At 62.3% G+C, this 41,138-nt stretch carries 37 protein-coding genes and 1 pseudogene; 25 read left to right on the top strand and 13 right to left on the bottom strand.

Annotation, left to right across the window (positions count from 1 at the left end; genetic code table 11):
• Positions 1–114 precede the first annotated feature (114 nt).
• The 4 genes from ACLCGK_RS12890 to choX all read right to left on the bottom strand — a co-directional run bounded on the left by ACLCGK_RS12890 (position 115) and on the right by choX (position 3,540).
• Positions 115–591: a thioesterase family protein gene (locus ACLCGK_RS12890; RefSeq protein WP_085721787.1), complete on the bottom strand. Its 477-nt coding sequence runs from the start codon at positions 589–591 to the stop codon at positions 115–117.
• Positions 592–601: 10 nt separating this feature from the next.
• Positions 602–1,567, bottom strand: a complete 966-nt coding sequence (locus ACLCGK_RS12885) for an L-carnitine dehydrogenase (RefSeq protein ID WP_139657352.1) — start codon at positions 1,565–1,567, stop codon at positions 602–604.
• A gap of 18 nt (positions 1,568–1,585) precedes the next feature.
• The gene (locus ACLCGK_RS12880) at positions 1,586–2,470 is read right to left on the bottom strand and encodes a 3-keto-5-aminohexanoate cleavage protein (protein ID WP_015268642.1); all 885 of its coding nucleotides are present in this window, start codon (positions 2,468–2,470) and stop codon (positions 1,586–1,588) included.
• A 125-nt stretch (positions 2,471–2,595) separates the two neighbouring features.
• Positions 2,596–3,540 (bottom strand): choline ABC transporter substrate-binding protein, encoded by a 945-nt coding sequence (gene choX / locus ACLCGK_RS12875; protein WP_015268643.1) that lies wholly within the window; start codon positions 3,538–3,540, stop codon positions 2,596–2,598.
• Positions 3,541–3,687: 147 nt separating this feature from the next.
• On the opposite strand from choX, the gene ACLCGK_RS12870 reads away from it, so the two are divergent.
• Entirely contained in the window at positions 3,688–4,650 is a 963-nt protein-coding gene (locus ACLCGK_RS12870) for a GlxA family transcriptional regulator (RefSeq protein ID WP_410952130.1), read from the top strand.
• Here ACLCGK_RS12870 and ACLCGK_RS12865 read toward each other — a convergent pair.
• The 3 genes from ACLCGK_RS12865 to ACLCGK_RS12855 form a co-directional block, all read right to left on the bottom strand.
• On the bottom strand, positions 4,641–5,192 hold the full coding sequence (locus ACLCGK_RS12865; RefSeq protein WP_410952129.1) for a hypothetical protein: 552 nt from the start codon (positions 5,190–5,192) through the stop codon (positions 4,641–4,643). The two genes, ACLCGK_RS12870 and ACLCGK_RS12865, sit on opposite strands and share 10 nt — an antisense overlap.
• 66 nt (positions 5,193–5,258) lie before the next feature.
• On the bottom strand, positions 5,259–5,975 hold the full coding sequence (locus tag ACLCGK_RS12860) for a hypothetical protein (RefSeq protein ID WP_080958440.1): 717 nt from the start codon (positions 5,973–5,975) through the stop codon (positions 5,259–5,261).
• A gap of 115 nt (positions 5,976–6,090) precedes the next feature.
• A complete protein-coding gene (locus tag ACLCGK_RS12855) occupies positions 6,091–6,492 on the bottom strand; it encodes a lysozyme inhibitor LprI family protein (RefSeq protein WP_003257504.1) in 402 nt (133 codons plus the stop codon).
• A 287-nt stretch (positions 6,493–6,779) separates the two neighbouring features.
• On the opposite strand from ACLCGK_RS12855, the gene ACLCGK_RS12850 reads away from it, so the two are divergent.
• From ACLCGK_RS12850 to ACLCGK_RS12820, 7 genes are all read left to right on the top strand, one after another.
• Complete coding sequence (locus tag ACLCGK_RS12850; RefSeq protein ID WP_003257506.1) at positions 6,780–7,757, top strand: dipeptidase; 978 nt, start codon at positions 6,780–6,782, stop codon at positions 7,755–7,757.
• Between the two features lie 77 nt (positions 7,758–7,834).
• Positions 7,835–8,365 (top strand): DUF5943 domain-containing protein, encoded by a 531-nt coding sequence (locus tag ACLCGK_RS12845; RefSeq protein ID WP_013970507.1) that lies wholly within the window; start codon positions 7,835–7,837, stop codon positions 8,363–8,365.
• Positions 8,366–8,380: 15 nt separating this feature from the next.
• Positions 8,381–10,441 carry a dimethylglycine demethylation protein DgcA gene (gene dgcA, locus ACLCGK_RS12840; protein ID WP_410952128.1) on the top strand — a complete coding sequence of 687 codons (2,061 nt, stop codon included), beginning with the start codon at positions 8,381–8,383 and terminating at the stop codon, positions 10,439–10,441.
• Positions 10,442–10,618: 177 nt separating this feature from the next.
• A complete protein-coding gene (gene dgcB, locus ACLCGK_RS12835; RefSeq protein ID WP_410952127.1) occupies positions 10,619–12,571 on the top strand; it encodes a dimethylglycine demethylation protein DgcB in 1,953 nt (650 codons plus the stop codon).
• Positions 12,571–13,803: an electron transfer flavoprotein subunit alpha/FixB family protein gene (locus tag ACLCGK_RS12830; RefSeq protein WP_410952126.1), complete on the top strand. Its 1,233-nt coding sequence runs from the start codon at positions 12,571–12,573 to the stop codon at positions 13,801–13,803. The genes dgcB and ACLCGK_RS12830 overlap by 1 nt, the downstream gene beginning before the upstream one ends.
• A gap of 10 nt (positions 13,804–13,813) precedes the next feature.
• A complete protein-coding gene (locus ACLCGK_RS12825) occupies positions 13,814–14,584 on the top strand; it encodes an electron transfer flavoprotein subunit beta (protein WP_400738071.1) in 771 nt (256 codons plus the stop codon).
• A gap of 678 nt (positions 14,585–15,262) precedes the next feature.
• Entirely contained in the window at positions 15,263–16,012 is a 750-nt protein-coding gene (locus ACLCGK_RS12820) for an RHS repeat-associated core domain-containing protein (protein WP_410952125.1), read from the top strand.
• A gap of 45 nt (positions 16,013–16,057) precedes the next feature.
• Here the strand turns inward: ACLCGK_RS12820 and gbcA are convergent, their stop codons facing one another.
• The gene (gbcA, locus tag ACLCGK_RS12815) at positions 16,058–17,350 is read right to left on the bottom strand and encodes a glycine-betaine demethylase subunit GbcA (protein ID WP_410952124.1); all 1,293 of its coding nucleotides are present in this window, start codon (positions 17,348–17,350) and stop codon (positions 16,058–16,060) included.
• A gap of 294 nt (positions 17,351–17,644) precedes the next feature.
• On the opposite strand from gbcA, the gene gbcB reads away from it, so the two are divergent.
• The 6 genes and pseudogenes from gbcB to ACLCGK_RS12785 all read left to right on the top strand — a co-directional run bounded on the left by gbcB (position 17,645) and on the right by ACLCGK_RS12785 (position 22,559).
• Positions 17,645–18,745 carry a glycine-betaine demethylase subunit GbcB gene (gbcB, locus tag ACLCGK_RS12810; RefSeq protein WP_025337388.1) on the top strand — a complete coding sequence of 367 codons (1,101 nt, stop codon included), beginning with the start codon at positions 17,645–17,647 and terminating at the stop codon, positions 18,743–18,745.
• A gap of 118 nt (positions 18,746–18,863) precedes the next feature.
• On the top strand, positions 18,864–19,571 hold the full coding sequence (locus tag ACLCGK_RS12805) for an RHS repeat-associated core domain-containing protein (RefSeq protein ID WP_410952123.1): 708 nt from the start codon (positions 18,864–18,866) through the stop codon (positions 19,569–19,571).
• Positions 19,572–19,913: 342 nt separating this feature from the next.
• Positions 19,914–20,144 (top strand): hypothetical protein, encoded by a 231-nt coding sequence (locus tag ACLCGK_RS12800; RefSeq protein WP_003257514.1) that lies wholly within the window; start codon positions 19,914–19,916, stop codon positions 20,142–20,144.
• A complete protein-coding gene (locus ACLCGK_RS12795; RefSeq protein WP_003257516.1) occupies positions 20,141–20,443 on the top strand; it encodes a cell division protein ZapA in 303 nt (100 codons plus the stop codon). The genes ACLCGK_RS12800 and ACLCGK_RS12795 overlap by 4 nt, the downstream gene beginning before the upstream one ends.
• Before the next feature lie 178 nt (positions 20,444–20,621).
• Positions 20,622–21,695: pseudogene (locus ACLCGK_RS12790) on the top strand (cache domain-containing protein); the annotation flags it as partial.
• A gap of 126 nt (positions 21,696–21,821) precedes the next feature.
• The gene (locus tag ACLCGK_RS12785) at positions 21,822–22,559 is read left to right on the top strand and encodes a methyl-accepting chemotaxis protein (protein ID WP_410952131.1); all 738 of its coding nucleotides are present in this window, start codon (positions 21,822–21,824) and stop codon (positions 22,557–22,559) included.
• 107 nt (positions 22,560–22,666) lie between these two features.
• Here the strand turns inward: ACLCGK_RS12785 and ACLCGK_RS12780 are convergent, their stop codons facing one another.
• Complete coding sequence (locus tag ACLCGK_RS12780; RefSeq protein WP_410952122.1) at positions 22,667–23,707, bottom strand: threonine aldolase family protein; 1,041 nt, start codon at positions 23,705–23,707, stop codon at positions 22,667–22,669.
• Positions 23,708–24,045: 338 nt separating this feature from the next.
• Here ACLCGK_RS12780 and ACLCGK_RS12775 point away from each other — a divergent pair, with 338 nt between their 5' ends.
• The 6 genes from ACLCGK_RS12775 (at position 24,046) to purU (ending at position 31,611) form a co-directional block, all read left to right on the top strand.
• A complete protein-coding gene (locus ACLCGK_RS12775) occupies positions 24,046–25,299 on the top strand; it encodes a serine hydroxymethyltransferase (RefSeq protein ID WP_013970518.1) in 1,254 nt (417 codons plus the stop codon).
• A 15-nt stretch (positions 25,300–25,314) separates the two neighbouring features.
• Positions 25,315–26,565 (top strand): sarcosine oxidase subunit beta family protein, encoded by a 1,251-nt coding sequence (locus ACLCGK_RS12770; RefSeq protein ID WP_003255680.1) that lies wholly within the window; start codon positions 25,315–25,317, stop codon positions 26,563–26,565.
• A gap of 14 nt (positions 26,566–26,579) precedes the next feature.
• The gene (locus ACLCGK_RS12765) at positions 26,580–26,915 is read left to right on the top strand and encodes a sarcosine oxidase subunit delta (protein WP_013970519.1); all 336 of its coding nucleotides are present in this window, start codon (positions 26,580–26,582) and stop codon (positions 26,913–26,915) included.
• Positions 26,912–29,929 (top strand): sarcosine oxidase subunit alpha, encoded by a 3,018-nt coding sequence (locus tag ACLCGK_RS12760; RefSeq protein WP_410952121.1) that lies wholly within the window; start codon positions 26,912–26,914, stop codon positions 29,927–29,929. The genes ACLCGK_RS12765 and ACLCGK_RS12760 overlap by 4 nt, the downstream gene beginning before the upstream one ends.
• Positions 29,930–30,108: 179 nt before the next feature.
• The gene (locus ACLCGK_RS12755) at positions 30,109–30,741 is read left to right on the top strand and encodes a sarcosine oxidase subunit gamma (RefSeq protein ID WP_013970521.1); all 633 of its coding nucleotides are present in this window, start codon (positions 30,109–30,111) and stop codon (positions 30,739–30,741) included.
• A 12-nt stretch (positions 30,742–30,753) separates the two neighbouring features.
• Positions 30,754–31,611, top strand: a complete 858-nt coding sequence (gene purU, locus ACLCGK_RS12750; RefSeq protein WP_410952120.1) for a formyltetrahydrofolate deformylase — start codon at positions 30,754–30,756, stop codon at positions 31,609–31,611.
• Between the two features lie 6 nt (positions 31,612–31,617).
• Here purU and ACLCGK_RS12745 read toward each other — a convergent pair whose 3' ends face one another.
• Positions 31,618–31,950, bottom strand: coding sequence for a hypothetical protein (locus tag ACLCGK_RS12745; RefSeq protein ID WP_410952119.1), 333 nt, complete (start codon positions 31,948–31,950; stop codon positions 31,618–31,620).
• Positions 31,951–32,221: 271 nt separating this feature from the next.
• Here ACLCGK_RS12745 and fdhA point away from each other — a divergent pair, with 271 nt between their 5' ends.
• Entirely contained in the window at positions 32,222–33,421 is a 1,200-nt protein-coding gene (gene fdhA / locus ACLCGK_RS12740) for a formaldehyde dehydrogenase, glutathione-independent (RefSeq protein WP_015268662.1), read from the top strand.
• 122 nt (positions 33,422–33,543) lie between these two features.
• On the opposite strand, the gene ACLCGK_RS12735 is transcribed toward fdhA, so the two are convergent.
• Positions 33,544–34,449: an RHS repeat-associated core domain-containing protein gene (locus tag ACLCGK_RS12735; protein WP_410952118.1), complete on the bottom strand. Its 906-nt coding sequence runs from the start codon at positions 34,447–34,449 to the stop codon at positions 33,544–33,546.
• A gap of 196 nt (positions 34,450–34,645) precedes the next feature.
• Between ACLCGK_RS12735 and ACLCGK_RS12730 the strand changes: the two genes are divergently transcribed.
• Complete coding sequence (locus ACLCGK_RS12730) at positions 34,646–35,227, top strand: DUF2780 domain-containing protein (RefSeq protein ID WP_013970525.1); 582 nt, start codon at positions 34,646–34,648, stop codon at positions 35,225–35,227.
• A 214-nt stretch (positions 35,228–35,441) separates the two neighbouring features.
• Here ACLCGK_RS12730 and ACLCGK_RS12725 read toward each other — a convergent pair whose 3' ends face one another.
• Both ACLCGK_RS12725 and ACLCGK_RS12720 read right to left on the bottom strand, forming a co-directional pair.
• Positions 35,442–36,791, bottom strand: coding sequence for an APC family permease (locus ACLCGK_RS12725; protein WP_024088008.1), 1,350 nt, complete (start codon positions 36,789–36,791; stop codon positions 35,442–35,444).
• Positions 36,792–37,120: 329 nt separating this feature from the next.
• On the bottom strand, positions 37,121–38,008 hold the full coding sequence (locus ACLCGK_RS12720; protein WP_013970527.1) for an acyltransferase: 888 nt from the start codon (positions 38,006–38,008) through the stop codon (positions 37,121–37,123).
• A 182-nt stretch (positions 38,009–38,190) separates the two neighbouring features.
• On the opposite strand from ACLCGK_RS12720, the gene ACLCGK_RS12715 reads away from it, so the two are divergent.
• The 3 genes from ACLCGK_RS12715 (at position 38,191) to creC (ending at position 41,049) form a co-directional block, all read left to right on the top strand.
• Complete coding sequence (locus tag ACLCGK_RS12715; RefSeq protein ID WP_003257529.1) at positions 38,191–38,691, top strand: ATP-dependent zinc protease; 501 nt, start codon at positions 38,191–38,193, stop codon at positions 38,689–38,691.
• A 241-nt stretch (positions 38,692–38,932) separates the two neighbouring features.
• The gene (gene creB, locus ACLCGK_RS12710; protein WP_039613202.1) at positions 38,933–39,613 is read left to right on the top strand and encodes a two-component system response regulator CreB; all 681 of its coding nucleotides are present in this window, start codon (positions 38,933–38,935) and stop codon (positions 39,611–39,613) included.
• Entirely contained in the window at positions 39,613–41,049 is a 1,437-nt protein-coding gene (gene creC, locus ACLCGK_RS12705) for a two-component system sensor histidine kinase CreC (protein WP_013970529.1), read from the top strand. Before creB ends, creC begins: the two co-directional genes overlap by 1 nt.
• Positions 41,050–41,138: the final 89 nt, after the last annotated feature.

The raw sequence follows: 41,138 nt of genomic DNA, 5'->3' as shown, positions 1-41,138 counted from the left end.
CCCCCCCCCCTCCCCCCCCTCCCCCCCCCCCCCCCCCCCCCCCCCCCTTCCCCCCCCCCCCCCCCCCCCCCCCCCCCCCCCCCCCCCCCGCTCCCACAGGTCATATGTTGCTGCTCAGTTTGGTGTAGGCAGGGCTATCACACGGCCGACGAACTCAGCCGGGGGCACATCCTGCTGCTCATCCACCAACCCTTGCAGCAACTCGACACTACGCTCACTGAACGGTGCCGACCTCGGCCCCGCCAGGTCCACATGCAGCAGCATCTGCTCACTGGCCGCCAGCGCTTCGGCGAACCCTGCCCGGTGCAGGCTGTGGTACGCATGCAGGCGCTTGCGATCAAAGCCGATGATCTGCGTCTGCACCCATACCTCGGTGCCCAGCTTCACTTCGTGCAGGTAGTTGATGTGCGCCTCCAGGGTGAACAGCGAGTTACCGCTCTGGCCGCGGCTGTCGGCATCCAGGCCGATGCGCTCCATCAGCGCGTCGGTGGCGTAGCTGAAGATCAGCAGGTAGTAGGCATCGCGCAGGTGCCCGTTGTAGTCGACCCAGTCCTCCTGGACCGGGGTGCGGTAGGTGATCAGTGCGGGCATCGCGGTCTCCTCAGTCGCCGAAAGCCATGCCGTGGCTGGCCTTGCTGGTCTTTACCGCTTCCAGCACTGCCAACAGGGTGTCATCACGATAGCGCTCCAGCGCGGCGATGCTGCGATCCGCCAGTTGCTCGGAGGTCCCTTCGACCACATCGTCGATCAACTTGTCGGTGAGTTCCGGCGCCGGCAGGTAGGTCCAGGGCAGTTTCAACGCCGGGCCGAACTGGGCCATGAAGTGACGCATGCCCGCATCACCACCGGCCAGGGTGTAGGTGAGGAACGTGCCCATGAACGACCAGCGCAAGCCGGCACCGAAACGGATGGCATCGTCGATCTCGCCGGTACTGGCCACGCCGTCGTTGACCAAGTGCAGTGCTTCGCGCCACAGCGCTTCGAGCAGGCGGTCGGCGATGAACCCGGGCACTTCCTTGCGTACGTGTAGCGGGCGCATGCCCAGGGCGGTGTAGATGGTCCGGGCCGCTTCGATGGCCTCGGGGGCGGTGCGGTTGCCACCGACGATTTCCACCAGCGGCAGCAGGTACACCGGATTGAACGGGTGGCCGACCACGCAGCGCTCGGGGTGGGTGGCCGACTCGTAGAACTCGCTGGGCAGCAGGCCCGAGGTGCTGGAACCGATGATCGTGTCGGGTTTGGCGGCGGCGCTGATCTTTGCGTGCAGGTCGAGCTTCAGGTCCAGGCGTTCAGGGGCGCTTTCCTGGATGAAATCGGCATCGCGGACGCATTCCTCGATGGTGGCGACGAACTTCAGGCGGTCTTGTGATGCGCCTGGTGCCAGGCCTTGCTTTTCCAGTGCCGGCCAGGCGTTGGCGATGCGCTTGCGCAAGGCCTGCTCGGCGCCTGGCGCCGGGTCCCAGGCGACCACGTCCAGGCCGTGGGCCAGGGCGCGCGCGACCCAGCCGCTGCCGATCACGCCACTACCCAGCGCGGCGAAGGTCTTGATCTCGGTGATGAAGGTCATGTTGGGCTCCTGAAAGTGTCAGCGGCGTTTGAGGTTCATCTTTTCCCGGCCTTCGGCCGGGGTCAGCACACGGGCGCCAAGGCGCGAAATGATTTCCACCGCGCGCTCGACCAACTGGCCGTTGCTGGCCAGCACGCCACGGTCCAGGTAAAGGTTGTCCTCCAGGCCCACCCGCACGTTGCCGCCCAGCAGCACCGCCTGTGCGGCCATCGGCATCTGCATGCGACCGATACCGAACCCGGCCCAGGTGACGTTTGGCGGCAAGTTGTCGGCCATCGCCTTCATGGTGGTGGTATCGGCCGGAGCGCCCCACGGGATACCCAGGCACAGCTGGAACAGCGGGTCTTCGAGCAGGCCTTCCTTCATCATCTGCTTGGCAAACCACAGGTGGCCGGTGTCGAAGATTTCCAGCTCGGCTTTTACCCCCAGCTCGGTAATGCGCTTGGCGCCGGCGCGTAGTTGTGCCGGGGTGGAGACGTAGATCGAGTTGCCGTCGCCGAAGTTGAGGGTGCCGCAGTCGAGGGTGCAGATTTCCGGCAGCAGCGCTTCGACATGGGCCAGACGCTCCAGTGGGCCGATCAGGTCGGTACCCGCGCCGAACTCCAGTGGTGTTTCACCCGGGCCGATTTCCAGGTCGCCACCCATGCCCGCGGTAAGGTTGACGATGATGTCCACGTCGGCTTCGCGGATGCGCTCCATGACTTCTCGATACAGCGCCACGTCACGGCTGAAGCGGCCGGTTTGCGGGTCGCGCACGTGGCAGTGGACCACGGTGGCGCCGGCTTTGGCGGCCTCTACGGCAGACTCGGCGATCTGCTTGGGGGTGACTGGAACAAGGTGGCTTTTCGAGGCGGTGTCGCCGGCGCCGGTGAGGGCGCAGGTGATGATGACGTCGTGGTTCATGTCGGGGTTCCTTGAGAGAGCTGTGGTGGCCTTTTCGCGGGCATGCCCGCTCCCACAGGGTCTGCGCAGACCTTGTTCTATGCGCTGTACCTGTAGGAGCAGCCTTGTGCTGCGAAGGGGGGGTGTCAGTTGGCAGTGAGCTTGAGGTTGTCAGCAGCCGGCTTGCCATCGAAGGTGGTCACACCCTCCAGCCAGCGGGCCTTGTCCTCGGGGTGGTCCTTGAGCCACTGGCGGGCCGACTCCAGCGCATCCTTGTGGTCGAGCAGCGGCTGCATCATGCGGCTCTCGTCCTCGGCGCTGAAGTTCAGGTTGGCCAGCAGGCGGTGGGCGTTGGGGCAGCGCTCGGCGTAGTCTGGCGCGGTCACCGTCCACACTGTCGCGCGGCCTTCGTCCGGGCCCAGGGCGTCCTGGCTGTCGCCCAGGTAGACCATGTCGATATTCACGTTCATCGGGTGCGGTGCCCAGCCGAAGAACACCACAGCCTCGTTGCGCCGCACCGCGCGGTCGACGGCGGCGAGCATGCCGGCCTCGCTGGACTCGACCAGCTGGAACTTGCCCAGGCCGAACTGGTTCTTGGCGATCATCGCCTTGATCTGGGTATTGGCGCCGGAGCCTGGTTCGATGCCGTAGATTTTCCCACCCAGTTCCTTCTCGAATTTGTGGATGTCGGCGAAGGTCTTCAGGCCCTTGTCGGCCAGGTACTTGGGCACCGCCAGGGTGGCGCGGGCGTCTTCCAGGCTCGGCTTGTCGAGCACCTTGACCTGTTTGGCGTCGACGAACGGTGTGATGGTCTGGGTCATGATAGGGTTCCAGTAACCCAGGAACATGTCCAGGCGCTTGTCGCGGATGCCGGCGAAGATGATCTGCTGTGAAGCGCTGGTCTGCTTGGTCTGGTAGCCAAGGCCATCGAGCAGCACCTGCGCCATGGCGCTGGTGGCGATGACGTCGGTCCAGTTGACCACGCCCAGACGGACGTTCTTGCAAGCCGCGGGCTCGGCGGCGAATAGTGGGGAAGTGGCGATGCTGCTCAGGGCAAGGGTCAACAGGCTGCGGCGGATCAAGCTGTGCATGGTGGCTCTCCATCGGCAGTGCATATTGTTATTGGGGTTCGACCTCTCTGGGTCGTATGAAGAAGCTACGCTGCTGTCAGGGTGGAAAATCGCACCCTGGCGACCAACATTTGCACGGAGGCGACCACCTTTGCCGTGGAGCATGCAATGCCGCAAATCATTCACTTCCTGTTGTTGCCCGGGTTCTCGGCCATGGGTTTCATCAGTGCCCTGGAACCACTGCGGGTGGCCAACCGCTTCAAGGGCCCGTTGTATCGCTGGCAGGTATTGAGCCTGGACGGTGGGGCGGTGCAGGCCAGCAATGGCATGTCGGTGAACGCCGACGCGGCGCTGGCGGCGGGCGAGCCTGGTGGCATCCTGCTGATCGTCGCCGGTTTCGAGCCATTGGCTTGTTATGGGTCGGCGCTGCAGCAGGCGCTACGCCGCCTGGACCATGAGGGGGTGGTTCTGGGTGGCATCGATACCGGCGCGGTGGTGCTGGCCGAGGCCGGCCTGCTCGACGGCTACCGCGCCACCGTGCACTGGGAGGCGCTGGAGGCGTTCAAGGAGAACTACCCGAGCCTGCAGGCCACCCAGGAACTGTTCGAAATTGACCGGCGGCGCATCACCTGTGCGGGCGGTACTGCCTCGATCGACCTGATGCTCGACCTGATTGCGCAATCCCATGGCAGCGAGCTGGCGGTGCAGGTTTCGGAGCAATTCGTGTTGGGCCGTATTCGGCCGCGGCAGGATCATCAGCGGATGCAGATCGCCTCACGCTATGGCATCAGCAACCGCAAGCTGGTGCAGGTGATCGGCGAGATGGAAAAGCATACCGAGCCACCGTTGAGCACATTGGAGCTGGCCGCCCGTGCCATGATCACCAGGCGTCAACTGGAGCGCTTGTTTCGCTTGTACCTGAATGATACGCCCAGTGGCTTCTATCTTGACCTGCGTCTGGACAAGGCGCGTCAGCTGCTGCGTCAGACGCAGATGAGCATCACGCAGGTCAGCGTGGCTTGTGGTTTCGAGCTGCCGTCGTACTTCACCCGCCGGTACAAAAGACGCTTTGGGCGCTGTCCGCGTGAAGAACGTCAGGCGCTCAAGCCGCAGCTGCCGGATCAGAACTGATCGAGGTCAGAAATCGCCTGGAGGCGGTTTTCGACCTGTACTCGCCGCGCCTCGAAAGCCCGGGTGTCGAGTTTCGCGCCCAGGTGGTCCAGCTGCAGGGCCACGCGCGTCCGCGGGGTATCCGGGGCGGTCGCGCAGCACAGGTGAAAGATGATCGCCAGCGGGCTGGCGCTGTCATCCAGGTCAAACTCGATGCGCAGGTGCGAGCTGGCCGAGGTGCTGCGCAGCAGGGCGAGGTCTGGCTGTTTCAAGCCATTAAGTATGTCGTTGGCAACCCGCTCGAACTTGAGGTTGCGACGTTGGGGCGCTGGAATCCAGCCGTTGAAGACGTCTTGAAACACAGCATCCGTGGGTACGCAGTTGATGCTTTTCGTCGTCCGTTCGATCAGTTCGACACCGCTGTTCTCCAGGCCCTGCAGAAAACGGCTGAACCAGCGCTGGCCATCCTGTTGGCGATCGTGAACCTGGTTGGCTTCCAGTTGCGCCAGGCGCAAGCAGGCATGAAGGTCTTCCCAGGGTTGGGTGGCAGGTTTGGTGGGCATGCTTTTGGCCCTCGCCGTAGGCGTAGGAAGGGGAACCTGGCGCCGCATGGCGGCGCCAGGTGCAGGTCAGATGTCCAATGCCAGGATGTCGAACGCCTGGCTGGCCAACTTCATCCTGACGGCTTCGCGCATGGCGTCGAAGTGGCGAACACTGAACGAGCCCTGTTGCGAGGCCCGGTATACACGGGTATTCGACTTGTCGATGATGCGGCCAGCGGACCCTGCGGTTTTCTCGGCCTTGTCATAGCTCAGCTGAACGCTGGTCATGTGCATGATCGGCAGGCCTTGCGGTGTCATCTCGCAGGCCGAAATCTGAATGGTGCTGGATTTGCCCGAAACGCTCACGCTGCTTTCTTCGAGCAGTTGCTGCGCCTTGGGTGTTTGCACGATCACTTCGAAGGAGCGTTTTACACAGCGGCTCAGGCGGTGGCTGGCGCCGATCTGGACGGTGACGATCTGCGGCACCAGGGTGGCCAGCGTGTGGGTGTCCTTGTCGATTGCCTCCTCGACATGGGCGGCGCCGGTCAGCGTCCAGCCGAACTTGCCCAGGCCGTCGTTGTAGAAGTTGTACCACTCGCGCTGCTGGGTTTCCTTGTCGAACTTCTTGTTTGCCGACAGGTTCATCAAGCGCATGCCATCGAGCACGTCTTCGGCAACGCTGGCAGGTACATCCGGGGCAAAGATGCAGACGGTGTTGGCAACCATGACGGCGCGTTCTTCGCCTTCTTTCTTCAGGGCGGCAATGGCGCTGTTCATGTCGGTCTTGCTGATAGTAGAGGTCATGTCTTGGTTTCCGATCGAGTTCATCATCGGCACCTCGGGTGAGGCGCCGGGGACGCACTTTGGTTCGGATCGTCAAGACAGATAAGCCGAAAGCCTTTCCTGCCGAGGAACTCCCTTACTGCTGGCCGATGGACTGCAGGTACTCCGAGCGGTCATCGCTGCGTTGTGCCACGCAGGTGTTCCACGCTGCTTCGAACGCCTTGCTGCCCGGTTTCTCGGCATAGGTTTCGACCTTGCAGTCGGCATCGCGCAGTTGCGTCCACAGTTTCTCGGCCGCCTCCATACGCCCGGCCAAGGCGTCTGCCTTGTCGCCTTCGTCGGCGTACTGGTCGCGAATGCGCTGTATCAGGTCGTCATACGCCGACTTAAGTTCACGCTCGGCCGTCTGCTTGTTGAACGCCGCGCAAGCGAATGTCTGCTGGTCGGTCTCGACGTTGTCGCACGGGGTGCTTTCTTCCTCGCCGGCCTGGGCGCCCGATACGACAGCCAGCAGTACCAGCCATGCCATTGATTTCATCCGTTTTCTCCTCAACAAGGCTGACGAATCGGCTGGATTCTCGCTCAGCCGCCGACAAGACGATAGCTCCCTGAAGAAATGTTCATGAAACGGCCGGAAATGTCGTTATCGAGACTGTCTCTCATCGCCAGACGGCGCGCCAGAGGGCGCGATGTCGCGCATTGACGCTTTCGGCAAACCCCCTGTCGTTTTTGCATCGGGGCGCCTTTGGGCACAGGCATATGCTGGCCCCAAAGCGCCGGCAATAAGGTTTGGCGCAAACCCATTCAATAAAAGGGGACAGCCTGATGAGCCCAGCCGAACTTCACGCCGACAGCATCGTCATCGACGGCCTGATCATTGCCAAATGGAACCGCGAGCTGTTCGAAGACATGCGCAAAGGCGGGCTGACTGCGGCCAACTGTACGGTGTCGGTCTGGGAAGGCTTCAAGGCTACCGTCGACAACATCGCCGCCAGCCAGAAGCTGATCCGCGATAACAGCGACCTGGTGATGCCGGTACGCACCACCGCCGACATCCGCAAGGCCAAGGAACTGGGCAAGACCGGCATTCTCTTCGGCTTCCAGAACGCCCACGCCTTCGAAGACCAGATCGCCTACGTCGACGTGTTCAAGCAGCTGGGCGTGGGTATCGTGCAGATGTGCTACAACACCCAGAACCTGGTCGGTACCGGTTGCTACGAGCGAGACGGCGGCCTGTCGGGCTTCGGTCGCGAGATCGTTGCCGAAATGAACCGCGTCGGCATCATGTGCGACCTGTCCCACGTGGGCTCCAAGACCTCCGAAGAAGTCATCCTCGAGTCGAAAAAGCCGGTCTGCTACTCGCACTGCCTGCCTTCGGGCCTGAAAGAGCACCCGCGCAACAAGTCGGACGAAGAGCTGAAGTTCATCGCCGACCACGGCGGTTTCGTCGGCGTGACCATGTTCGCGCCGTTCCTGGCCAAGGGCATCGACTCGACCATCGACGACTACGCCGAAGCCATCGAGTACACCATGAACATCGTCGGTGAAGACGCCATCGGTATCGGTACCGACTTCACCCAGGGCCACGGCCAGGACTTCTTCGAATACCTGACCCACGACAAGGGCTACGCCCGTCGCCTGACCAACTTCGGCAAGATCATCAACCCGCTGGGCATCCGCACTGTGGGCGAATTCCCCAACCTCACCGAAACCTTGCTCAAGCGCGGCCACTCCGAGCGCGTGGTGCGCAAGATCATGGGTGAGAACTGGGTCAACGTCCTCAAGGACGTGTGGGGCGAGTAAGCCGCTCTCCAAGCCTGAAAGCCCCTGCCAGCAACGCCGGGGCATCCCGATAAAAAATTTTATGGAGTTGAGTTTCCATGGCCAAGATCGCCCCGCAATTGCCAATCGAAGTAGACAGCGAGACCGGTGTCTGGACCAGCGACGCCTTGCCGATGCTGTATGTGCCGCGCCATTTCTTCGTCAACAACCACATGGGCATCGAAGAAGTCCTGGGCGCCGACAAGTACGCCGAGATCCTCTACAAGGCCGGCTACAAGTCCGCCTGGCACTGGTGTGAAAAAGAGGCCGAGTGCCATGGCCTGGAAGGCGTGGCGGTGTTCGAGCACTACATGAAGCGCCTGAGCCAGCGTGGCTGGGGCCTGTTCGAAATCCAGGACATCGACCTCGACAAAGGCACCTGCAGCGTCAAGCTCAAGCACTCCGCGTTCGTGTACGTCTATGGCAAGTGCGGCCGCAAGGTCGACTACATGTTCACCGGCTGGTTCGCCGGCGCCATGGACCAGATTCTCGCTGCCCGCGGCAGCTCGATCCGCACTGTGGCCGAACAGGTCTATGGCGGGTCGGAAGAAGGCCACGAAGATGGCCTGTTCGTTACAAAGCCGTTGTAAGCCGGAGATAGCGTCATGGCATTCGAAGCAATGTTCCAGCCGATCCAGATCGGCAAACTGACCATCCGCAACCGTGTGCTCAGCACCGCGCACGCCGAGGTCTACGCCACTGACGGCGGCATGACGACCGACCGCTACGTGAAGTACTACGAAGAAAAGGCCAAGGGCGGTATCGGCCTGGCGATCTGCGGCGGCTCGTCGGTGGTGGCCATCGACAGCCCGCAGGAGTGGTGGGCGTCGGTCAACCTGTCGACCGACCGCATCATCCCGCACTTCCAGAACCTGGCCGACGCCATGCACAAGCATGGCGCCAAGATCATGATCCAGATTACCCACATGGGCCGTCGCTCGCGCTGGGACGGCTTCAACTGGCCGACCCTGATGTCGCCGTCGGGTATCCGTGAACCCGTGCACCGCGCCACCTGCAAGACCATCGAGGTGGAAGAGATCTGGCGCGTGATCGGCAACTATGCGCAAGCTGCCCGCCGTGCGAAGGAAGGCGGCCTGGACGGCGTGGAACTGTCGGCCGTGCACCAGCACATGATCGACCAGTTCTGGAGCCCACGGGTCAACAAGCGTACCGACGAATGGGGCGGCACCTTCGAAGGCCGCATGAAGTTCGGCCTGGAAGTACTGAAGGCCGTGCGCGCCGAAGTCGGTGACGACTTCTGCGTGGGCATGCGTATCTGTGGCGACGAATTCCACCCCGATGGCCTCAGCCACGAGGACATGAAGCAGATCGCTGCCTACTATGACGCCACCGGCATGCTCGACTTCATCGGCGTGGTCGGCTCGGGTTGCGACACCCACAACACCCTGGCCAACGTCATCCCGAACATGAGCTACCCGCCGGAGCCGTTCCTGCACCTGGCGGCCGGCATCAAGGAAGTGGTCAAGGTACCGGTGCTGCACGCGCAGAACATCAAGGACCCGAACCAGGCTACCCGTATCCTCGAAGGTGGCTACGTGGACATGGTCGGCATGACCCGTGCGCACATAGCCGACCCGCACCTGATCGCCAAGATCAAGATGGGCCAGATCGACCAGATCAAGCAGTGCGTCGGTGCCAACTACTGCATCGACCGCCAGTACCAGGGCCTGGATGTGCTGTGCATCCAGAACGCCGCGACCTCCCGTGAATACATGGGCGTGCCGCACATCATCGAGAAGACCACCGGTGCCAAGCGCAAGGTGGTGGTGGTTGGTGCCGGCCCGGCCGGCATGGAAGCGGCCCGTGTGGCTGCCGAACGTGGCCACGACGTGACCCTGTTCGAGAAGAAGGAGCAGATTGGCGGGCAGATCACCATCGCCGCCAAGGCGCCGCAGCGTGACCAGATCGCCGGTATCACCCGTTGGTACCAGCTGGAGCTGGCGCGCCTGAAGGTCGACCTGCGCCTGGGCACCGCCGCCGACGTGGCTGCCATTCAGGACCTGCGCCCCGACATCATCGTGCTGGCGGTAGGTGGGCATTCCTTCCTGGAGCAGAACGAGCACTGGGGCGCCGCCGAAGGGCTGGTAGTCAGCAGCTGGGACGTGCTCGACGGCAAGGTTGCGCCGGGCAAGAACGTGCTGGTGTACGACACCATCTGCGAGTTCACTGGCATGTCGGTGGCTGACTTCATCGCCGACAAGGGCAGCCAGGTCGAGATCGTCACCGACGACATCAAGCCAGGCGTGGCCATGGGCGGTACAACCTTCCCGACCTACTACCGCAGCATGTATCCGAAAGAAGTGATCATGACCGGCGACATGATGCTGGAAAAGGTCTACCGCGAAGGCGACAAGCTGGTGGCGGTGCTGGAAAACGAATACACCGGTGCCAAGGAAGAGCGCGTGGTCGACCAGGTGGTGGTGGAGAACGGCGTGCGTCCTGACGAGCAGCTGTACTACGCACTGAAGGAAGGTTCGCGCAACAAAGGCCAGATCGACGTGGAGGCGCTGTTCGCCATCAAGCCACAGCCGATCCTCAGCCAGCCGGGCGAAGGCTACCTGCTGTACCGCATCGGCGACTGCGTGGCCCAGCGCAACGTGCATGCGGCGATCTACGACGCCTTGCGCCTGTGCAAGGACTTCTGATCGAGAAAAATCGTCGCCACCGGGCGCGGTCCCTGTGGGAGCGGGTTCACCCGCGAAAGCGTCAGCACAAGCAACAGAGTTGTCTGATCTGACGCATTCGCGGGTAAACCCGCTCCTACAAGGGGCCAATCCCACCTTCAGAGTGGCGCAAGAATCCAGCTGTTGTGGGAGCCTCCCATGTTGAACACCCTTCTACCAATCCTGCTGTTCGCTGCCCTTGGCCTGGCAGTGCTCGGCGCCCTGCGCCGGGTGCGCATGTGGCGGCGTGGCCGGCCGTCCAAGGTCAACCTGATCGGCGGCCTGCTGGCCATGCCACGCCGCTACCTGGTGGACCTGCACCATGTGGTCGAGCGCGACAAGTACATGTCCAAGACCCACGTGGCTACCGCTGGCGGCTTCGTGCTGTCGGCCGTACTGGCGATCCTCGTGCACGGCTTCGGCCTGCAGAGCAAGATCCTCGGCTACGCGTTGCTGGTGGCCACGGTGATCATGTTCAGCGGCGCCATCTTCGTCTTCAAGCGCCGCCTCAACCCGCCTTCGCGCCTGTCCAAGGGCCCGTGGATGCGCCTGCCGAAGAGCTTGCTGGCGTTTGCCGCTAGCTTCTTTATCGCCACCTTGCCGGTTGCCGGCATCCTGCCGGCCAACACCGGTGGCTGGGTGATGGTGGGCATTCTCGGCCTGGGCGTGCTGTGGGGCGTGTCGGAGCTGTTCTTCGGCATGACCTGGGGCGGCCCGATGAAACACGCCTTCGCCGGTGCCCTGCACCTGGCCTGGCACCGCCGCGCCGAACGCTTTGGCGGCGGCCGTTCCACCGGCCTCAAGCCGCTGGACCTGGAAGACCCGAACGCGCCGCTGGGCGTGGAAAAGCCGGTGGACTTCACCTGGAACCAGCTGCTGGGCTTCGACGCCTGCGTGCAATGTGGTAAATGCGAAGCCATGTGCCCGGCCTTTGCCGCCGGCCAGCCGCTGAACCCGAAAAAGCTCATCCAGGACATGGTCATCGGCCTGGCCGGTGGCACCGACGCGCAGTTCGCCGGCAGCCCATACCCGGGCAAACCGATCGGTGAGCATGGCGGCCACCCGCACCAGCCGATCGTCAATGGCCTGGTCGACGCCGAAACGCTGTGGTCGTGCACCACCTGCCGTGCCTGCGTCGAGGAATGCCCGATGATGATCGAGCACGTCGATGCCATCGTCGACATGCGTCGTCACCTCACCCTGGAAAAAGGCGCCACCCCGAACAAGGGCGCCGAAGTGCTGGACAACCTGATCGCTACCGACAACCCGGGCGGCTTCGCCCCTGGCGGGCGCATGAACTGGGCCGCCGACCTCAACCTGCAACTGCTGTCGGAGGTGAAAACCACCGAGGTGCTGTTCTGGGTCGGTGACGGTGCCTTCGACATGCGCAACCAGCGCACCCTGCGCTCGTTCGTCAAAGTGCTCAAGGCGTCGGGCGTGGACTTTGCCGTGCTCGGCCTGGAAGAGCGCGACAGCGGCGACGTGGCGCGCCGTCTGGGCGATGAAGCGACCTTCCAGCAATTGGCTAAACGCAATATCCAGACCCTGGCCAAGTACAAGTTCCAGCGCATCGTCACCTGCGACCCACACAGCTTCCATGTGCTGAAAAACGAGTACGGCGCCCTGGGCGGCGACTATCAGGTGCAGCACCACAGCACCTACATCGCCGAACTGATCGCGGCCAACAAGCTCAACCTCGGCCAGCACAAGGGCGGCAGCGTCACCTACCACGACCCGTGCTACCTGGGCCGTTACAACGGTGAGTACGAAGCTCCGCGTGCCGTGCTCAAGGCCCTGGGTATCGAAGTGCGCGAGATGCAGCGCTCGGGCTTCCGTTCCCGTTGCTGCGGCGGTGGTGGCGGTGCGCCGATCACCGACATCCCTGGCAAGCAGCGTATCCCGGACATGCGCATGGACGACATCCGCGAGACCGAGGCCGAGCTGGTGGCCGTGGGTTGCCCACAATGCACCGCCATGCTTGAAGGTGTGGTCGAACCGCGCCCGCAGATCAAGGACCTGGCCGAACTGGTGGCCGACGTGCTGATCGAAGAGGACGCGCCCTCTGCCCCAAAGCCGCAAACGGCCAAACGTGAACCTGCGGAGGTGCACTGATGAGCGACATTATCCGCCGCGACCCACGCGCCGAGTGGATCGCCCGTAACCGTCTGCACCCGCTGCATGCAGCGATGCAGACGCAGCAGACCAGCTGGATGGGGCCCAACGGCCTCATCCGCAAGAACCCCCATGCGATTGCCGCAGGCTTCATCGGCCCGGCCGGCATCAAGCGCATCGACCGCAGCGGCGCCCAGCAGGGCACCGCCGTGGGCGGGCGACGCACGGCGGCGGCCGAGGTCAAGCTGCCGCTGCACCAGGTGCCGGCGCCGGCGTTCTACATCGCCGTGGTGCCGGACATGGTCGGTGGCCGCCTGAGCAGCCACGACCGCGACCTGCTCGGCCTGGCCCACAGCCTGGCCGGCAGCGACGGTGCGGTGCTGGCAGTGGTGTTTGGCGAGCACAAGGAAAGCAACTTTTCCACAGCCGGGGTCGACCGCCTGCTGGTCATCGAAGGCGAGGCGTTCGAAGGTTATGCACCGGAGCAACTGGTACAAGGCCTGCGGGCTGTGGATAACCAGTTCACCCCGCGCCACTGGCTGCTGCCCGACAGCCGCACCGGTGGTGGCGAACTGGGCCGACGCCTGGGCGCGGCACTGGGCGAGCGCCCGGCAACGCGGGTATGGCAGGTCAAGGACGGCCAGTGCATCGGCCGAGCCGGTGCCGGCCAGCAAGACCTGCAGCGCGCCGTACCACGCTTGATCCTGGCGGCGGCCGAGTGCGCCGAGCCGGTCAGCGAAACCCGTCACGAAGCGCTGCCGGTGGAGTTGTCCACAAGCATGGCGCGCAGCCTGTCGCGCATCGAAGACCTCGGCTCGGTGGCCGTGGACCCGGCCACCATTGCCATGGCTGAAGCCGAGTTCATCGTCTCGGGCGGCAACGGGGTCAAGGACTGGGACCTGTATCACAAGGCCACCGCGGCCCTTGGCGCCACCGAAGGCGCCTCGCGGGTGGCGGTCGACGACGGCTTCATGCCGCGCAACCGCCAGGTGGGTGCCACCGGTACCTGGGTTACCGCGCGGGTCTACGTGGCTGTGGGTATCTCGGGCGCGATCCAGCACCTGCAGGGCATCGGCGCCTGCGACAAGGTGGTTGCTATCAACATGGACCCGGGCTGCGACATGATCAAACGGGCCGACCTGTCGGTGATTGGTGACAGTTCGGCGATTCTCCAGGCGCTGATCGAGGCTGTGGACAACTACCGCAGCGGCGGCCAGCGCGACGCCGCATAAGGGCACGAGCATGAGTACGAAAGTGATCAGCCTGGTTTCCATCGGTGCCCACCCCAGCTCCGGCCGCGCTCGCCGCGCCGAGCAGGATGCGCGCGCCGTGGAGCTGGGCTTGCAGCTGGCTGGGGATAACTTGCAGGTGGTGCATGCCGGCGACCCACGGGAAGAGGCGCTGCGCGCCTACCTGGGGATGGGCCTGGACCATCTGGATGTGCTGGAGCAGCCGGCTGGTGCCGACGTGCTGGGCGTGCTCGGGGATTACCTGCGCGATGCCGGGGCACAGCTGGTGCTGACCGGTAGCCAGGCCGAGACCGGCGAAGGGTCGGGCATGTTGCCGTTCCTGCTGGCCGAAAAGCTCGGCTGGCCGCTGATCGTGGGGTTGGCTGAAGTGGAGTCGATCGACAACGGCACCGCCCAGGTATTGCAGGCGCTGCCGCGCGGTCAGCGGCGTCGGCTGAAGGTGCGCCTGCCGTTGCTGGCGACTGTGGATAACGCTGCGCCCAAGCCGCGCCAGAGCGCTTTCGGGCCGGCGCGTCGGGGGGTGTTGGCGGCACGCAACGTGGCTATCGTCGATGACGAACTGCTGGCCGAAGCCGAACTGCAGCCAGCCCGCCCACGGCCCAAGCGGCTTAAGGTGATCAAGGCCAAGAGCGGTGCCGACCGGATGAAGGCAGCGACGGCCAAGGCCAGTGGCGGCGGTGGCAAGGTGCTGAAGGACGTTTCTCCGCAGGAAGGCGCCGAGGCCATTCTCAAGCTGCTGGTGGAAGAGGGCGTGCTGCGCTAGAGCCTCACGCGGTCCCGGTGTAGGAGCGGCCTTGTGTCGCGATGGGCTGCGCAGCAGCCCCGGTTATCTTGATTCGTAGTCGAGATCCTGGGGCCGCGCTGCGGCCCATCGCGACACAAGGCCGCTCCTACATTCCATACACAGCCTCGATCGGTCGCTTTTGCCCACCAAATCTGTTCGCCAAGGTGTGGATAAAGTGTTGGCGCATGGCCGCAGCCCCTGTATCACGTGGCCTCCAAGCTTTTGATCAAAAAACGATCAGTCTTATCCCTGCCTTCGCATGCAAAGCACGGCAGCACCCTGCTGATTTTGCCCACAATCGCTGTTAGCCGGTCTGTGGATAATCTGTTCGGCATCACCTGTAAGCGGCGTAGTAAAAGGTTTTGACAGATTTGTTCGAAAATTGATCAATCCCGCCTGAATCCTGCGCGATGCCTGAAAATCAGGCCTTTAAGTCACTTATCAACAGGGCGATTGCAGAAAATTCATCGGTTGCCCACAAACTCTGTTGGTGTCTCTGTGGACAAGGTGTATGAAGTCCGCTGTAGCCCAATGAACATGGGATCTTGGCTGATATGGTCAAATAATGATCAGGGGCCTACCTGACATTTTTGCCAGTACGCAAATCTCCAACCAACCATTACCGTATCCACAGATCTTCGTATTTGTGAATAACTCATGGCGACATACCTGCTCAATGTCGATCGGCAGCAATCTGTACTGGGAACGCATCCCGGTGGCCCGCGTGCCTATGCGCCTTATGGAGTCATGAGCGCCGCCTGCGCACCAGGGCTGGCATTCTGTGGAGAGTATCGGGACCCAGTGACCGGGAATTACCCACTGGGAAATGGCCATCGTACCTACACACCCTCGCTGATGCGTTTCCAGTCGCCGGACACGCGAAGCCCGTTCGACGAAGGCGGGCTCAACGCTTATGTCTACTGTCTTGGTGAGCCGGTCAACCATCGCGATCCCACAGGGCAAAAGGCAGAGGATTACGTGCTGCCAGTGCTAAGTATCCTTACCAACCTGTTAGCTGTGTTCATCAGCGCGCTACGATTCAGAGCTTTCGTCAAGCAGGTGGGCGCTAGTCGAAGAATTGCCGTGGAAAGCCTTTCACCGTCGATTATGCCGCCAACACGACAGGAATGGGCTTTGTCCAGCGTCAGTGCGGTCGCTGGCGTTGCGGGGTTGACCATTGGTTTTGTGAGAACGGCCGATCCTGAAAACAACTGGCAGACATGGGCCTTGGCTGCGCTGACCGTTGTGTCGCTCGCAACGACGGGCTATGAGGCTTGGGGGCTGGCTCGGGAGAAGCCATGGAAACCGGGCACGCCTGTCCCTGTGAGGCGGCGAGAATCTCCGCCTCCCGCAGATGTGAACACTTCAGCGGCCGGCATCAGACAGAGGGAAGTAACCCCATTTTAGAAACACGGATAGCGACATCTGTCGCTATCCGCTTATCCCGGGCAGTTACTGCGCCTGCACTTCTTTCAGGTAAGGCGCAGGTTCCGCGCCCAGATTGTTCAGCAAGCGCTGGCTATACCAGTCAATGAAGTTGACCACGCCAAACTCGTAGGTCTTCGAGTAAGGCCCAGGCTGATACGCAGTGGAGTTGATCCCACGCTGGTTCTCTTCAGCCAAACGACGGTCCTGATCGTTGGTTGCGTCCCAGACCTTGCGCATCTGCTCAGGGTCGTAGTCCACGCCTTCCACGGCATCCTTGTGCACCAGCCACTTGGTGGTGACCATGGTTTCCTGGGCGCTGATCGGCCACACGGTGAACACGATCATGTGGTCGCCCATGCAGTGGTTCCAGGAGTGTGGCAGGTGCAGGATGCGCATCGAGCCCAGGTCCGGGTTCTTGATGCGGCCCATCAGCTTCTTGCATGCCTGCTTGCCATCCATGGTCATCGACACGGTCCCCTTGAGCAGCGGCATGCGCACGATACGGTTACGCAGGCCATGGCTCTTGTGCAGGTACGGGATCTTCTCGGCTTCCCAGGCAGCGGCGGAGGCGGCTACGTGGTCCTTGAAGGCCTGGTCGGCGCGAGGGTCGTTGGTGTCGTCCCACTCCAGCAGGGTTTTCAGCAGTTCAGGGTGCGACCCATTGCAGTGGTAGCACTCGCGGTTGTTTTCCAGCACCAGTTTCCAGTTGGCCTTTTCCATCAAGGTGGTTTGTACCGCCACCTTGGTGTTTTCCATGTCGTACGGTTCCATGTAGTGGTCCAGGGTGGCCAGGAACTCGTCGATGGCGGGCGGGTTTTCCGCCAGGCTGATGAAGATGTAGCCGCCAGCGACCTTCACGTTCACAGGCTTCAGGCCATACTGGTTCATGTCGAAGTCGGCACCCATTTCGGTACCGGCGAACAGCAGGCGGCCGTCCAGCTCGTAGGTCCACTGGTGGTACGGGCAGACCAGCTTGGCCACCTTGCCCTTGTCGCTGACGCACAGGCGCGAACCGCGGTGGCGGCAGACGTTGTGGAAGGCGTGCACCTTACCTTCGGCGCCACGCACCACGATGATCGGGTTCTTGCCGATCTGCAGGGTGATGTAGTTGCCCTTGGCCGGGATCTCGCAGGTCATGCCGGCGATCAGCCACTCCTTGTGGAAGATCTCCTGCATGTCGATCTGGAACAGACGCTCGTCGGTGTAGAAAGGCTGGGGCAGCGAGTAGGTGCGCTCGCGGGTCTGCAGCATCTCGGCGGTGGCCTTGCGTGCAGGTTCCAGTGGATCGCCCAGGCTCAGGGTTGCGGTGACGTCCATCGTGTATTCCTCGGGGCCGTGTGCGGCCGGCAAAAGGTGGCTAATCGTTGTTGTGGTGCCGCAAGGCTGCTCATCAGAAACAGCTAGTTGTTTTGCCGTGGAGTGTGCGTCCGAAGGCGTCATGAACCGTATCCATGGGCGACATGGCCGATTTGAATTACGACGCGCCAGCCCTTGCAGTGCGGGGCTGGTCGCGATAAGCACGCCGATGTCGCTGGCAGGAATGTACGTCGTCTTCAGCTTGCGCATTATCCAAGCCATAAAACGGCCAATAGTCGGCTGCTGGAGATGAACATGTCCGATACCTTCCTCAATCCGGTCACTACCCAGACCTGGGCCAACGGCCGTCACATCGTGCGCTGCGTCAAGGTCATCCAGGAGACCTGGGACGTGCGCACCTTCTGCTTCATGGCCGATCAACCGATCATGTTCTTCTTCAAGCCGGGGCAGTTCGTCACCCTGGAGCTGGAGATCGAAGGCAAGCCGGTGATGCGCTCCTACACCATCTCCAGTTCACCCTCGGTGCCCTACAGCTTCTCGATCACGGTCAAGCGCGTACCGGGCGGCCTGGTGTCCAACTTCCTTCACGACACCATGCACGAAGGCGCCGAGCTGCCAGTGCATGGCCCGGTGGGGCTGTTCAACGCCATCGATTTCCCGGCGCAGAAGGTGCTGTACCTTTCCGGCGGTGTCGGGATCACACCGGTCATGTCGATGGCCCGCTGGTTCTACGACACCAACGGCAATGTCGACATGGTGTTCGTGCACAGCGCCCGTTCGCCGAAGGACATCATCTACCATCGTGAACTGGAGCAGATGGCCTCGCGCATCCCCAATTTCAGCCTGCACATCATTTGTGAAAAGCATGGCCTGGGTGAGCCGTGGGCGGGTTATCGCGGTTACCTCAACCAGCGCCTGATGGAGCTGATCGCGCCGGACTACATGGACCGTGTGGTGTTCTGCTGCGGCCCGACGCCATACATGACTGCGGTCAAGCGTATGCTCGAAGCGGTCGGCTTCGACATGAAGAACTATCACGAGGAATCGTTCGGTGCGACGCCGCCCGAGGCCAAGGCCGATGCGGTGGAGCATGCCGAGCAGGCTGCCGACGCGCCGGAACTGGATGTGGCCGACCTCAACCTGGTGGAGTTCATCGGCAGCGAGAAGAGCATCCGCATCGCCCCGGGCGAGACCGTGCACGCGGCGGCGGCCAAGGTTGGCCTGATGATCCCGAAAGCCTGCGGTATGGGCATTTGCGGCACCTGCAAGGTGCTCAAGCTGGGCGGCGAAGTGGAGATGGAACACAACGGCGGCATTACCGAAGAGGACGAAGCCGAGGGCTACATCCTGTCGTGCTGCAGCGTGCCGAAAGGGGATGTGCGGATCGATTACTGATCCGGTGTTCCCAGGGCCGCAAAGCGGCCCTGTTCTGTTTCACAACTGGTATTTCCGACAGTTCCAGATTACCCGAGGTACCAAATAGAATTGCCTCAGTCCTCTTTGAGTATTGAGCATGAACCGTTGCCATTTGCTAGTTGTGGATATGAGCGGTTCAGTGTTTTACGGCAGCCACTGCAGAACACACGGCGCATATGACCCCTATGGTGCACATCCAGGCAATGCTGCTTGGGTACTCGCATTTAATGGCGAGCGCCGAGATAACCTCACAGGCTTTTATCTGCTCGGCAATGGCAGAAGAGCATATAGCTCCGCATCAAGGCGATTCTTGTCTGCAGACCAGCTGAGCCCATTTTCCAAGGGGGGTATCAATGCTTATGCCTATTGCTTGGGAGATCCGGTTAACAGGCAAGATCCGAGCGGAGCATTCAGCATTCTCTCGTTTCTCAAAAGCGCGATATGGCTAGGCTCGCGGATTAAAGCAGCTTGGGCTCGTCCAGCTGGATTGAAGGTGTTGGCTGAAGCGGCTAAATGGACGGCCGGTATCGGAGGCAGCCTGGCTTTTTACGGAGTACCTGGTGGTAAAGAGTTGGCGACTGCTGGGAGTATTGTTAAGGCCGGGTTAAAAGGATTTTCGGTCGGCAGGTCGCTGAAGAAACAGGTTGAGAATAGTTTTGGGCCTCTCATGATGGATTTGGCTGGGGCTGAATTTTCGCCCTTCGTTGGCCCTACCACCGCCAGCGAGTCTCCAAGCCCCTTGGAGCTTGCTGAACAGATCAGGGCTGCATCTCGCCAACCCATTAAAGTCCAAGGCAAGGCGTGACAATTCTGCAGTCACCGCACGGGCCTGTTGCGCCCCGGTAGCACTCTGCACCGACAGGTCATTGATGTTCGCCAGGTTGCGTCCACTTTCCGCGCCACTTCTTCCACAGCGCTGATCATCTCCATGAGGGTGCTGGCCGCCTGTTCGATTTCGTTGTTCTGCTGCTGGCCACGGGCGCTTTCGTCAGTCCTTTTCCTGACCGGCGGTTGACCCAGGTCGGAACAAGGGGCCGGCTACTCTGTCAATCTGCGGGTTAGACACTTTGTGAATCCGATATTTAATGGCGATGGGCCGCACTTTTCTTTATCGTGTGCGCCCCTCGCAACAACCTGAGATAGACCCATGCTGGAAGCTTCCCTGAATCAAATCGAGCAACTGGTCAGCGACCTGATGCAGAAGAACGCTCAACTCACCGAGCAGAACGCCGCCCTAGGTCAGGAACTGGCCCAGGCCAAGGAAGAGAACGAAACCCTGCAGCTGTCGCTGATGGAGCAGGAAGAGAAGAACGGCAGCACCGCCGCACGCCTGCAGGCCCTGCTCGAGCGCGCCAACGCCGGCGTCGTAGGCGCATGACACTTCGAGCGCAGCCGATCAATGTCGTGTCGATCCTCGGCAACGACTATTCGATCAAGGCGCCTGAAGGCCAGGAAGCGACCCTGGCCCAGGCGGTGCAGATGCTCAACACCGCCCTGGCCCAGACCAAGCGTCAGTACCCGACCCTGATCGGCGACAAGCTGCTGGTGCTGGCCGCACTGAACCTGTGTTCGCGGCAGATCGAGCTGCAGGATGAGCACCGCAAGACGCTGGAGCGTACCCAGGCGCAGATCGATGCCACGGTGGACGCCATCGTGCGGACCATAGCCGAACAATAAGGCCTTGCATCGACCTCTGTGGGAGCGGATTCACCCGCGAATGCGTCAGTGCATTCAGCATCGCATTCGCGGGTAAACCCGCTCCCACAGGGTGTCTGATTGCTTCAGGTCACTGGATTAACTGGATACGCAAGTGTATACACTTTCCGCAAAACAATAATTATGCGGGGAGTAGGGCATGCGTATCTGGCGTAAGAGCATCCAGTGGCAGTTGATCTCCAGCATGGGCGCAGCCCTGCTGGCGAGCATCCTGGTGGTGGTCATCATTTTCACGGTGGCGTTAAACCGTCTCACCGAACGCTATCTGGTCGATACCGCGCTGCCCGCCAGCATCGAGGCCATCCGCAACGACATCGAGCGCATGCTCGGCCAGCCGCTGGTGGCGGCGGCGGATATTGCCGGCAACACCCTGCTGCGCGACTGGCTTGCCGCCGGTGAAGACCCCGCCCATGCCGCTCCATTCATCGAATACCTGACCGCCGCCAAGCAGCGCAACCAGGCCTTCACCACTTTGTTCGTCTCGACCGACACCGGCCACTACTACAACGAGAATGGCCTGGACCGTACCCTCAGCCGCAGCAACCCCAAGGACAAATGGTTCTACGGCTACATCGACAGCGGTGCCGAACGCCTGATCAACATCGACATCGACGGTGCCACCGGCGAGCTCGCGCTGTTCATCGATTATCGCGTGGAAAAGAATGGCCAACTGGTCGGTGTGGCCGGTATGGGCCTGCGCATGACCGAACTGTCGAAGCTGATCCATGACTTCAAATTTGGCGAACACGGGAAGGTGTTCCTGGTGCGTAACGATGGCCTGATCCAGGTTCATCCGGACGCTGCCTTCAGCGGCAAACGCCAGCTCACCGAACAGCTCGGCGCGGATGCTGCCAAGGTGCTGATGACTGGCGGCGAAGGCCTGCGCAGCAGCCGCTTCAGCCGTGACGGCGAAAGCTACCTGGCGCTCGGCCTGCCCCTTCGCGACCTCAACTGGACCCTGGTGGCCGAGGTGCCCGAGGAGGAAATCTACGCGCCAATGCACCAGGCGGTATGGCTGACCAGCCTGATCGGTGGTGCCGTGGCCCTGGTGTCGCTGTTGCTAATGGTGCTGCTGGCGCGTGGCCTGGTGCGGCCGATCCGCCGCGTGACAGCGGCGTTGGTGCAGATTGGCAGTGGCGCGGGTGACCTGAGCCATCGGCTGGACGATTCACGCCAGGACGAACTGGGTGACCTGGCGCGTGGTTTCAACCGCTTCCTCGACAGCCAGCGCCGGTTGATCGGCGAGGTATTGCACACTTCCGAGCGGCTGCACCTGGCGGTCGAGCAGGTGACACAGGTGGTGGACAACACCGCCGAGCGTTCCGGGCGCCAGCAGGAAATGACCGAAATGGTCGCTACCGCCGTGCACGAAATGGGTTTGACCGTGCAGGACATTGCCCGCAATGCCGGTGATGCGGCCCAGGCCTCGCAATCGGCGAGGGACGAAGCCCTGCAGGCGCGTGAAGTGGTGCAACGCTCGATCCGTGGTATCGAGGGGATGTCGGGTGATATCGGCAAGGCGGCCGATGCAGTCAGCCAGCTGGCCGAGGAAGTAGCTTCGATCGACGAAGTTCTGGCGGTGATCCGTAGTATTTCCGAGCAAACCAACCTGCTGGCGCTGAATGCCGCCATCGAGGCGGCCAGGGCAGGGGAGATGGGCCGTGGGTTTGCCGTGGTGGCCGATGAGGTGCGTACCTTGGCCCGGCGCACGCAGCTGTCCACCGACGAAGTGCAGCAGATGATCCAGCGCTTGAAGCAGGGCGCGGGTTCGGCTGTGAGTTCGATGCAGGCGGGGCAGCAGGCGACGGGTAGCGGGGTAGAGTCGAGCCAGCGCACCGGGGCGTCATTGGGTGCGATCACTGACCAGGTGGAGCACATCAGCGACATGAATCATCAGGTGGCTACTGCGACCGAAGAGCAGTCGGCGGTGACCGAGGAGATCAATCGTACGGTGCAGGGGATTTCCGACCTGGCGCGGGAGACCGCGGCGGAGGTGCAGGGCTGTCGCGAAGAGTGCCAGGCGCTGCGTGGCTTGGCGGATGACCTGACGCGGCAGATGGGTGGGTTCAGGCTTTAGATCAGTGTCGGCTTCTTCGCGGGCTTGCCCGCTCCCCACAGGTACTGCACAGCTCTCGACGGCTGCGATGTTCCTGTGGGAGCGGGCATGCCCGCGAATGCGGGCTGTCAGGCGCCGATGATGCTGCGGATATCCTCCGCCAGCTCGCGCACCCGCTCTTGCTCGGTATCCCACGAGCACATGAACCGCGCCCCGCCGCTACCAATGAAGGTATAGAACCGCCATCCCCTGCCGCGCAGTGCCTCGATCGCATGCTCCGGCATCTGCAGGAACACCCCGTTGGCCTCAACCGGGAACATCAGATCCACTCCCGGCAAGTCACTCACCAGCGAGGCGAGTAACTGCGCGCAATGGTTGGCATGCGCGCCATGGCGCAACCAGGCGCCATCTTCCAGCAGGCCCACCCAAGGCGCCGACAGGAAGCGCATCTTCGATGCCAGTTGCCCGGCCTGCTTGCAGCGGTAGTCGAAGTCCTCGGCCAGCTGACGGTTGAAGAACAGGATCGCCTCGCCCACCGCCATGCCGTTCTTGGTGCCGCCAAAACACAGCACATCGACGCCGGCCTTCCAGGTCAGCTCTGCCGGGCTGCAGCCCAGGAACGAGCAGGCATTGCTGAAGCGTGCGCCGTCCATGTGCAGGTTCAGCCCCAGCTCCTTGCAGGTGGCGCTGATCGCCTTCAGCTCGTCGGGGCGATAGACGGTGCCCACCTCGGTGGCCTGGGTAATGGTCACCACCCGTGGCTTGGGGTAGTGGATGTCCTGACGCTTCAGCGCCACTTCGCGGATCGACTGTGGTGTCAGCTTGCCGTTGACGCTGGGCGCGGTCAGCAGCTTGGAGCCGTTGGAGAAGAACTCCGGCGCACCGCACTCGTCGGTTTCGACGTGGGCGGTCTCGGAGCAGATCACGCTGTGGTAGCTCTGGCACAGCGAGGCCAGGGCCAGGGAGTTGGCGGCGGTGCCGTTGAAGGCGAAGAACACCTCGCAGTCGGTTTCGAACAGCTTGCGGAAGTATTCCGCGGCGCGTTCGGTCCACTGGTCGTCGCCGTAGGCGCGGTCGTGGCCATGGTTGGCCTTTTCCATCGCTGCCCAGGCTTCGGGGCAGATACCGGAATAGTTGTCGCTGGCGAATTGTTGGCTCTTATCTGTCATGACACTGTCCTGTGAACGACGCAGAACAGCACTCTAAACCATCGATTCAGCAGTTGCCTATACAAGCGGTGCATCGGCTGACTTCAGCGGTGCCTGTACTGGCCCTATCGCCGGCAAGCCGGCTCCCACAGGTACTCCACAGGGCTTGAGAACAGTGTCATTCCTGTGGGAGCCGGCTTGCCGGCGATGAGGCCAGAGAGGCCAGTGCAAAACGAATGTCGTAAACGCGCCATTGCAAGGCGTGCGCAGGCATCTGACCCGCCCCGGCCAGTCATAACATCGCCACAAAGGGCCACAGTGCCCCACGACAAAAAACGATCGCTGCCGGGAGATACACGATGTTCAGCAAGCAAGACCAGATCCAGGGTTACGACGATGCACTGCTGGCGGCGATGAATGCCGAAGAACAGCGCCAGGAAGACCACATCGAGCTGATCGCCTCGGAAAACTACACCTCCAAGCGCGTGATGCAGGCCCAAGGCAGCGGCCTGACCAACAAGTACGCCGAAGGCTACCCGGGCAAGCGCTACTACGGTGGCTGCGAGCACGTGGACAAGGTAGAAGCCCTGGCCATCGAGCGCGCCAAGCAGCTGTTCGGTGCCGACTACGCCAACGTCCAGCCGCACTCCGGCTCCTCGGCCAACGCTGCGGTTTACCTGGCCCTGCTGCAGGCTGGTGACACCATCCTCGGCATGAGCCTGGCCCACGGCGGCCACCTGACCCACGGCGCCAAGGTGTCGTCCTCGGGCAAGCTGTACAACGCTGTGCAATACGGCATCGACACCAACACCGGCCTGATCGACTACGACGAAGTCGAGCGCCTGGCGGTCGAGCACAAGCCGAAAATGATCGTTGCCGGCTTCTCGGCCTACTCCAAGACCCTCGACTTCCCACGCTTCCGCGCCATCGCCGACAAGGTCGGTGCGCTGCTGTTCGTCGACATGGCCCACGTAGCCGGCCTGGTTGCCGCTGGCCTGTACCCGAACCCGATCCCGTTCGCCGATGTGGTTACCACCACCACTCACAAGACCCTGCGCGGCCCACGTGGCGGCCTGATCCTTGCCAAGTCGAACGAAGAGATCGAGAAGAAGCTGAACGCCGCGGTGTTCCCAGGCGCCCAGGGCGGCCCGCTGATGCACGTGATCGCCGCCAAGGCCGTTTGCTTCAAGGAAGCGCTGGAGCCTGAATTCAAGGCCTACCAACAACAAGTGATCGAGAACGCCCAGGCCATGGCCCAGGTGTTCATCGACCGCGGCTACGACGTGGTTTCCGGCGGCACCGACAACCACCTGTTCCTGGTCAGCCTGATCCGCCAGGGCCTCACCGGCAAAGATGCCGACGCCGCCCTGGGCCGCGCGCACATCACCGTCAACAAGAACGCCGTGCCGAATGACCCGCAGTCGCCATTCGTCACCTCGGGCCTGCGCATCGGTACCCCGGCCGTCACCACCCGCGGCTTCAAGGTCGCTCAGTGCGTGGCCCTGGCCGGCTGGATCTGCGACATCCTCGACAACCTCGGTGACGCAGACGTCGAAGCCGATGTGGCGAAGAACGTCGCGGCCCTGTGCGCAGATTTCCCTGTTTACCGCTGAGTGGAGTCACACACCATGCAACGTTACTCGGGCTTCGGCCTTTTCAAGCACTCCCTCAGCCACCACGAGAACTGGCAGCGCATGTGGCGCACGCCAACCCCTAAAAAGGTCTACGACGTGGTTATCGTCGGCGGTGGCGGCCATGGCCTGGCCACGGCCTACTACCTGGCCAAAGAACACGGCATCACCAACGTTGCCGTGATCGAGAAGGGCTACCTGGGCGGCGGCAACACCGCCCGTAACACCACCATCGTGCGTTCCAACTACCTGTGGGACGAGTCGGCGCACCTGTACGAGCATGCCATGAAGCTGTGGGAGGGCCTGTCCCAGGACCTCAACTACAACGTGATGTTCTCCCAGCGCGGTGTGTACAACCTGTGCCACACCCTGCAGGACATGCGTGACTCCGAGCGCCGGGTCAGCGCCAACCGCCTGAACGGCGTGGATGGCGAGCTGCTCAACACCGCCCAGGTCGCGGCCGAGATCCCGTACCTGGACTGCTCGAAGAACACCCGCTACCCGATCCTCGGTGCCACCGTGCAGCGCCGTGGCGGCGTGGCCCGTCACGACGCCGTGGCCTGGGGCTTCGCCCGTGCCGCCGACGCCCTGGGCGTGGACCTGATCCAGCAGACCGAAGTGATCGGCTTCCGAAAGGAAAACGGCGCGGTCATCGGTGTGGAAACCAACAAAGGCTTCATCGGCGCCAAGCGCGTCGGCGTGGTCACCGCCGGTAATTCCGGGCACATGGCCAAGCTGGCCGGCTTCCGCCTGCCGCTGGAATCGCACCCGCTGCAAGCACTGGTATCCGAGCCGATCAAGCCGATCATCGACAGCGTGATCATGTCCAACGCCGTGCACGGCTACATCAGCCAGTCCGACAAGGGCGACCTGGTGATCGGTGCCGGTATCGACGGCTGGGTCGGCTACGGCCAGCGCGGTTCGTACCCGGTGATCGAGCACACCCTGCAGGCCATCGTCGAGATGTTCCCCAACCTCTCGCGCGTGCGCATGAACCGCCAGTGGGGCGGCATCGTCGATACCTCGCCGGACGCTTGCCCGATCATCACCAAGACCCCGGTCAAGAACATGTTCTTCAACTGCGGTTGGGGTACTGGCGGCTTCAAGGCGACCCCGGGTTCGGGCAACGTCTTCGCCGCGAGCCTGGCCAAGGGCGAAATGCACCCACTGGCCGCGCCGTTCTCCATGGACCGTTTCTACAACGGCGCACTGATCGACGAACACGGCGCCGCCGCCGTCGCCCACTAACCGGAGACACCGTCATGTTGCATATTTTCTGTCCCCACTGCGGCGAGCTGCGCTCCGAAGAAGAGTTCCACGCCTCTGGCCAGGCGCACATCGCCCGCCCGCTGGACCCTAACGCCTGCTCCGACGAGGAGTGGGGTACCTACATGTTCTACCGTGACAACCCACGCGGTATTCACCACGAACTGTGGGACCACGTTGCCGGCTGCCGCCAGTATTTCAACGTCACCCGTGACACCGTGACCTACGAGATTCTGGAAACCTACAAGATTGGCGAGAAGCCGCAAGTGACCGCCAGCGGCAAGCAGAACAGCGCCGCGTCGACCGTCAAAGGCCAAGGGGAAAAAGTATGAGCCAGACCTATCGCCTCGCCAGCGGCGGCCGTATCGACCGCAGCAAGGTCCTGAACTTCACTTTCAACGGCAAGACCTACCAGGGTTATGCCGGTGACAGCCTGGCCGCCGCATTGCTGGCCAACGGCGTCGACATCGTCGGCCGCAGCTTCAAGTATTCGCGCCCACGCGGCATCATCGCCGCCGGTACCGAAGAGCCGAACGCCATCCTGCAGATCGGCTCCAGCGAAGCCACCCAGATCCCCAACGTGCGTGCCACCCAGCAGGCGCTGTACGCAGGTCTTGTAGCTACCAGCACCAACGGCTGGCCGAACGTCAACAACGACGTCATGGGCATCCTGGGCAAGGTTGGCGGCAGCATGATGCCGCCGGGCTTCTACTACAAAACCTTCATGTACCCGAAATCGTTCTGGATGACTTACGAGAAGTACATCCGCAAAGCCGCAGGCCTTGGCCGCGCGCCGCTGCAGAACGACCCGGACAGCTACGACTACATGAACCAGCACTGCGACGTGCTGATCGTCGGCGCCGGCCCTGCCGGCCTGGCCGCTGCCCTGGCCGCTGGCCGCAGCGGTGCCCGCGTGATCCTGGCTGACGAGCAGGAAGAGTTCGGCGGCAGCCTGCTCGACACCCGCGAAACCCTCGACGGCAAGCCTGCTGCCGATTGGGTCAGCGCTGTGGTCAAAGAGCTGGAAAGCCTGCCGGAAGTGACCCTGCTGCCACGTGCCACGGTCAACGGCTACCACGACCATAACTTCCTGACCATCCACGAGCGCCTCACCGACCACCTCGGCGATCGCGCCCCTATCGGCCAGGTACGCCACCGCGTGCACCGCGTCCGCGCCAAGCGCGTGGTGCTGGCTGCCGGCGCCCACGAGCGCCCGCTGGTGTACGGCAACAACGACCTGCCGGGCAACATGCTGGCCGGTGCCGTGTCCACCTACGTACGCCGCTACGGCGTGGCCCCGGGCCGCAAGCTGGTGCTGTCGACCAACAACGACCACGCCTACCGCGCCGCGCTGGACTGGCACGACGCCGGCCTGCAAGTGGTCGCCATTGCCGACGCCCGCCACAACCCACGTGGCTCGCTGGTTGAAGAAGCACGTGCCAAAGGCATCCGCATCCTTACCTCCAGCGCCGTGATCGAGGCGAAGGGCAGCAAGCACGTCAGCGGCGCCCGTGTGGCCGCCATCGATGTGCAGGCACACAAGGTCACCAGCCCTGGCGAAACTCTCGAGTGCGACCTGATCGCCACCTCCGGCGGCTACAGCCCGATCGTGCACCTGGCTTCGCACCTGGGCGGTCGCCCGGTATGGCGTGAAGATATCCTCGGCTTCGTGCCGGGCGATGCTCCGCAGAAACGCGAATGCGTGGGTGGCATCAACGGCGTCTACGCCCTGGGCGACGTGATCGCCGATGGCTTCGAAGGCGGCGTTCGCGCAGCCACCGAAGCGGGCTTCAAGGCCACCGTCGGCAGCCTGCCGAAAACCGTTGCGCGCAAGGAAGAGGCCACCGTGGCACTGTTCCAGGTGCCGCACGACAAGGGCACTGCCCGCGCACCCAAGCAGTTCGTCGACCAGCAGAACGACGTCACCGCGGCCGCAATCGAACTGGCCACCCGCGAAGGCTTCGAGTCGGTCGAGCACGTAAAACGCTACACCGCGCTGGGCTTTGGTACCGACCAGGGCAAACTGGGCAACATCAACGGCCTAGCCATCGCCGCCCGTTCGATCGGCATTACCATCCCTGAAATGGGCACCACCATGTTCCGCCCCAACTACACGCCGGTTACCTTCGGTGCAGTAGCGGGCCGTCACTGTGGTCACCTGTTCGAGCCCGTACGCTTCACCGCCCTGCATGCCTGGCACGTGAAGAACGGCGCCGAGTTCGAAGACGTCGGCCAGTGGAAACGCCCGTGGTACTTCCCGAAAGCCGGTGAAGACATCCACGCCGCCGTGACCCGTGAATGCAAGGCCGTGCGCGACAGCGTGGGCCTGCTGGACGCCTCGACCCTGGGCAAGATCGACATTCAGGGCCCGGATGCGCGTGAGTTCCTCAACCGCATCTACACCAACGCCTGGACCAAGCTCGACGTGGGCAAGGCCCGCTATGGCCTGATGTGCAAGGAAGACGGCATGGTCTTCGACGACGGCGTAACCGCCTGCGTCGGCGACAACCACTTCATCATGACCACCACCACTGGCGGCGCCGCCCGCGTGCTGCAGTGGATGGAGCTGTACCACCAGACCGAATGGCCGGAACTGAAGGTGTACTTCACCTCGGTCACCGACCACTGGGCCACCATGACCCTGTCCGGCCCCAACAGCCGCAAGCTGCTGAGCGAGCTGACCGACATCGACATGGACAAGGAAGCCTTCCCGTTCATGACCTGGAAGGAAGGCAACGTCGGCGGCGTACCGGCCCGGGTGTTCCGTATCTCGTTCACCGGCGAGCTGTCGTACGAAGTCAACGTGCAGGCCAACTACGCCATGGGCGTGCTGGAACAGATCATCGAGGCAGGCAAGAAGTACAACCTGACCCCGTACGGTACCGAGACCATGCACGTACTGCGTGCCGAGAAGGGCTTCATCATCGTTGGCCAGGACACCGATGGCTCGATGAACCCGGACGACCTGAACATGAGCTGGTGCGTGGGCCGTAACAAGCCGTTCTCGTGGATCGGCCTGCGTGGCATGAACCGCGAGGACTGCCTGCGCGACAACCGCAAGCAACTGGTAGGCCTGAAGCCGGTCGACCCGAACCAGTGGCTGCCGGAAGGCGCCCAGCTGGTGTTCGACCCGAAACAGCCGATCCCGATGGATATGGTTGGCCACGTCACCTCCAGCTACGCGTCCAACTCCCTGGGCTACTCGTTCGCCATGGGTGTGGTCAAAGGCGGCCTCAAGCGCATGGGCGAGCGCGTCTACTCGCCGCAGGCGGATGGCAGCGTGATCGAGGCGGAGATCGTGTCTTCGGTGTTCTTCGATCCGAAGGGTGAGCGGCAGAACGTTTGACTCCGGGCCCTGTGGGGGCAGGCCAGGCCCAATCGCCGGCAAGCCAGCTCCCACAGGATCGATGCAGCTTTGAAGGTTGGCGAGCTCCCTGTGGGAGCTGGCTTGCCGGCGATGAGGCCGGTAGCCCCAACACACAAGCTGCGTCGCATCGACGAACAAGAATTCAAGGCAGGTAAGAAATGAGCGCTATCAACGTCTTCCAGCAAAACCCCGGCGCCGAGGCCAAGGCCCAGTCGCCACTGCACCACGCCGACCTGGCCAGCCTGGTTGGCAAAGGCCGCAAGAACGCAGGCGTGACCCTGCGTGAACGCAAGTTCCTCGGCCACCTGACCATTCGTGGCGATGGCCACGACCCGGAGTTCGCTGCCGGCGTGCACAAGGCCCTGGGCCTGGAGCTGCCAGTGGCACTGACCGTGGTCGCCAACAACGAAATGTCGCTGCAATGGATGGGCCCTGACGAGTGGTTGCTGATCGTCCCGGGTGGCCAGGAGTTTGCCGTTGAGCAAAAGCTGCGCGCAGCCCTCGAAGGCCAGCACATCCAGGTGGTCAATGTCAGCGGCGGGCAGAGCCTGCTGGAACTGCGCGGCCCGAACGTGCGCGAAGTGCTGATGAAGTCCACCAGCTATGATGTTCATCCGAACAACTTCCCGGTGGGCAAGGCAGTCGGCACCGTCTTCGCCAAGTCGCAACTGGTGATCCGCCGCACCGCCGAAGATACCTGGGAGCTGGTGATTCGCCGCAGCTTCGCCGACTACTGGTGGCTGTGGCTGCAGGACGCTTCGGCCGAGTACGGCCTGAGCATCGAGGCTTAAGGAGAACAGAACATGAGTCGGGCACCGGATACCTGGATTCTCACCGCCGACTGCCCGAGCATGCTCGGCACCGTCGACGTGGTGACGCGTTACCTCTTCGAGCAGCGCTGCTACGTGACGGAGCACCACTCCTTCGATGACCGGCTGTCGGGGCGTTTCTTCATTCGCGTGGAGTTCCGCCAGCCGGATGATTTCGATGAAGCCGGCTTCCGGGCCGGCCTTGCCGAGCGCAGCGAGGCGTTCGGCATGACCTTCGAGCTGACCGCACCTAACCATCGCCCCAAGGTGGTGATCATGGTGTCCAAGGCCGACCACTGCCTTAACGACCTGCTGTATCGCCAGCGTATCGGTCAGCTGGCCATGGACGTGGTCGCGGTGGTATCCAACCACCCTGATCTCGAACCCCTGGCACACTGGCACAAGATTCCTTACTACCACTTTGCCCTCGACCCCAAGGACAAGCCCGGGCAAGAGCGCAAGGTACTTGAGGTGATCGAGGAAACCGGCGCCGAACTGGTGATTCTTGCGCGCTACATGCAGGTGCTGTCGCCAGAGCTGTGCCGGCGCCTGGATGGTTGGGCGATCAACATTCACCACTCCTTGCTGCCAGGGTTCAAAGGCGCCAAGCCTTATCACCAGGCGTACAACAAGGGCGTGAAGATGGTTGGCGCTACCGCGCACTACATCAACAACGACCTGGACGAAGGCCCGATCATCGCCCAGGGTGTGGAGGTGGTCGACCACAGTCATTACCCCGAAGACCTGATTGCCAAAGGGCGCGACATCGAGTGCCTGACCCTGGCGCGAGCGGTGGGGTATCACATCGAGCGACGAGTGTTCCTCAATGCGAACAGGACTGTGGTGCTCTGACCGCGTCTAGCTTTTATCACGGGCATGGGCTTTCAGGGTTTCGCGGATGGCTGTAACGAACCTCTGGCGCATGTCCGCACCCAGTTTGTTACCTGGGATTGGATCGCCGTCGCGGTCCACCCAGCCTGCTTTGAACTCGTGAAGATCCATGCCTTCGGCTTCTTCGTCGAAGTCGTAGCCTGGACCATAAGCCGCGTAATAGAAGATCTTGTCGGCGTCCAGAAAGTACCGCTGTTTGCCGAACAATGCTGCTTCGATGTTTGGGTCGAAGCCCTGCTGCCTGGCAGCCTCGACCCAGTATGGCCAGAAGGCGTCCTCGGGGCGCTCAGTATCCGTCATGGTGGTTCTCCGGTTTGATAGACGATGGGTTACTGCATCCCTATCGAATCACTCGGTCGCCAACGTATTGCGGTAGATATTCATCGCCCCGGGCATGCGCGCGACCACCACCTGGCCGATTGCCGTTCAGAGGTATTTGCCTGTCGTTTCCAGTCAGCGCATCCGTCCCCATCAGGCCCACAATTCCCTGCATTCCAGTAACACATGCCGCCCACGGATGGCGGCGCGTTCAACCACCGCTGCATAAATATAAATCAAGCGAGGTAAGAGCATGTCTGGCAATCGTGGAGTGGTATATCTCGGCGCCGGCAAGGTCGAGGTGCAGAAGATCGACTACCCGAAAATGCAGGACCCACGCGGCAAGAAGATCGAGCACGGCGTGATCCTGAAGGTGGTCTCCACCAACATCTGCGGCTCCGACCAGCACATGGTCCGCGGTCGCACCACTGCCCAGGTCGGCCTGGTCCTGGGCCACGAAATCACCGGCGAGATCGTCGAGAAGGGCCGTGACGTCGAGCGCATGCAGATTGGCGACCTGGTCTCGGTGCCATTCAACGTCGCCTGTGGCCGCTGCCGCTCCTGCAAGGAAATGCACACCGGTGTCTGCCTCACCGTCAACCCTGCCCGCGCTGGCGGTGCCTATGGTTACGTCGACATGGGCGACTGGACCGGCGGCCAGGCCGAGTACGTGCTGGTGCCGTACGCCGACTTCAACCTGCTGAAACTGCCCGAGCGCGACAAGGCCATGGAAAAGATCCGTGACCTGACCTGCCTGTCCGACATCCTGCCGACCGGCTACCACGGTGCCGTGACTGCCGGTGTAGGCCCAGGCAGCACCGTCTACGTTGCTGGCGCCGGCCCGGTCGGTTTGGCTGCCGCTGCCTCGGCACGTCTGCTGGGCGCTGCCTGCGTCATCGTTGGCGACCTCAACCCAGCCCGCCTGGCTCACGCCAAGTCCCAGGGCTTCGAAGTGGTCGACCTGTCCAAGGACACCCCGCTGCACGAGCAGATCGTCGACATCCTCGGTGAGCCGGAAGTGGACTGCGCCATCGACGCCGTTGGCTTCGAGGCCCGCGGCCATGGCCACGAAGGTGCCAAGCATGAAGCGCCAGCTACCGTGCTGAACTCGCTGATGCAGGTTACCCGCGTTGCCGGCAACATCGGTATCCCGGGCCTGTACGTGACCGAAGACCCGGGTGCGGTGGATGCTGCCGCCAAGATCGGCGCGCTGAGCATTCGCTTTGGCCTGGGCTGGGCCAAGTCGCACAGCTTCCACACCGGCCAGACCCCGACCATGAAGTACAACCGCCAGCTGATGCAGGCAATCATGTGGGATCGAATCAACATCGCTGAAGTGGTTGGTGTGCAGGTGATCAACCTGGATCAGGCGCCGGAAGGTTATGGCGAGTTCGATGCAGGTGTACCGAAGAAGTTCGTGATCGACCCGCACAAGATGTGGGGTGCGGCGTGATGCCATGATGTAACGAGAAGCCCCTCATACTGAGGGGCTTTTTGCATGGGTGCGCCAGCGCATTAAGCTTGTCTGTAGCGGCCGTGCTGGTGATTTGGTGGTGGCGAGACGTGATGCAATACTTAATTTCTTCGAGCATTGCTCATTATTGCCCAAACAGCCAGCCCGACAATTATCCCGCCAAAAAGAACCCCGAATATCCCTCCAAGCATATTGGAGCTGCGTCTGTCTCCAATGATACGGTTAACTCTGACTTTGCTGGGTTGAGTCGGTTTTATGACCACAGGGGTGTGGATCTTTTTAATGTTCGAAAAAATGGGTTCAACGGGTTTTTCTGGGGCGATTGTCAAAGCTTTGGAGCCAGTCGGTGTAGATGCTGGAGCAGTACCTGCTAATGTGGAGGGATTTGCAGTTATCGTGGTGGCGTTATTTGCAATGTTATTAAAGCCTGCTTTTTTTCTGCTGGCGCCTTTTCCTACGAATCCGTGACCCCCATTAATAGCAAAATTGACCGATGCTTTCTTGAACGAGTTGAAAGCGCGGAAAAGCAGCAACCGGGAAGATTCACCCGTTGGGTCATCCCGATTGATAGGGTCTCCCACGCAGTAGGCATATGAATTCAGACCGCCTTTTCCGAATGGGCTCGACGGGTCTTCGGTGCACAAGCGCATAAGTCCGGGTGAGTGAAACCGACGCCCCGCACCCAGGGGGTTCCCTTGAGTAACCCGGTCATACCTCTGCCCAGTGAATCCCAGCAACGCTTCCAATCTGTCGGTGGCCAAGTATCCATAGGGTGAATACGCCATTGGCCAAGAACCAATACCGAGGACTGAATTGGCAAGGTCAACTCGAAGCATCTTTGCCGATGGTGCCTGATCCAGTTGGGCTAGCGCCATGTCATTTGCCCATAACAAGCGACGATTGCCCTGCGCGGCTATTTCAGTTGTCAGATTCTCACTCTTGTAGAAGTGCAGGCTACGCTGGGGAGCCAGACCCTGATCGTTCTTGCTTGTGGAAGAGGTAGGCATGATGGTGACCTGAGTGGTGATTGCTGTGTCGATTACTTTGCGGGTCCTGTAAAACCATCACAACTAGCAGTTTTAACAGGTCGTGAGCACTGTGGCGGATTGCAAAGGTGGTCGACAGCCGGGTCGGAACAAACCTGCAAAAAGCCAGTCAGATGTCGCGTTTCCCAGGCCATCCCGGCCCACGAGGTCCCACCCGATGAAAGCATTCACCTTGGCAACCCTGATGACCCTGGCCGCAAGCCCGGTGTTCGCCTTCAACCTCAGCGACGCCGCTAACGCCGTGTCGGCCATGCAGAACCAGAATCAAAGCCAGCAAGGCCAGGTGCAGGCACCCGAGGCGCAGGCAAACCTGCTCAACACCTTGGGTAGCCAATTGAATATCACCCCAGAGCAGGCCGTGGGCGGGGCAGGGGCCATGCTGGGGCTGGCGCGCAACAACCTGAGTTCCGACGACTACGGTCAGCTGACCAAGGCCGTGCCAGGGCTGGACCTACTTGCCGGGGCCAATGCACTGGGTGGCTTGAGTGGCTTGGGTGAGTTGCTGGGCAAGAACAGCGAGAGCCAGTCGGCGTTGAGCAATGCGCTGGGCAACAATGTGGAAAACCGCAGCGACCTGGACAATGCGTTCAAGGCGCTGGGCATGGATACCGGGATGATCGGGCAGTTTGCGCCGTTGCTGCTGCAGTACCTGGGGCAGCAGGGGATTGCCGGGTCGCTGTTGCAGAACCTGGGGAGTTTGTGGACCACTCCTGCTCCATTGACCCGACCTTCGGTCTGAGGGTTTTGCCAGCATCACAGCCTTGAAGGCTGACGCTGTACCTGTAGGAGCGGCCTTGTGTCGCGGAAGGGGCGCGAAGCGGCCCCGGCAATCTGTGTGGTGACGCTGAAATCCTGGGGCCGCTTTGCGGCCCTTCGCGACACAAGGCCGCTCCTACAAAGGCCAGCGCAGGCAATGAGAATGGTGTATCCCGCAAACACGGAATCGCGTCATGTCAGGTCGCTTCGGTAAAGTCTACTAGGCGTACCGGGCGGCGGAAGCCGGCGGTCAGTACTGCCAGGTACGCAAGACCCAGCGCAAACCAGCACAAGCCGATCACCAAGGTAAGCGCCGACAGGCTGGTCCACAGCCACAGTGTCAGCCCCAACCCCACCAGCGGCACCAGGCCATAGCTCAGCAGCCCTTTGAGGCTGCGCTGCGAGCCATCGTCCACCAGGTGGGTCTTAACCACCGCCAGGTTCACTGCCGAAAACGCCACCAGCGCACCAAAGCTGATCAGCGAGGCAAGGGTCGCCAGGTCGATTATCAACGCCAGCAACGAGAACGCCGAAACCAGCAGAATGGCGAACACCGGCGTGCCAAAGCGCGGTGACAGGTAGCCGAACGTTCGCTGCGGCAGCACCTTGTCACGACCCATGGTGAACAGAATGCGCGACACCGCCGCCTGCGAGGCCAGCGCCGAGCCCAGGCTCCCAGCTACATAGGCCGCAGTGAAGAAGTTGGCCAGGAATTGCCCACCCGCCTTGAACATTACCTCGTTGGCCGCCGCATCGGCATTGGCAAAGGTGGTGCCGGGCAGTACCAGTTGGCTGACATAGGCCAGCACGGTGAACAGCACGCCGGCGAACAGGGTGGTGAGGATGATTGCCCGTGGCACATCGCGGCGGGCATCGCGGCATTCTTCGGCCAAGGTCGAGACAGCGTCAAAGCCGAGGAACGACAGGCACAGCACCGCCGCACCAGCCATCAGCGCGCCGAAGCCCGGCTGCGAACCGTCGCCCAGCAGTGGTGAAAGCAGGTCGAGCGGTTGGCCGGCCAGGGACTGGCAGGACAGGGCGACGAACACCACGATGAAGACGATCTGTGCACCGACGATCAGGTTGCTGGTCTTGGCCACAGAGTGAATTCCGACCACGTTGAGCACCGTGACCAGGGCGATAGCAGCCAGCGCGATCGACCACGCAGGGATGGCCGGAAAGGCGATGTTCAGGAACAGGCCGATCAGCAGGTAGTTGATCATCGGCAGGAACAGGTAGTCGAGCAGCAGCGACCAGCCGGCCAGGAAGCCAACGTTCGGGCCGAAGGCCATGTTGGTGTAGGAGTACGCCGAGCCCGCGACCGGGAAGCGTTTGACCATGAAGCTGTAGGAGGTGGCGGTGAACAGCATGGCCACCAAGGTGACGATATAGGCGCCGGCCGTGCGGCCACCAGTAAGTTCGGTGACGATGCCGTAAGTGGTGAAGATGGTCAGCGGGACCATGTACACCAGGCCGAAGAACACCAGGGCGGGCAGGCCGAGGACACGGCGGAGCTGGACGGGGGTGGAGCTGGGTGGGTTGGCCATCGTTCGATCCAGAGCTTTTTTGTAGTTGTGCTTTGGTCGATTTTTATCCACTTAGGTGGGGTGTGACAAAGAAGTAATCCTAATGCTGATTATTAGCCAGGTTTTTAATCGGATTCTTGTAATGCCTGTACCTGCCTCTTCGCGGGCTCGCCCGCTCCCACAGGACCTGCACAGAAATCCAAAAACGTAGAAATCCCCTTGGGGGAGGGAAGACCCTTCTTTTTCGGGGGCTCGCCTGCCCCAAAGGGACCGAAAAAGAATAAAAAAACTGTGGAGATCCTGTGGGAGCGGGCATGCCCGCGAAGAGGCCGGATCAGGCAGTAAAGATCTCAGCCCATCTCCACCCGCAGCTGCTCGATCCGCAAGTCCTTCTCCACCCACAACTGGTTCACCCAGGCCTGCACGGTCTGCCTGAACTCAGCATCATTCTCGTAATCCCCCGCCCACAGCATCGGGTCCAGTTCACGTACACGAATGTCGATAATCACCCGGCTGATGCTGCCATTGAGCAAATCCCAGAACCCCGGCGCCTTGTTGCCGGGGTACACGATGGTCACGTCCAGCAAGGCATCCAGTTGCTCGCCCAATGCCGCCAGCACGAACGCCACACCACCAGCCTTGGGCTTGAGCAGGTAGCGATAGGGCGATTGCTGCTCGCGGTGCTTGGCCTCGGTAAAGCGTGTGCCTTCCAGGTAGTTCACCACGGTCACCGGCTGGCGCTTGAACAGCTCGCAGGCCGCCTTGGTGATCTCCAGATCCTTGCCCTTGAGCTCTGGGTGTTTCTCCAGGAAGGCCTTGCTGTAGCGCTTCATGAACGGGTAGTCCAGGCCCCACCAGGCCAGGCCCAGCAGTGGTACCCAGATCAGCTCCTTCTTCAGGAAGAACTTGAAGAACGGTGTACGGCGGTTGAGGCTCTCGATCAGCGCCGGGATATCGACCCAGGTCTGGTGGTTGCTGACGGCCAGGTACGAAGTGTCCTTGCGCAGGTTCTCGACGCCGCGGATATCCCACTGGGTAGGAATGCACAGGGCAAAGATGGCCTTGTCGATCTCCGACCAGGTCTCGGCCACCCACATCACCGCCCATGAGGCATAGTCACGCCCACGTCCCGGCAGCACCAGTTTGAGCAGGGCGAAGACCAGCAGCGGGCAGATCAACACCAGGGTGTTGAGCAGCAGCAGGGTGGTAGTGAGGATGCCGGTCAGCAGGCGACGCATAAAAAGACTCTTGTTGTGGGAGATAAACGGTTGGCAATGATAAGCAGGGCAGTGGCCTACGCCAAATTTCCAGTGCCCTGCGGCGAGGACAAATGTTTCACATTATGTTGGATAGGCTTGTGACAGCGAACCTATCCTGCCAGTGCAGTCTAAGCACTGACCCTCCTCAAGGAAGCTTGCCTGTGAAACCTCTGCTTGCCCTGTTGTCGTTGTTGGCGCTGCCGGTCATGGCCGCCGAGCCCACAATCTATGGCCGTTACGAGAACATAGCCCTGCCCGAACTGGGCGAAACCCTGAAAGCCAAGATGGATACCGGTGCCTTCACCGCGTCGCTGTCGGCCAAGGACATCGAGCTGTTCACCCGTGATGGCGACGAGTGGGTGCGCTTCCGCCTGGCCACCAAGGACTCGGACGGCAAGGTGTATGAGCACAAGGTCTCGCGCATCAGCAAGATCAAGGGCCGTGCCGATGAAGAAGAGGAAGGCGATGCGCCGGAAATCTCCAAGCGCCCGGTGGTCGACCTGGAGCTGTGCCTGGGGGACGTGAAGCGCACCGTCGAGGTCAACCTGGTGGACCGCAGCAGCTTCAACTACCCGTTGCTGGTGGGCTCCAAGGCTTTGCGCGAGTTCAAGGCGGCGGTCAACCCGGCCAAGAAGTTCACCGCTGGCAAGCCTGACTGCTGATCGCAAGCTACCTGTGCCGGCCTCTTCGCGGGCACGCCCGCTCCCACAGGGATGGCGCGTGTCCTTGTGGGCTGCGCGGTACCTGTGGGAGCTGGCTTGCCTGCGATGGGGCGCATAGCGGCCCCACGATCTCAGCGCTGATGCAGAAATCGCCGGGGCCGCTCTGCGGCCCTTTCGCGACACAAGGCCGCTCCTACACAATAGTGCGTCGCCTATAGATATCTGCACAGGCCCGGACGCCATGCCCCACATCCTCATTGTCGAAGACGAAGCCGCCATCGCCGACACCTTGGTCTATGCCCTGCAGGCCGACGGCCATAGCACCGAATGGGTAACCCTGGGCAGCGCCGCCCTCGACCAGCAGCGCCAGCGCCCGGCCGACCTGGTCATCCTCGATATCGGCTTGCCCGATATCAGTGGCTTCGAAACCTGCCGTCAGCTGCGCCGCTTCAGCGAAGTACCGGTAATGTTCCTCAGCGCCCGCGACGGCGAAATCGACCGGGTGGTGGGACTGGAAATCGGCGCAGACGACTATGTGGTCAAACCCTTCAGCCCGCGTGAAGTGGCGGCGCGAGTACGGGCGATCCTCAAGCGCATGGGCCCCAGGGTCGAGCCAGCTGTCGAGACCACGCTGTTCCAGCTCGATACCTTACGCATGCAGATCACCTACCGCGGCCAGCCTCTTCCCCTCACCCGCCACGAATTCCGCCTGTTGCAATGCCTGCTCGAGCAACCGCACCGGGTATTCAGCCGCGAACAGCTGCTCGACGCCGTGGGTGTGGCCTCTGACGTGGGGTACGAGCGCACCATCGACAGCCATATCAAGAGCCTGCGCGCCAAGCTGCGCCAGGTGGCCAGCGACGCCGAACCGATCCAGACCCACCGCGGCCTCGGCTACAGCTACAGCCCGGACCATGCCTGATGCGCCTGGGCATCCGGATCTTCCTGGTGTACTTCCTGTTCGTCGGGCTGGCGGGCTACTTTCTGCTCAACACGGTGCGTGAACAGATCCGTCCGGTAGTGCGACAGTCCTCGGAAGAAACGCTGGTGGACACCGCCAACCTGCTGGCCGAGATCCTGCACGATGACGTCAAGGCCGGCACCCTGAACCAGAGCCGCTTGCCCGAAGTGCTCAAGGCCTACGGCTCGCGCAGCCCGGGTGCGCAGATCTGGGGGCTGGCCAAGAACCAGGTCAGCCACCGCATCTATGTCACCGACGCCAAGGGCACCGTGCTGCTGGACTCCAGCGGCGAGGACCTGGGCAAGGACTACTCGAAGTGGAATGACGTGTACCTGACCTTGCGTGGCCAGTACGGCGCCCGCTCCACCCGCAGCGACCCCGACGATGAAAGCACCTCGGTGATGCACGTGGGCGCGCCGATCATCGACGATGGCAAGATCATCGGCGTGGTCACCGTGGCCAAGCCCAACAGCTCGCTGCAACCGTACATCGACCGCTCCGAACGGCGCCTGCTTACCCTGGGCCTGGGGCTGATCGGCCTGGGCCTGCTGATCGGTGCCGCGTTGTCGTGGTGGCTGGCGCGCTCGCTGCGCCGGCTGGCCCGCTACGCCCAGGCGGTCAGCGAGGGCGAGCGCGCCGCCCTGCCGCATTACAAGGGTGGCGAACTGGCGCACCTGGCCCAGGCGGTCGAGCGCATGCGCACCCAACTGGAAGGCAAGGCCTATGTCGAGCGGTATGTGCATACCCTGACACACGAGCTGAAAAGCCCGCTGGCGGCCATTCGTGGCGCGTCTGAGCTGTTGCAGGGCGATGACATGCCGGCTGACCAGCGGGCGCGCTTTGCCGGCAACATCGAGCGCGAGAGCGAGCGTTTGCAGCAGATGATCGAACGCCTGCTCAACCTGGCCCGGGTCGAGCAGATGCAGGCGCTGGAGGATGAGCAGCAGGTGGCGCTGGCGGCGTTGGTGGACGAGTTGCTGTTGGCCCATGCGGCGCGTATCGAAGGTGCCGATTTGCAGGTGCGCCAGCGGGTGCCGGCTGGCTTGCGCTTGTTGTGTGACCCGTTCCTGATGCGCCAGGCGCTGGCCAACCTGCTCGACAACGCGTTGGACTTCACCCCGGAGGGAGGCGCGCTGTTGTTCGACCTGGAGCGTGATGGCGAACGGGTGGCGCTGAGTGTGTTCAACCAGGGGCAGGCGATACCTGCCTACGCCATTGGGCGGGTGAGCGAGCGGTTCTACTCGCTGCCGCGGCCGGGGAGTGGGCGCAAGAGCACTGGGTTGGGGCTTAATTTTGTGGCCGAGGTGATGCAGCTGCATGGCGGGGCGTTGGCTGTGGATAACGTCGATGGAGGGGTGCGGGTGAGGTTGTGGCTGCCGGTGCGGCGTATCAGCTGACATTGCCGGGGCTGCTGCGCAGCCCATCGCGGCACAAGGCCGCTCCTACAAAAGCGCGCGTCCTCCTGTCGGAGCGGCCTTTTTTTGCG

It is taken from the genome of Pseudomonas sp. S1(2024), assembly GCF_046557535.1.
This window is presented reverse-complemented; position numbering and strand designations above follow the sequence as displayed.

Coding starts and splice junctions, on each gene's coding strand:
- ACLCGK_RS12890 (WP_085721787.1), bottom strand. CDS start 591: ATGCCCGCACTGATCACCTACCGCACCCCGGTCCAGGAGGACTGGGTC.
- ACLCGK_RS12885 (WP_139657352.1), bottom strand. CDS start 1,567: ATGACCTTCATCACCGAGATCAAGACCTTCGCCGCGCTGGGTAGTGGC.
- ACLCGK_RS12880 (WP_015268642.1), bottom strand. CDS start 2,470: ATGAACCACGACGTCATCATCACCTGCGCCCTCACCGGCGCCGGCGAC.
- choX (WP_015268643.1), bottom strand. CDS start 3,540: ATGCACAGCTTGATCCGCCGCAGCCTGTTGACCCTTGCCCTGAGCAGC.
- ACLCGK_RS12870 (WP_410952130.1), top strand. CDS start 3,688: ATGCCGCAAATCATTCACTTCCTGTTGTTGCCCGGGTTCTCGGCCATG.
- ACLCGK_RS12865 (WP_410952129.1), bottom strand. CDS start 5,192: ATGCCCACCAAACCTGCCACCCAACCCTGGGAAGACCTTCATGCCTGC.
- ACLCGK_RS12860 (WP_080958440.1), bottom strand. CDS start 5,975: ATGACCTCTACTATCAGCAAGACCGACATGAACAGCGCCATTGCCGCC.
- ACLCGK_RS12855 (WP_003257504.1), bottom strand. CDS start 6,492: ATGAAATCAATGGCATGGCTGGTACTGCTGGCTGTCGTATCGGGCGCC.
- ACLCGK_RS12850 (WP_003257506.1), top strand. CDS start 6,780: ATGAGCCCAGCCGAACTTCACGCCGACAGCATCGTCATCGACGGCCTG.
- ACLCGK_RS12845 (WP_013970507.1), top strand. CDS start 7,835: ATGGCCAAGATCGCCCCGCAATTGCCAATCGAAGTAGACAGCGAGACC.
- dgcA (WP_410952128.1), top strand. CDS start 8,381: ATGGCATTCGAAGCAATGTTCCAGCCGATCCAGATCGGCAAACTGACC.
- dgcB (WP_410952127.1), top strand. CDS start 10,619: ATGTTGAACACCCTTCTACCAATCCTGCTGTTCGCTGCCCTTGGCCTG.
- ACLCGK_RS12830 (WP_410952126.1), top strand. CDS start 12,571: ATGAGCGACATTATCCGCCGCGACCCACGCGCCGAGTGGATCGCCCGT.
- ACLCGK_RS12825 (WP_400738071.1), top strand. CDS start 13,814: ATGAGTACGAAAGTGATCAGCCTGGTTTCCATCGGTGCCCACCCCAGC.
- ACLCGK_RS12820 (WP_410952125.1), top strand. CDS start 15,263: ATGGCGACATACCTGCTCAATGTCGATCGGCAGCAATCTGTACTGGGA.
- gbcA (WP_410952124.1), bottom strand. CDS start 17,350: ATGGACGTCACCGCAACCCTGAGCCTGGGCGATCCACTGGAACCTGCA.
- gbcB (WP_025337388.1), top strand. CDS start 17,645: ATGTCCGATACCTTCCTCAATCCGGTCACTACCCAGACCTGGGCCAAC.
- ACLCGK_RS12805 (WP_410952123.1), top strand. CDS start 18,864: ATGAACCGTTGCCATTTGCTAGTTGTGGATATGAGCGGTTCAGTGTTT.
- ACLCGK_RS12800 (WP_003257514.1), top strand. CDS start 19,914: ATGCTGGAAGCTTCCCTGAATCAAATCGAGCAACTGGTCAGCGACCTG.
- ACLCGK_RS12795 (WP_003257516.1), top strand. CDS start 20,141: ATGACACTTCGAGCGCAGCCGATCAATGTCGTGTCGATCCTCGGCAAC.
- ACLCGK_RS12785 (WP_410952131.1), top strand. CDS start 21,822: ATGACCGAAATGGTCGCTACCGCCGTGCACGAAATGGGTTTGACCGTG.
- ACLCGK_RS12780 (WP_410952122.1), bottom strand. CDS start 23,707: ATGACAGATAAGAGCCAACAATTCGCCAGCGACAACTATTCCGGTATC.
- ACLCGK_RS12775 (WP_013970518.1), top strand. CDS start 24,046: ATGTTCAGCAAGCAAGACCAGATCCAGGGTTACGACGATGCACTGCTG.
- ACLCGK_RS12770 (WP_003255680.1), top strand. CDS start 25,315: ATGCAACGTTACTCGGGCTTCGGCCTTTTCAAGCACTCCCTCAGCCAC.
- ACLCGK_RS12765 (WP_013970519.1), top strand. CDS start 26,580: ATGTTGCATATTTTCTGTCCCCACTGCGGCGAGCTGCGCTCCGAAGAA.
- ACLCGK_RS12760 (WP_410952121.1), top strand. CDS start 26,912: ATGAGCCAGACCTATCGCCTCGCCAGCGGCGGCCGTATCGACCGCAGC.
- ACLCGK_RS12755 (WP_013970521.1), top strand. CDS start 30,109: ATGAGCGCTATCAACGTCTTCCAGCAAAACCCCGGCGCCGAGGCCAAG.
- purU (WP_410952120.1), top strand. CDS start 30,754: ATGAGTCGGGCACCGGATACCTGGATTCTCACCGCCGACTGCCCGAGC.
- ACLCGK_RS12745 (WP_410952119.1), bottom strand. CDS start 31,950: ATGACGGATACTGAGCGCCCCGAGGACGCCTTCTGGCCATACTGGGTC.
- fdhA (WP_015268662.1), top strand. CDS start 32,222: ATGTCTGGCAATCGTGGAGTGGTATATCTCGGCGCCGGCAAGGTCGAG.
- ACLCGK_RS12735 (WP_410952118.1), bottom strand. CDS start 34,449: ATGCCTACCTCTTCCACAAGCAAGAACGATCAGGGTCTGGCTCCCCAG.
- ACLCGK_RS12730 (WP_013970525.1), top strand. CDS start 34,646: ATGAAAGCATTCACCTTGGCAACCCTGATGACCCTGGCCGCAAGCCCG.
- ACLCGK_RS12725 (WP_024088008.1), bottom strand. CDS start 36,791: ATGGCCAACCCACCCAGCTCCACCCCCGTCCAGCTCCGCCGTGTCCTC.
- ACLCGK_RS12720 (WP_013970527.1), bottom strand. CDS start 38,008: ATGCGTCGCCTGCTGACCGGCATCCTCACTACCACCCTGCTGCTGCTC.
- creB (WP_039613202.1), top strand. CDS start 38,933: ATGCCCCACATCCTCATTGTCGAAGACGAAGCCGCCATCGCCGACACC.
- creC (WP_013970529.1), top strand. CDS start 39,613: ATGCGCCTGGGCATCCGGATCTTCCTGGTGTACTTCCTGTTCGTCGGG.